The 56,192-nt window shown below is 64.2% G+C and carries 53 protein-coding genes and 1 pseudogene (2 of these 54 cut by a window edge); 29 read left to right on the top strand and 25 right to left on the bottom strand.

Annotated elements, in window-relative coordinates; all coding sequences use genetic code 11:
- Positions 1 to 59 carry the end of an adenylate/guanylate cyclase domain-containing protein gene (locus tag JJE66_RS25645; RefSeq protein WP_200517245.1) on the top strand. It extends 1,192 nt beyond the left edge of the window, so 59 of the gene's 1,251 nt are visible here — the last part of the coding sequence; the start codon falls outside the window, past its left edge; the stop codon is at positions 57 to 59.
- A 9-nt stretch (positions 60 to 68) separates the two neighbouring features.
- Positions 69 to 815 (top strand): hypothetical protein, encoded by a 747-nt coding sequence (locus JJE66_RS25640; protein ID WP_200517244.1) that lies wholly within the window; start codon positions 69 to 71, stop codon positions 813 to 815.
- 37 nt (positions 816 to 852) lie between these two features.
- On the opposite strand, the gene JJE66_RS25635 is transcribed toward JJE66_RS25640, so the two are convergent.
- The 13 genes from JJE66_RS25635 to JJE66_RS25575 all read right to left on the bottom strand — a co-directional run bounded on the left by JJE66_RS25635 (position 853) and on the right by JJE66_RS25575 (position 16,060).
- Positions 853 to 2,073: an IS4 family transposase gene (locus JJE66_RS25635; RefSeq protein WP_200514142.1), complete on the bottom strand. Its 1,221-nt coding sequence runs from the start codon at positions 2,071 to 2,073 to the stop codon at positions 853 to 855.
- Between the two features lie 257 nt (positions 2,074 to 2,330).
- Positions 2,331 to 3,218 carry an ABC transporter permease gene (locus tag JJE66_RS25630; protein WP_200517243.1) on the bottom strand — a complete coding sequence of 296 codons (888 nt, stop codon included), beginning with the start codon at positions 3,216 to 3,218 and terminating at the stop codon, positions 2,331 to 2,333.
- Between the two features lie 4 nt (positions 3,219 to 3,222).
- Positions 3,223 to 4,164: an ABC transporter permease gene (locus JJE66_RS25625; RefSeq protein WP_200517242.1), complete on the bottom strand. Its 942-nt coding sequence runs from the start codon at positions 4,162 to 4,164 to the stop codon at positions 3,223 to 3,225.
- A 4-nt stretch (positions 4,165 to 4,168) separates the two neighbouring features.
- Positions 4,169 to 5,677: an ABC transporter substrate-binding protein gene (locus JJE66_RS25620; protein ID WP_200517241.1), complete on the bottom strand. Its 1,509-nt coding sequence runs from the start codon at positions 5,675 to 5,677 to the stop codon at positions 4,169 to 4,171.
- 22 nt (positions 5,678 to 5,699) lie between these two features.
- Positions 5,700 to 6,806 (bottom strand): ABC transporter ATP-binding protein, encoded by a 1,107-nt coding sequence (locus JJE66_RS25615; RefSeq protein WP_200517240.1) that lies wholly within the window; start codon positions 6,804 to 6,806, stop codon positions 5,700 to 5,702.
- Positions 6,806 to 7,795 (bottom strand): ABC transporter ATP-binding protein, encoded by a 990-nt coding sequence (locus tag JJE66_RS25610; protein WP_200517239.1) that lies wholly within the window; start codon positions 7,793 to 7,795, stop codon positions 6,806 to 6,808. The genes JJE66_RS25615 and JJE66_RS25610 overlap by 1 nt, the downstream gene beginning before the upstream one ends.
- Positions 7,792 to 8,502 (bottom strand): DUF1028 domain-containing protein, encoded by a 711-nt coding sequence (locus tag JJE66_RS25605; RefSeq protein WP_200517238.1) that lies wholly within the window; start codon positions 8,500 to 8,502, stop codon positions 7,792 to 7,794. Before JJE66_RS25605 ends, JJE66_RS25610 begins: the two co-directional genes overlap by 4 nt.
- A 9-nt stretch (positions 8,503 to 8,511) precedes the next feature.
- Positions 8,512 to 10,317 carry a gamma-glutamyltransferase family protein gene (locus tag JJE66_RS25600; protein WP_200517237.1) on the bottom strand — a complete coding sequence of 602 codons (1,806 nt, stop codon included), beginning with the start codon at positions 10,315 to 10,317 and terminating at the stop codon, positions 8,512 to 8,514.
- Between the two features lie 82 nt (positions 10,318 to 10,399).
- Positions 10,400 to 11,389: an ABC transporter ATP-binding protein gene (locus tag JJE66_RS25595; RefSeq protein WP_200517236.1), complete on the bottom strand. Its 990-nt coding sequence runs from the start codon at positions 11,387 to 11,389 to the stop codon at positions 10,400 to 10,402.
- Positions 11,386 to 12,372, bottom strand: a complete 987-nt coding sequence (locus JJE66_RS25590) for an ABC transporter ATP-binding protein (protein ID WP_200517235.1) — start codon at positions 12,370 to 12,372, stop codon at positions 11,386 to 11,388. Before JJE66_RS25590 ends, JJE66_RS25595 begins: the two co-directional genes overlap by 4 nt.
- A 28-nt stretch (positions 12,373 to 12,400) precedes the next feature.
- Positions 12,401 to 13,363, bottom strand: a complete 963-nt coding sequence (locus tag JJE66_RS25585) for an ABC transporter permease (RefSeq protein ID WP_200517234.1) — start codon at positions 13,361 to 13,363, stop codon at positions 12,401 to 12,403.
- Position 13,364: 1 nt separating this feature from the next.
- The gene (locus tag JJE66_RS25580; protein ID WP_200517233.1) at positions 13,365 to 14,345 is read right to left on the bottom strand and encodes an ABC transporter permease; all 981 of its coding nucleotides are present in this window, start codon (positions 14,343 to 14,345) and stop codon (positions 13,365 to 13,367) included.
- 116 nt (positions 14,346 to 14,461) lie between these two features.
- Positions 14,462 to 16,060 carry an ABC transporter substrate-binding protein gene (locus JJE66_RS25575; RefSeq protein ID WP_200517232.1) on the bottom strand — a complete coding sequence of 533 codons (1,599 nt, stop codon included), beginning with the start codon at positions 16,058 to 16,060 and terminating at the stop codon, positions 14,462 to 14,464.
- Positions 16,061 to 16,443: 383 nt separating this feature from the next.
- Between JJE66_RS25575 and JJE66_RS25570 the strand changes: the two genes are divergently transcribed.
- Genes JJE66_RS25570 through JJE66_RS25545 form a run of 6 tightly spaced genes read left to right on the top strand, consistent with a single transcriptional unit; the run spans position 16,444 to position 24,094 of the window.
- Positions 16,444 to 16,701: a DUF6489 family protein gene (locus JJE66_RS25570; protein WP_200517231.1), complete on the top strand. Its 258-nt coding sequence runs from the start codon at positions 16,444 to 16,446 to the stop codon at positions 16,699 to 16,701.
- Between the two features lie 3 nt (positions 16,702 to 16,704).
- Complete coding sequence (locus JJE66_RS25565; protein ID WP_200517230.1) at positions 16,705 to 17,505, top strand: triacylglycerol lipase; 801 nt, start codon at positions 16,705 to 16,707, stop codon at positions 17,503 to 17,505.
- Between the two features lie 47 nt (positions 17,506 to 17,552).
- Positions 17,553 to 19,103 (top strand): wax ester/triacylglycerol synthase family O-acyltransferase, encoded by a 1,551-nt coding sequence (locus tag JJE66_RS25560; RefSeq protein WP_200517229.1) that lies wholly within the window; start codon positions 17,553 to 17,555, stop codon positions 19,101 to 19,103.
- Positions 19,104 to 19,125: 22 nt separating this feature from the next.
- Positions 19,126 to 20,121 carry an alpha/beta fold hydrolase gene (locus tag JJE66_RS25555; protein WP_200517228.1) on the top strand — a complete coding sequence of 332 codons (996 nt, stop codon included), beginning with the start codon at positions 19,126 to 19,128 and terminating at the stop codon, positions 20,119 to 20,121.
- 34 nt (positions 20,122 to 20,155) lie between these two features.
- Positions 20,156 to 23,389: a bifunctional cytochrome P450/NADPH--P450 reductase gene (locus tag JJE66_RS25550; RefSeq protein WP_200517227.1), complete on the top strand. Its 3,234-nt coding sequence runs from the start codon at positions 20,156 to 20,158 to the stop codon at positions 23,387 to 23,389.
- Between the two features lie 30 nt (positions 23,390 to 23,419).
- A complete protein-coding gene (locus JJE66_RS25545; RefSeq protein ID WP_200517226.1) occupies positions 23,420 to 24,094 on the top strand; it encodes a spermidine synthase in 675 nt (224 codons plus the stop codon).
- Here JJE66_RS25545 and JJE66_RS25540 read toward each other — a convergent pair.
- On the bottom strand, positions 24,091 to 25,011 hold the full coding sequence (locus tag JJE66_RS25540) for an alpha/beta fold hydrolase (RefSeq protein ID WP_200517225.1): 921 nt from the start codon (positions 25,009 to 25,011) through the stop codon (positions 24,091 to 24,093). The genes JJE66_RS25545 and JJE66_RS25540 overlap by 4 nt on opposite strands.
- Before the next feature lie 154 nt (positions 25,012 to 25,165).
- On the opposite strand from JJE66_RS25540, the gene JJE66_RS25535 reads away from it, so the two are divergent.
- From JJE66_RS25535 to JJE66_RS25455, 17 genes are all read left to right on the top strand, one after another.
- On the top strand, positions 25,166 to 25,546 hold the full coding sequence (locus tag JJE66_RS25535; RefSeq protein WP_200517224.1) for a hypothetical protein: 381 nt from the start codon (positions 25,166 to 25,168) through the stop codon (positions 25,544 to 25,546).
- On the top strand, positions 25,543 to 26,625 hold the full coding sequence (locus JJE66_RS25530; protein WP_200517223.1) for an alpha/beta hydrolase: 1,083 nt from the start codon (positions 25,543 to 25,545) through the stop codon (positions 26,623 to 26,625). Before JJE66_RS25535 ends, JJE66_RS25530 begins: the two co-directional genes overlap by 4 nt.
- Positions 26,622 to 27,215, top strand: a complete 594-nt coding sequence (locus JJE66_RS25525) for a GNAT family N-acetyltransferase (protein ID WP_200517222.1) — start codon at positions 26,622 to 26,624, stop codon at positions 27,213 to 27,215. Before JJE66_RS25530 ends, JJE66_RS25525 begins: the two co-directional genes overlap by 4 nt.
- A gap of 245 nt (positions 27,216 to 27,460) precedes the next feature.
- Positions 27,461 to 27,916 (top strand): phasin, encoded by a 456-nt coding sequence (locus JJE66_RS25520; protein WP_200517221.1) that lies wholly within the window; start codon positions 27,461 to 27,463, stop codon positions 27,914 to 27,916.
- A gap of 112 nt (positions 27,917 to 28,028) precedes the next feature.
- Positions 28,029 to 29,315, top strand: coding sequence for a DUF445 domain-containing protein (locus JJE66_RS25515; RefSeq protein WP_200518768.1), 1,287 nt, complete (start codon positions 28,029 to 28,031; stop codon positions 29,313 to 29,315).
- Positions 29,316 to 29,517: 202 nt separating this feature from the next.
- Positions 29,518 to 30,288 carry a triacylglycerol lipase gene (locus JJE66_RS25510; protein WP_200517220.1) on the top strand — a complete coding sequence of 257 codons (771 nt, stop codon included), beginning with the start codon at positions 29,518 to 29,520 and terminating at the stop codon, positions 30,286 to 30,288.
- A gap of 367 nt (positions 30,289 to 30,655) precedes the next feature.
- Positions 30,656 to 31,876, top strand: a complete 1,221-nt coding sequence (locus JJE66_RS25505) for an IS4 family transposase (RefSeq protein ID WP_200514142.1) — start codon at positions 30,656 to 30,658, stop codon at positions 31,874 to 31,876.
- 81 nt (positions 31,877 to 31,957) lie between these two features.
- Entirely contained in the window at positions 31,958 to 32,824 is an 867-nt protein-coding gene (gene paaX / locus JJE66_RS25500; RefSeq protein WP_200517219.1) for a phenylacetic acid degradation operon negative regulatory protein PaaX, read from the top strand.
- A 76-nt stretch (positions 32,825 to 32,900) separates the two neighbouring features.
- Complete coding sequence (paaA, locus tag JJE66_RS25495; protein WP_200517218.1) at positions 32,901 to 33,893, top strand: 1,2-phenylacetyl-CoA epoxidase subunit PaaA; 993 nt, start codon at positions 32,901 to 32,903, stop codon at positions 33,891 to 33,893.
- Positions 33,894 to 33,902: 9 nt separating this feature from the next.
- On the top strand, positions 33,903 to 34,190 hold the full coding sequence (gene paaB, locus JJE66_RS25490) for a 1,2-phenylacetyl-CoA epoxidase subunit PaaB (RefSeq protein ID WP_024340040.1): 288 nt from the start codon (positions 33,903 to 33,905) through the stop codon (positions 34,188 to 34,190).
- Positions 34,190 to 34,966 carry a 1,2-phenylacetyl-CoA epoxidase subunit PaaC gene (gene paaC / locus JJE66_RS25485; protein ID WP_200517217.1) on the top strand — a complete coding sequence of 259 codons (777 nt, stop codon included), beginning with the start codon at positions 34,190 to 34,192 and terminating at the stop codon, positions 34,964 to 34,966. The genes paaB and paaC overlap by 1 nt, the downstream gene beginning before the upstream one ends.
- Positions 34,960 to 35,463, top strand: coding sequence for a 1,2-phenylacetyl-CoA epoxidase subunit PaaD (gene paaD / locus JJE66_RS25480; RefSeq protein WP_200517216.1), 504 nt, complete (start codon positions 34,960 to 34,962; stop codon positions 35,461 to 35,463). Before paaC ends, paaD begins: the two co-directional genes overlap by 7 nt.
- A 2-nt stretch (positions 35,464 to 35,465) precedes the next feature.
- On the top strand, positions 35,466 to 36,548 hold the full coding sequence (gene paaE / locus JJE66_RS25475) for a 1,2-phenylacetyl-CoA epoxidase subunit PaaE (protein WP_200517215.1): 1,083 nt from the start codon (positions 35,466 to 35,468) through the stop codon (positions 36,546 to 36,548).
- Positions 36,549 to 36,603: 55 nt separating this feature from the next.
- Positions 36,604 to 37,053, top strand: a complete 450-nt coding sequence (gene paaI, locus JJE66_RS25470) for a hydroxyphenylacetyl-CoA thioesterase PaaI (RefSeq protein WP_200517214.1) — start codon at positions 36,604 to 36,606, stop codon at positions 37,051 to 37,053.
- Positions 37,054 to 37,084: 31 nt separating this feature from the next.
- Positions 37,085 to 38,416 (top strand): phenylacetate--CoA ligase PaaK, encoded by a 1,332-nt coding sequence (gene paaK, locus JJE66_RS25465; RefSeq protein WP_200517213.1) that lies wholly within the window; start codon positions 37,085 to 37,087, stop codon positions 38,414 to 38,416.
- Positions 38,417 to 38,480: 64 nt separating this feature from the next.
- Positions 38,481 to 39,485 carry a zinc-binding alcohol dehydrogenase family protein gene (locus JJE66_RS25460; protein WP_200517212.1) on the top strand — a complete coding sequence of 335 codons (1,005 nt, stop codon included), beginning with the start codon at positions 38,481 to 38,483 and terminating at the stop codon, positions 39,483 to 39,485.
- 2 nt (positions 39,486 to 39,487) lie between these two features.
- The gene (locus JJE66_RS25455) at positions 39,488 to 40,546 is read left to right on the top strand and encodes a YeeE/YedE family protein (RefSeq protein WP_200517211.1); all 1,059 of its coding nucleotides are present in this window, start codon (positions 39,488 to 39,490) and stop codon (positions 40,544 to 40,546) included.
- On the opposite strand, the gene JJE66_RS25450 is transcribed toward JJE66_RS25455, so the two are convergent.
- The gene (locus JJE66_RS25450) at positions 40,525 to 41,481 is read right to left on the bottom strand and encodes a DMT family transporter (RefSeq protein ID WP_246756526.1); all 957 of its coding nucleotides are present in this window, start codon (positions 41,479 to 41,481) and stop codon (positions 40,525 to 40,527) included. The two genes, JJE66_RS25455 and JJE66_RS25450, sit on opposite strands and share 22 nt — an antisense overlap.
- Before the next feature lie 61 nt (positions 41,482 to 41,542).
- On the opposite strand from JJE66_RS25450, the gene JJE66_RS25445 reads away from it, so the two are divergent.
- Positions 41,543 to 42,973, top strand: a complete 1,431-nt coding sequence (locus JJE66_RS25445) for a PLP-dependent aminotransferase family protein (protein WP_200518767.1) — start codon at positions 41,543 to 41,545, stop codon at positions 42,971 to 42,973.
- Here the strand turns inward: JJE66_RS25445 and JJE66_RS25440 are convergent.
- The 5 genes from JJE66_RS25440 to JJE66_RS25420 form a co-directional block, all read right to left on the bottom strand.
- Complete coding sequence (locus tag JJE66_RS25440; RefSeq protein WP_200517210.1) at positions 42,970 to 44,193, bottom strand: bifunctional alpha/beta hydrolase/OsmC family protein; 1,224 nt, start codon at positions 44,191 to 44,193, stop codon at positions 42,970 to 42,972. The two genes, JJE66_RS25445 and JJE66_RS25440, sit on opposite strands and share 4 nt — an antisense overlap.
- A gap of 27 nt (positions 44,194 to 44,220) precedes the next feature.
- Positions 44,221 to 44,883: a sulfite oxidase-like oxidoreductase gene (locus tag JJE66_RS25435; protein WP_200517209.1), complete on the bottom strand. Its 663-nt coding sequence runs from the start codon at positions 44,881 to 44,883 to the stop codon at positions 44,221 to 44,223.
- Positions 44,884 to 44,886: 3 nt separating this feature from the next.
- Positions 44,887 to 46,209: an MFS transporter gene (locus JJE66_RS25430; RefSeq protein ID WP_200517208.1), complete on the bottom strand. Its 1,323-nt coding sequence runs from the start codon at positions 46,207 to 46,209 to the stop codon at positions 44,887 to 44,889.
- Between the two features lie 31 nt (positions 46,210 to 46,240).
- Entirely contained in the window at positions 46,241 to 47,461 is a 1,221-nt protein-coding gene (locus JJE66_RS25425; protein ID WP_200517207.1) for a cytochrome P450, read from the bottom strand.
- Between the two features lie 64 nt (positions 47,462 to 47,525).
- Positions 47,526 to 47,735 carry a ferredoxin gene (locus JJE66_RS25420; RefSeq protein ID WP_200517206.1) on the bottom strand — a complete coding sequence of 70 codons (210 nt, stop codon included), beginning with the start codon at positions 47,733 to 47,735 and terminating at the stop codon, positions 47,526 to 47,528.
- A 156-nt stretch (positions 47,736 to 47,891) separates the two neighbouring features.
- Here JJE66_RS25420 and JJE66_RS25415 point away from each other — a divergent pair, with 156 nt between their 5' ends.
- Positions 47,892 to 48,539: a TetR/AcrR family transcriptional regulator gene (locus JJE66_RS25415; RefSeq protein ID WP_200517205.1), complete on the top strand. Its 648-nt coding sequence runs from the start codon at positions 47,892 to 47,894 to the stop codon at positions 48,537 to 48,539.
- Here the strand turns inward: JJE66_RS25415 and JJE66_RS25410 are convergent.
- The 4 genes from JJE66_RS25410 to JJE66_RS25395 form a co-directional block, all read right to left on the bottom strand.
- Positions 48,536 to 49,180 carry an aspartate/glutamate racemase family protein gene (locus tag JJE66_RS25410; protein ID WP_200517204.1) on the bottom strand — a complete coding sequence of 215 codons (645 nt, stop codon included), beginning with the start codon at positions 49,178 to 49,180 and terminating at the stop codon, positions 48,536 to 48,538. The two genes, JJE66_RS25415 and JJE66_RS25410, sit on opposite strands and share 4 nt — an antisense overlap.
- Before the next feature lie 145 nt (positions 49,181 to 49,325).
- Positions 49,326 to 50,339: an amino acid ABC transporter substrate-binding protein gene (locus JJE66_RS25405; RefSeq protein WP_200517203.1), complete on the bottom strand. Its 1,014-nt coding sequence runs from the start codon at positions 50,337 to 50,339 to the stop codon at positions 49,326 to 49,328.
- A 12-nt stretch (positions 50,340 to 50,351) separates the two neighbouring features.
- Entirely contained in the window at positions 50,352 to 51,701 is a 1,350-nt protein-coding gene (locus JJE66_RS25400) for an aspartate aminotransferase family protein (RefSeq protein WP_200517202.1), read from the bottom strand.
- A 3-nt stretch (positions 51,702 to 51,704) separates the two neighbouring features.
- Positions 51,705 to 52,577: a MurR/RpiR family transcriptional regulator gene (locus JJE66_RS25395; protein WP_200517201.1), complete on the bottom strand. Its 873-nt coding sequence runs from the start codon at positions 52,575 to 52,577 to the stop codon at positions 51,705 to 51,707.
- Positions 52,578 to 52,663: 86 nt separating this feature from the next.
- Between JJE66_RS25395 and JJE66_RS25390 the strand changes: the two are divergent.
- Together JJE66_RS25390 and JJE66_RS25385 are read left to right on the top strand one after the other, a co-directional pair.
- Positions 52,664 to 53,850: pseudogene (locus JJE66_RS25390) on the top strand (amino acid ABC transporter permease).
- Positions 53,851 to 53,852: 2 nt separating this feature from the next.
- On the top strand, positions 53,853 to 54,959 hold the full coding sequence (locus tag JJE66_RS25385; RefSeq protein ID WP_200517200.1) for an amino acid ABC transporter permease: 1,107 nt from the start codon (positions 53,853 to 53,855) through the stop codon (positions 54,957 to 54,959).
- Between the two features lie 14 nt (positions 54,960 to 54,973).
- Here the strand turns inward: JJE66_RS25385 and JJE66_RS25380 are convergent, their stop codons facing one another.
- Positions 54,974 to 56,192: the 3' portion of an amidase gene (locus tag JJE66_RS25380; RefSeq protein ID WP_200517199.1), read on the bottom strand. 197 nt of this gene lie beyond the right edge of the window; the window shows 1,219 of its 1,416 coding nt (coding positions 198–1,416); its start codon lies beyond the right edge, outside the window; the stop codon is at positions 54,974 to 54,976.

Here is a 56,192-nt window from a genome sequence, read left to right as displayed (position 1 = left end):
GCTTTCACCTGAAACGCCTGCTCAACGGCGGCAAGGGCATCCGCATGCAATTGGAATAGGGATTCGTCATGATTCGTGAATTCGCCGCCGGCAACTACCGTTTCATTCCCTCCGTGTTCCAGTATTCGGCCGGTGCCGCTGCCGGTGACGGCTATGAGATCGAGCGCGTCCGGTTCGATCGCCTCGTGCCGCTTGCCGAAGGATTTGCGCTTGCGGCGAAATTCATCCAGGAGGCAGGACGTCCTCTGACGGCGTTCTGCGCCTGCGAGCTGCGTTCGCCGGCGGCCTTCAGCGAAGAGGGCTTTCGCGCATTCAACCTGCATTACGTCAAGACGCTGTCCGAATGGGGCATCTTCGACGGCACCACCAATCCGGTGGCGCGCAGCAATGTCTGTCCTGAGATCGATCCACCGTCCGAGCCGTCGTTCTATGCGTTCTCCTTCACGCGCCCGACGAACTCCAAAGCACCATCGTTCGTGATCGCTGGCGGCGCCGAGGCGCGCGAGGGCAGCGGCACCTATGTCGAGCGCACGGTGCGCTACCGCGACCTCAGTTTGGAGGGGCTCCGGGAGAAGGTGCGCTTCGCGACCACTTCGCAGATGGAGAACCGGATGACCGCCTTCGGTTTCGGCTGGAAGGACACCACGGGCGTGCAGGCCTATTCCGTGCACGACTTCCACCACGCCCTTGTCGACGAGTTGGTTCGGCGCGGCGCGTTGCGCTCCGGCCTGACCTGGCATTTTGCCCGGCCGCCGGTGGTAGATCTCGAATATGAGATGGATTGCCGGCGCGCGATGCGCGAAACCGTGATCTGACGCTGGTCGTCGCCGCTGTGGCACCTCTCCCTATGGGCTAGCTTGGGCACACATTTTTGGCGAGGAAGAAGCCTTGGGCGATGGCTCGGAAGCGTTCGAGCCCGTCGCGCATTGTGATTGGGCCGTTGGATTTGTCGCTCTCGTAACCGGTCCAGCCACCGAGGCGGGCGATGGTCCAGCCGGCCCAAGCAAGGCTGCTTGGTATATGGGGATTTTGCTGTTTGGCGGTGCGGCCCCGCAAACGTTCCTGCAAGGCCGATAGAACCTGCATTTCGCGATCGTCAAAGACGTGCGAGGCAGGTTGGCTATCGTCGAGCGAGGCGCGCGCGAGCACGAGTTGCATGGTTTGGCACGCGGCGATGAGAGCGATAACGGCGAGCTTTTCCAGCGCCGCGCCTTCGGCAAGAACGCTCGCCTCGAGATCAAGGCCTTGGCGCTTCACGGTCCTGAACAATTGTTCGACATGCCAGCGCTGGCGGTACCAGCCGATCACCGTGACAGCCTGTTCGACAGTTTCGACATCATGGGTGGTCAGCAAACGCCACAGGACAGGTTCCTCGCCGCTCGGCGGATCAATCTCGCGGACTTCGACCGCGGAGAGTTCAATTTGGCGCGGCGCGTGGGGATCGGAGCAGGATGCTGGCCGACAGACGACGACCGTTCCGAACCGCACCGCCAACTGCGCTTGACGAGCCTGGCGCTTGCCTGCCCGCGCCGGCAGATCGATCGCCAAGCGATGTTGCTCGGGCAGTGCCGCCATGGTCGCAAACAGAGCGCGGTCGCCTGTTGTTGCACGATCCCGGCACGCGCGGCTCAACAGATGCGTGCGACGATCCGGCAGGCGAGCCCACTTCTCATAAATGTCTCCTTCGCGATCGTCGATCACTGTGATCATGCTCGCCTTGGTCAGGCCCCATTTGGCCCGCCGCGGGCCCTTCACCCATCGATAGGATTCCTTTTCCTCAATCGGCTGCTTGCGATAGTCGGCGGCCTTGGTTTTAAAGCGGCGCCAGACCTGCACGTCGGCCAGGCCCAGACAGTGACCTGTTTCTGCATCAACCGTCAGAACGGGATGCACGAACAGGCCGACGTCACGGCCATTGCCCACCCGGCCGAGATCGCGCTTGCGCCCTCGCTTGGCCTCATAGTTGATCTCGCTGGTATCCTGGATCGCCAGGACGTGCCGGCCGGCCGCAATCTCACGCAGACGCGCTCGCGCGCGGATCACCATCTTGTCGACCGTGACCCGCTCATTCATCAAAAAGCGCCGAAATTTGACCTTCTCGGCGCGATCCTCGCCAAGTTTGCGCAGACAAACCGTCTGTCGCTCGCAGACACGCGCAAGCAACAGAGCGCCATTTTTTTAAGACGCTCGTCGCCGAAATAGCCGATATCCATCTCCGCCATCGCTCCGCTGCCAGAATCACGACGGCCTACACAGAATCACAGGCGATTCATTCTGTGCAAGAGATCTGTGCCCAAGCTCTCCCTATGGGAGAGGTGTGGCAGCGAGCTCTAGCGCTGCCGCGGGTCGAGCGCGTCGCGCAGGCCGTCGCCGAGCAGGTTCAAAGACAGCACCACCAGGAAGATCGCGAGCCCCGGCCAGATCGCCATCCACGGCGCCCGGGTCAGGAAGCGTTGTGCCGCGTTGAGCATGCTGCCCCAGGACGGCGCCGGCGGCTGCTGGCCGAGGCCGAGGAACGACAGCGCCGCTTCGGCGATGATGGCCGCCGCGATCGACAATGTCGCCTGCACCAGCAGCGCGGGCAGGATGTTCGGCAGGATATGCGAGACCGCGATCCGCCAGTCGGGATTGCCGAGCGCGCGCGCGGCCTCGACATAGTCCTCGGCCTTGACGACCAGCACCTGGCCACGGGTGAGGCGAATGAAGATCGGGGTGGCCGAGATGCCGATCGCGATCATGGCATTGCCGAGGCTCGGGCCGAGGAATGCGGCCAGCGCGATCGCCAGGATCAGGAACGGACAGGCCAGCATGGCATCGGTGATCCGGCTGATCAGCGCGTCGACGAACCCGCCGCGATAGCCGGCGAGCAGGCCGAGTGGCACGCCGATACCGAGCGCGATCGTGACCGAGATGAGGCCCGCCAGCAGCGAGGCGCGCGCGCCATAGACGACGCGGCTGAGGATGTCGCGGCCGAGCTCGTCGGTGCCGAACCAGTGCGCGGCGGTGGGCGGCTTGCGCACCAGGCTCCAGCTCGTCGCGATGGGATCATAGGGCACGATGAGCGGAGCGAGCAACGCAAGACCGATGAAGATCGTGATTGCGACAAGGCCGAACACCGCGGCCTTGCGCTTGAACAGGCGCCGCCGCGCGCGGCGTGCCGGGCTGTCCAGTTCATAGGCTTGGGTGGCGGAGGAGGCAGGCAGTGCGGCCTCGGTCATGGCGCTAGCCCCGCAGCCGCGGATTGACAAGGATGTAGGCGACGTCGGCAATCAGGTTCAGCGTGATGTAGATCGTGGCGGTCACCAGCACGACGCCCTGCACGACGGCGTAGTCGCGGTTGAATACCGCGTCCACGATCAGCTTGCCGAAGCCGGGAATGGAGAAAATCTGCTCGGTCAGCACTGCGCCAGACAGCAGCGTGCCGAGCTCAAGCGCGCCGAGCGTGATGATGGGCGTCAGCGCGTTGCGCATGGCATGCTTGAGGATCACCGAGCGCTCGGAGAGCCCCTTGGCGCGTGCGGTGCGGACATAGTCGCTCTCCAGGACCTGCAGCATGGCGCTGCGGGTGTGCCGCATCAGGACCGCGGAAATCGCGTTGCCGAGCACGAAGGCGGGCATGATGGTGGCAGCCAGGCTCGCGCGCCAGTTCTCGGTGAGCGGCACGTAGCCCGAGGCCGGCAGCCAGCCGAGCTCGATCGAGAACAGGAAGATCAGCATGATGCCGAGCCAGAAGTTCGGCGTCGAGATGCCCCACAGCGCGAAGAAATTGGCGCCGTAGTCCCACGCCGTTCCTTTCTTCACGGCCGCGACGATCCCCGCGGGAATGCCGATCAGGAACGCGATGATGATGGCCATCGCGCCGAGTTGCAGCGTCACCGGCAGCTTTTGCGCAATCAGCTCGCGCACCGGCATCTTGTTGCGCAGCGACTCGCCGAAATCGCCGGTCAGAACGCCCTTGATCCAGTAGGCGTATTGCACCGGAACGGGCTGGTCGAGCCGGTACTGGTGCCGGATCTGCTCGATCACGGCCGGATCACGCTCCTCGCCCGCCATCACCAGCGCCGGATCGCCCGGCAGCAATTGCTGGAGCGAGAAGATAAGCACTGAGACGAAGAACAGTGTCGGTACGATCTGCGCAAGCCGGCGGGCGAGGAAGTTCAGCATCCCGTCACTTCAGCTTGAGGCCGACGACGCGCACGAGGCCGTCGGGCATCTGCTTGTAGCCTTCGAGCTTCGTCGTATGCGCGATGATGATGCGGCGGTGATAGAGATACAGAATCGGCTCTTCGTCCTCGACCAGTTTGGCCAGCATCTCGTAGCTCGCCTTGCGCTTGGCGAAGTCGGTGACGAGACGCGCGTCCTCCAGCGCCTTGTCGGCCTGGGGATTGTTCCAGGCGCCGTAGTTCTGAGGAGCGTTGCTATGCAGGAACACGAAGGTATTGCCGTCCGGATCGACGCGTCCGCTCCAGGCGAGCATATAGGCTTGGTAATCGCCAGCCTCGGCCTGCTTGAGCCCCGTCGCGAATTCGGTGAGACGGATCTTCATGTCGAAGCCGGCTTCCGCGGCCATCGACTGGATCACCTGCGCCGGCGTCTCGGTCTCCGCGCCCTTGGGCACTAGAAAATCGACGCTGACCGGCGGCGTCGCGCCGGCCTCCTTCAGCAGGGCCTTAGCCTTCTCGACGTTGCGGGCGCGGACCGGAAGGGATTTCTGGTAGTAGGGATGATCGGGATTGACCCATTGATTGCCGACCTGGAACTCGCCGTTGAAGACGACCTGGTTGATCGCTTCGCGGTCGATCGCAAGGTCGAGCGCCTGCCGCACTTTGGCGGACTGGCTCAGCGGCCCCTTGGCCTTGTCCTTGCCGATGTTGAGCGTGATGCCCTGATAGCCGAGCTCGATGGCTGTCGCGACCTTCAGGCGTGAATCGGCGCGCACGTCCTTGAGGTCGGTGGCGAGCACGCGCTCGATCAGATCGAGGCCGCCGGATTTCAGGTTCGCCAGCCGCACGGTGGCGTCGACGATAGGCTGGAACACGATTCGGTCGATGAAGACGTTGTCCTTGTTCCAGTAGTCGGCGAACTTCTCGAACACGATGCGGTCCTGCTGCACGCGCTCGACGAATTTGTACGGGCCGGCGCAGACCGGGTGCAGGCCGAACTTGTCACCGGCTGCCTTCGCCGCCTTCGGAGACATCATCATGCCGGCGCGGTCCGTGAGCTGGGCCAGCAGCGGCGAAAACGGCGACTTCAACACCAGCTTGATGGTGAGGGGATCGACGATGTCGATGTGGTCGACCGATGCGAGCTCAGGCTTGCGGAACGAGCCGGGGAGCGTCAGGTGGCGCTCCAGCGAGAATTTGGCTGCTTCCGCATCGAACGGCTCGCCATCGTGGAATTTCACGCCGGGCCGGAGCTTGATGACGAGGCCCTTGCCATCGTCGACCGTCTCGCTCGACAGTGCGAGCTGGGGCACGATGTTGAGCTTCTCGTCGATGTCGAACAGCTTGTCGCAGAATGCGGCGAACACGATGCGGCCGACATAGGTGCGCGCCATCGAGGGATCGAGGATATCGGGGTCCTCTGCAAGGCCGATGCGCAGCGTGGTCTGAGCCTGGGCGGCTCCAAGCGACAGCAGGACAACGGCGGCCGTTGCGGCCAGGCGAAACATCTTCATCGGACAGTCCCCATTGCTTCGGCTAATTCGTTGTAGGCCCTGCACTCTGTATACCAACCCCGGGTGGGGGCGCGCCTTCCGTCTTTCGGCTGAAAGCTGCGACCAATTTTCCCAGCACCGGCGAGAACCCGGCGGCGGCCGGCAGGATGGTGTCGGCCGGAGGCAGCTCGCTGACGCGATGACAGGCGGCGGCGTGACCGGTCGCGTCGGCCATCAGCTCCGGCGCCTCAGTGCGGCAGCGATCGATGACGAAGGGGCAGCGGGTATGGAAGCGGCAGCCGGGCGGCGGATTGAGCGCGCTCGGGATCTCGCCCTGTAGCACGACCTTCGCTCGCCTGGCGTGAGGCTGCGGCAGGGGGATCGCGGACAGGAGCGCCCGGCTATAGGGATGGCGCGGCTGGGCGAACAGCGCGTCGGCGTCGGCCTCTTCGACGATACAACCGAGGTTCATCACCGCCACTCGATCGGCGATGTGCTTGACCACGGCGAGGTCATGCGAGACGAAAATGTAGGCAAGGCCGAGCCGGTCCTGCAGCTCGCGCAACAGGTTGAGGATCTGCGAACGAATCGAGACGTCGAGCGCCGAGACCGGCTCGTCGCAGATGATCAGTTTCGGCTCGACCGCGAGCGCGCGGGCAATGGCGATGCGCTGGCGCTGGCCGCCGGAGAATTCGTGCGGATAGCGCCGCGCCAGCCGCGGCTCCAGCCCGACCAGCCGCAAGATCTCCTCGACACGCTCGCGCCGCCGCGCCGGCGGGACGAGGTCGTGCAGCGCCAGCGGCTCGGTCAGGATCTGGCCGACGGTCATGCGTGGATTGAGCGAGGCGTAGGGATCCTGGAAGATGATCTGCGCCTCGCGGCGGAAGGCGCGCAGCGCACCGGCGTCGAGAGAGAGAAGATCGCGGCCGTCGAAGCGCACGCTGCCGGCATCCGGCTCGATCAGACGCAGCACCAGGCGGCTCACGGTGGATTTGCCGCAGCCGGATTCCCCGACCAAAGCGAGTGTCTTGCCGGCGTCGAGCGAGAACGAAACGCCGTCGACTGCTTTGACATGCGCCAGCGCCCGGCCGAACAGCGAGCGGTCGGCGACGAAATGCTTGACCAGGCCTTCGACCTCGAGCAGCGCCATCACGACACCAGGCGTTCGAGCGGGACGCGGATACAGCGCGAGAGGTGGCCGGGAGTGATCTCCACGAGCGGCGGCGGCGCCCTGGTGCAGGCGTCCAGCATGAACGGGCAGCGTGCGGCGAAGCGGCAGCCTGCGGGCGGCTGCGCCATGTTCGGCACCATGCCTTCGATCGTCGCAAGCTGCTCGGCGCGATGGTCGACCCGGGGGATCGAGCCGAGCAGGCCGACCGTGTAGGGATGCTGCGGCGTCGCGAACAGTTCGTCCACCGGGGCACGCTCGACGATCTCGCCCGCATACATCACCGCGACCTCGTCGCAGACTTCGGCGACGACGCCGAGATCGTGGGTGATCAGGATGATGGCGGCGCCGCTCGCGGCTTTCAATTCCCGCATCAGCTCCAGGATCTGCGCCTGCAGGGTGACGTCGAGCGCTGTGGTGGGCTCGTCGGCGATGAGCAGCCGCGGGTCGCAGGCGAGCGCCATCGCGATCATCACGCGCTGGCGCATGCCGCCGGACAGCTTGTGCGGATATTCGTCGATCCGCCGCTCGGGCGAGGGGATGTGGACGCGACGCAGCAGTTCGATCGCGCGGTCGCGTGCGTTCTTCTGCGAGCCGCCGCGATGACGCAGGATGGTCTCGATGATCTGGTCGCCGACGGTGAAGCTCGGGTTGAGCGAGGTCATCGGCTCCTGGAAGATCATGGCCAGCCGGTTGCCGCGAAGATCGCGCAGCGTCTGGTCCGGGGTCTTCAGCAGGTCGAAACCGTCGAAGCGGATTGCGCCCGATATCTCCGTCGTCTGCTTCGGCAGCAGGCCCATGATCGCCAGCGAGGTCACGCTCTTGCCACAGCCGGACTCGCCGACGAGGCCGAGCGTCGCGCCGTTGGCGATGCTGAGATCGACGCTGTCGACCGCATGGGTAATGCGGCCGTCGTCGCCATGGAAACGGATACGAAGGTCCTCGATTTCGATGAGAGGGCTCGCGCTCATGTTTGCCTTGCGCGCGCCGCGGCGACGCTGGCGTCGATGACGCTGCGATCGGTGTTGCCGGACGGGTTCTGCCGCGTCGGCATCGAGCCGCGGAAGTGCACCCAGAGTTCGTGGCTGACCTGCTCGAGCCGCTCGAGCTCGCCGAGGGGATCAGGATGATCATCGGCGCGGATATCCAGCGCCGGCCATTCCTCCTCGCCGTGGATCAGAAGTGCCGCGGACTGCTTGCCACGCTTGTCGCCACCGGCGGCTTCGCCTGCGCGCATCGCCGCGAGCAGGCGGCGCGGGAAGGGTTGGCTGTCGTTTGCGATGTAGGTTTTCGCAGTCTCGCTGAGAACGTCGGCGCCGGCGAGCATGTTGCCGGCAATGGAAAAACCGCTACCGGCGAGGTGGCCGCACCAATCGACGCAATCACGGCCGGTATGTGCGGCGATCGCACCGTTCGCATCCATCATGTGGATCTGCCGGCTTTCGCAGCCGTCATCGGTCGCGATCAGAGTGGCGAGGACATCGTGTGCGTTCAAGCCTTCACGCAACAGCTTGATGCCGTCGATGCCGTAATACGGATTGACGAAAGCCTGTGTCGCGATCGCGCCCAGGCCGGCGGCAATGTAAGGCACGCGCGCGCCGACAGCAAAAAACCGTGTCGCAACCGCGATGCCGAACTGGCCGGTGGCAGGATCTCGCGCGATGATCGACCAGGTCATATGCTGCCTTTAGCGTCCTGCGGCGTAGCCCTGCATGCCGCGCGGATTGGCGGCGGCGCGGCGGCGCACCCCGACGCGCGAGGCGGCGGTGAGGCGGCCTTCGGACCAGTCGGGCCCGACCTCGACGATATGCCCGCGCTCCCGAAGATTCTCTATCGTGGTCTTCGGCACCCGGTTCTCGACCACGAGCACGCCGGGGCGCGCTGTGCGCGGCCAGAACGAGATCGGGAAATGCTCGGAGTGCCAGGCGGGCGCGTCGATCGCCTCCTGGAGGTTGAGGTTGCAATGGACGTGGCGCAGGAAGAACTGCGTGATCCATTGATCCTGCTGGTCGCCGCCGGGCGAACCCCACGCAAGATATGGCTCGCCGTCCCGCAATGCCATGGTTGGCGACAGCGTGGTGCGCGGCCGCTTGCCCGGTGCGAGCGAGCTCGGTTGGTTCTCCTCCAACTCGAACATTTGTGCGCGGCTGCCGAGGCAGAAACCCAGCTCGGGAATGACAGGCGAGGATTGCAGCCAGCCCCCCGACGGCGTCGAGGACACCATGTTGCCGGCTTGGTCGATGATGTCGAAATGCACGGTGTCGCCGCGCACCTCGCCGAAGCGCCCGACCGTCGGCTCGCCGGCGCCAAGCGCGCCAACGGCCTCGCGTTGCCCTTCAGCGCGCCGCACCTTGACCACGCCGCCAAAACCCTCGACCGCGCCGGGCCGAAGGTCGAGCGAAGCCTTCTCGGTAACCAGCTTGCGGCGCTCGTCGTTGTAGGCGTCCGATAGCAGCGTCGTGATCGGGATCTCGCTGAACTTGGGATCGCCGTAGAATTTCTCGCGATCGGCAAAGGCAAGCTTGGCGCATTCGATCTGGAGATGGATGAACTCTGGCCCGGTCGGATCGAGCCCGTCGAGCGCAAAACCCTTCAACAGCGCTAGCTGTTGCAATGTGACCGGGCCCTGGCTCCAGACGCCAGCCTTACACACGGTGTAGCGGCCATAGTCGTAGGTGAGGGGTGCCTCGACCGTCGGCTGCCAGCGCGCCATGTCGTCAGCCGAGAGTACGCCGCGATGCGGCGAGCCGCTGACGTCCATGACTTCCTGGGTACGGCAGAATTTGTCGATGGCTTCCGCGACGAAACCCTGTGACCAGGATTTTCGTGCGCGTTCAATTTCGGCGTCGCGGCCACCACCGCCGCTCTCGGCCTCGCTGAGGATGCGAGCATAGGTCGCAGCCAGCGTCTTGTTGGTGAAGAGCGTGCCGGGCCGTGGCACCTCGCCGTTCGGCAGATAGACCGCTGCCGAGGTCGGCCAGTGCTTGCGGAACAATTGCTCGACGGTCTGGATCGTCGCGCAGGCGCGCTCGACCAGCGGATAGCCGTCGCGGGCGTAGGAAATCGCAGGCTCCAGCACGTCGCGCAGCCGCAGCGTGCCGTAATCGCGCAGCATCATCATCCACGACTCGAACGTGCCGGGGACGCACGCCGCGAGCAGCCCCGTACCAGGCACCATGTCGAGGCCTTCGCTCTTATAATGCGCGATGGTGGCGCGCGCCGGCGCCGGGCCCTGGCCGCAGATTACCTCGATGCGGCCGCGCTTGACGTCGTGCACGATGATCGGCACGTCCCCGCCGGGGCCGTTCAGATGCGGCTCGACCACCTGGAGCGTGAAGGCGGTGGCGACGCCGGCATCGAAGGCATTGCCGCCTTTTTCCAGCGTCGCCATGCCGACGGCGGTCGCGATCCAGTGCGTCGAGGTGACGACCCCGAAGGTGCCCTCGATCTCGGGGCGCGTCGTGAAGGGATCGGGATTGACGATGCTGGCCATGGAGCTACCTTATTTGTCGCGCGCGCAATTGATCACAGGCGATGCTGTGCCGCCAATGCGCAGGCTGCATGGCTCGCGCGCGTCACGCCGGTACCGCCGCGGTGTTCACCGCATGGCAGGCGACGCCGTCGATCAGGCTCGGTGCTTCCTTGCGGCAGAGATCGAACGCCAGCGGACAGCGCGGATTAAAGGCGCAGCCGGGCGGCGGGTTGATCGGGTTCGGGATCTCGCCCTTGACCGGGATGCGTTGGCGGCCGCTCATGGCGAGGTCGGGCACGGCGCCGAGCAGCATCTTGGTGTACGGCATGCGCGGGCGGGTGAACAGTTCACGACCTTCCGCGATCTCGACGATGCGGCCGAGATACATCACGCCGACGCGGCTCGCCATGTGGCGGACGACGGCGAGGTTGTGGCTGATGAACATGTAGGTCAGGCCGAACTTGTCCTGGAGGTCGCGCATCAGGTTCAGGATCTGCGCCTGCACGGAGACGTCGAGCGCCGAGGTCGGTTCGTCGCAGACGATGAACTCGGCGTCGGAGGCAAGTGCCCGGGCGATGGCGATGCGCTGGCGCTGGCCCCCGGAGAATTCATGCGGAAATTTCAGGCGGTCGTCGGGATGCAGGCCGACGAGGCTGAGAAGCTCTCCCACGCGGGCCTGGATGTCGCGCTCGCCCTGGATCAGGTCGAAGGCCCGGATCGGCTCGGCGACGATGGCGTCGACCCGGAAGCGCGGGTTGAGGCTCGCATACGGATCCTGAAAGATCATCTGGATGCGGCGACGCAGCTTTCGGCGCGCTTGGGCCTGCCGCGGATCGGTCATCGAGATTCCGTCGATCAGGACGTTGCCGGAACTTGGTGGCAACAGGCCGACGACCATCCGCGCCACCGTGGTCTTGCCCGAGCCGGACTCGCCGACCAGCGCAAAGGTCTCGCCCTTCCTGATGTCGAAGGTGACGCCGTCGACTGCCCTAAGATATTCGAGGTGCCCGCCCTCGAGCACGCGGTTGAGCCACGGCTTCGAGACGTCGAAGACGCGGCGCAAATCTGTGGCCTGGACGAAGGGCGCGCTCATGCCGCGCTCCCCGCCGGCACGCTGTCATAGAGATGGCAGGCGACGGATTGCGTGCCACGTGGCAGCGGCTCCGGCCGGTCGACCCGGCAGCGATCGAACGCGGACGCGCAGCGCGGATTGAACGAGCAGCCGCGCGGGATCGCCGACAGGCGCGGCATTGAGCCTGGAATTTGCACCAGACGCTTGTCATCGCCGGCAAGCGTCGGAATCGCGCCCATCAGGCCCTTGGCGTAGGGGTGCAGCGGATTTCTCACGACATCCTGCACCGGGCCGATCTCGGCAACGCGTCCGGCATACATCACCGCGACGCGGTCCGAGGTCTCGGCGATCACGCCCATGTCGTGCGTCACCAGCATCACCGCGGTGCCATGGTCGCGGCCGAGCCGCTTGATCAGCGAGATGATTTGCGCCTGCACGGAGACGTCGAGCGCGGTGGTCGGCTCGTCCGCGATGATCAGTTCCGGCTCGGCGCAGATCGCGAGCGCAATCACCACGCGCTGGCGCATGCCGCCGGAGAATTCGTGTGGGTAGCCGTCGATGCGCTTTTCCGGCGCGGGAATGCCGACTTCCGCGAGCAGGTCGATGGCGCGGCGCCGCGCCGCTTGTTCGGACAGATTGAGGTGGGTTCTGATCGTCTCGACGATCTGGTCGCCGATCTTGTACAGCGGGTTGAGCGAGGTGAGGGGATCCTGGAAGATCATGCCGATGCGCTTGCCGCGGACGCGGCGCATCTGATCCGGCGGGAGGTTGTCGATGCGCAGGCCGGACAGGCGGATCTCGCCGCCGGCGATGCGACCGGGCGGATCGATCAGGCCGATCACCGAGAGCCCGGTGACGGACTTGCCGGCGCCGGATTCGCCGACCACGCCGAGCACCTCGCCCTTGGCGATGTCGAAGGAGACGCCGTCGATGGCGCGCAGCACGCCGCGGCGGGAGGCGAACTCGACCTGGAGATTGCGGACGGAAAGGACGGGTTCGGTCATGAGCGGGGCGCTCTCATCGAAGTCTTGCTCATCGGAGTTTCGGGTTGAGCGCGTCGCGCAGCCAATCGCCGAGCAGGTTGATCGACAGGATCAGCGCCGCGAGTGCAATTCCGGGGAAAGCGACGATCCACCACTCACCTGCGAACAGATACCCGTTGCCGATGCGGATCAGCGTGCCGAGCGACGGCATGGTCTCGGGCATGCCCGAGCCGAGGAATGATAGCGTGGCCTCGGTGATGATGGCGAGCGCGAGGTTGATGGTGGCGATCACGAGGATAGGCCCCGTGGTGTTCGGCAGCACGTGGCGCAGCATGATCACCGGGGCGGGCAGGCCAATCAATTGCGCGGCTGCAACATAATCCTTGTTTTTCTCGACGAGGACCGAGCCACGCACCGTGCGCGCATACTGCACCCAAAAACTCAGGCCGATCGCGAAGACCAGGACCGCCAGCATGCTCATCTCGTCGAGCTTGTTGCCAAAGACCGATTTGGCGATACCGTTGATCAGTAGCGCGATCAGGATGGCTGGAAAGGAAAGCTGCACGTCGGCAATGCGCATGATCAGCCCGTCGACGGCGCCGCCGAAATAGCCCGCCGTCAGCCCGAGCAGGATGCCGATCGCGCCCGAGAGGATGACCCCGAGGACGCCGACGAGCAGTGAGATTCGCAGGCCGTAGAGGATCGCGGACAGTACGTCGCGCCCCTGTTCATCGGTGCCGAGCAGGAACGGGCTCTGTCCGTCGGCGGTCCAGAGCGGCGAGATGCGCGAGTTCATCAGCTGGAGCTGCGCCGGGTCGAACGGATTCTGCACCGACAACACGGATGCGAAGATCGCGATCAGGAAGAACAGGAGCGTCACTCCGGCCGCGATCATGGTAACTTTGGAGCGGCGGAACGAATAGAACAGGTCGCTGTCGAACGTGCGCCTGAACCAGCCAGGCGCTGCCGAAGGGCGCTTCTCGGTAGTGTGGGGAACGACGGCTTCGCTCATGTCAGTGTGCCCGGCTGACCGTCGAGCGCAGCCGCGGATCGACGATGGTATAGAGAATATCAACCACGAGATTGATGGTGACGAAGATCAGGGAGACCATCATCAGATACGCCGCCATGATCGGGATATCGACGTTCTGAACGGCCTGCACGAACAGGAGTCCCATGCCGGGCCATTGAAACACGGTCTCGGTGATGATCGCGAAAGCAATGACTGAGCCGAATTGCAGGCCTGCCACGGTGATCACGGGAACCATCGTGTTGCGCAGCGCATGGCCGAAATGGATCGCCCGCGTGGTCAGCCCTCGGGCGCGGGCGAAGCGGATGTAGTCGGTGCGCATGACCTCGAGCATTTCCGCGCGGACGAGCCGCATGATCAGTGTCATCTGAAACAAGCCAAGCGTGATCGAAGGCATGACCAGTGCCTTCAGGCCTGACAGCGTCAGAAGCCCCGTCGTCCACCAGCCGATATGCACGACGTCTCCCCTCCCGAACGAGGGCAACCAGCCGAGAGTGACCGAGAACAAATAGATCATGAGAATGCCGATCAGGAAGGTCGGCAGCGAGATGCCGATCAGCGATACGGCTTGGAAGACATGCGTGAGCCAGCTGTCACGGCGAAGCGCGGAATAGACACCCATCAGGATGCCGCTGACCATGGCGAAAATGGTGGCAACGACGGCCAGCTCCAGCGTGGCCGGCATCCGCTCCATCAGCAGGTTGGTGACGGGCAAGCGGAACTGGTAGGACACGCCGAACTTGAACTGCGCGGCGTTGCCGACATAGCGGCCGAACTGCACGATCACGGGATCGTCGAGGCCGAGCGACTTGCGGATCGCGGCGCGCTCAGTGCCCGACGTATCCATCCCGACCATCTGGTTCACGGGATCGCCGGCGAACCGAAACATCGAGAACGAGATGATCCCGACGGCGATCATGACACCGATGGCCTGGATGGCCCGGCGCAGTGTGAAAGCGAGCATCTGTTCCTTTCACATCTCTTCAGCAGCACGCATCATCGCGTTAGCCCGAAACAGCAAATCTTGAAACGGCAAGTCCCGGAAGCCGAGGCTTCCGGGACTTCACAACTTGTCGACATCTACTCGTCCTGCTTGGTCGCCCAGTAGAGCATGACCATGTTGTCCGCACGCTGTGTCAGCTTCACCTTTTTCGAGACGCCCCAGGCGAGCGCCTGCTGGTGCAGCGGAATATACGCCCAGTCCTTCATCGAGATCTCGAAGGCCTGCTTGATCAGGAGATCGCGCTTGGCCGGGTCGGCTTCCACGAGGACCTTGTCGGCGAGCTCGTCGAACTGCTTGTTGCAATAGCCGGCGAGATTGGCCTCGCCGCGGTTGGGATCCTTCGGATCGTCCCGGCAGCCCATGATGTCGTGCAGCACATTCTGGGAATCGAGCGTATCCGGGGTCCAGCCCAGCAGGAAGAGTGAGGTCTTGTAGCCGCCGGGCTTCAGCACCTTGGCGAAATACAGTGCCTTGGGTTGTGCCAGCAGGTCCACCTTGATGTTGATGCGGGCGAGCATCCCGACGATGGCCTGACAGATCGCGGCGTCATTGACGTAACGATCGTTCGGGCAGTCCATCGTCACTTCGAAACCGTCCGCGTAACCGGCATCTGCCAGAAGCTTCTTGGCGGCGCCGGGATCGAACTTCGGCCGGATGAAATCCTTCGAGGAAAAGATCTCCGGCGCGACCATCAATGCGGACGGCGTGGACAGTCCGCGCATGACGCGGTTCTTGATCAGGTCGACGTCGATCGCCCGGTAGACGGCTTCACGGACGCGAACGTCCTTGAACGGGTTCTTACCCTTGATATTGGAATACAGGAGCTCGTCGCGCGACTGATCCATGCCGACGAAGATGGTGCGAAGTTCAGGTCCCGTCAGCACCGTGGCGTTCGGGCTCGCTTTAACGCGCTCGATGTCCTGGACCGGAACCGGCTCGATCACGTCGACTTCGCCCGATAACAGCGCCGCGACACGCGTGGCCGGGTTTGCGATCGGCGTGAAGACGATCTCCTTCAGATTATGCTCCGGCTTGCGCCACCAGCCCGGGTAGGCCTTGAAGACGGTCTTCACGCCCGGCTGATGGCTCTCGATCGTGAAGGGGCCGGTGCCGTTTTCATGGAGCGAGGCGTAGCTCGGGGTCGTGGCGGCTGCCGGCGTCGGTGCCACCGCATCGTTCGCCTCTGCCCATTTCTTGTCCATGATGTACCAGGTCGCCCACAGCGCCGTCAGGATCGGATTGGGCGAGCTCAGGATGAAATCGACGGTGTAATCGTCGATCTTGACGGCCTTGGCGTCGGCGGGAACGCGGCTCTGGAAATTCGAGCCTTTCGCCCGCACACGTTCGGCCGAGAACACCACATCGTCTGCGGTGAAGGGATCGCCATTGTGGAATTTGACGCCTTTGCGCAGGTGAAAGCGCCAGCGTGTCGGCTCCGGCGTCTCCCAGCTTTCGGCGAGCGCCGGGATGATCTTCAGGTCTTTGCCGCGGGCGACCAAGCCCTCATAGACATGGCCGAGATGCGCGCTCGTGGTCGACTCGTTCAGCGTGTAGGGGTCGAGCGACTTCAGCTCACCCTGGTTGGCGTAGCGCAGCGTCTGGCTCGACGCCGGCGCGACCGCCAACGCAAGCGCACCGGCGAGCGTCGCCGCATACAGACTTCGTCCGACTGACATTCTTGACCCTCTCCACTCGCCCGCACCGTGATTTTTGATTGTTCGGTGGGCTGATCGATCCATGTTGCCCAGAGTTCTCGACCCGTGCAAGCGCCTTTCCAGCAAGGAACGCGCCAAGTTGCACCGCTGTGCAGCAATGCCGACCAACAATTTGGGGGCGAGAGGCGTGCGGGCGACATTCGACTTTCGGCCCGCGCGGTCGGGGACAGGAGCGGAACGGCCCCGCCGGACGCCCGGCCGGCGCATTCGCGGCAAAGCAATTTGATTGACCATATCCGCCAATTGCGGGAGCGGGTGTCCGCCCCCCGTCTCAGGTCGCTTGCGTCGCACACCATGTCGCGGCGATACTGTGCCCGGCCGCTCGAATCTCATCTGGAGGGGATATGAAAGTTAACATCGAAATCGACTGCACCCCCTTGGAGGCCCGCCAGTTCTTCGGATTGCCGGACGTCTCGCCGATGCAGGTTGCCGTCATGGACAAGCTGCAGCAGCAGGTCTTGAGCAATATCGACAAGGTCTCGCCGGAAGCGATCATCCAGAGCTGGTTCACGTTCGATCCGAAGCTCGCCGAGCGGTTTCAGGACATGTTTGTCACCATGGCCGGTCTTGGTGGGACACGCAGTACCGACAAGAAGAAATGAATAATGTCGCCCGGGCGAGACCGAGCACGGGCATCAGGCCAGCTTCGTCCGCCGAGCCTCGGCCTGCTTCTCGCCGAAGCCCGTAGCCTTTTCGAGTTCAACGCCAGCCTGCTGCTGTCGCCGGTCCTGATGCGCGCGCCCAGAGGCGATGGCCATCCGGTGCTGACGCTGCCGGGCTTTCTCGCCAGCGATCTGTCGATGGCGCCGATGCGGCGCTATCTCGGCGAGCTCGGCTATGATGCGCATGCCTGGCGGATGGGCCGCAATCTCGGTGGCCTCACGCGAATGCGGGAAGCCCTGCACACGCGCCTTGCCGAAATTCATGCCGCAAGCGGACGCAAGGTCAGCCTGGTCGGATGGAGCCTCGGCGGCGTCTATGCCCGCGATCTCGCGCTCCAGGCGCCCGACATGGTCCGCAATGTCATCACGCTCGGCAGTCCCTTTGCCAATGACGTGCGGGCGACCAATGCGACGGCGCTCTATGAGAGGATGTCGGGCGACCGCGCCGAGGATTTTGCGGAAGCGCGCGCGGCGATCGCCGGCGATCTCCCGGTGCCCGCGACCTCGATCTTTTCGCGCGCCGACGGTGTCGTGAACTGGCGGACCTGCCAGTTGCGCCCCTCCGACCGCGCCGAGAACATCGAAGTGTACCTGGCAAGCCATATCGGGCTCGGGGTGAACCCGGCTGCGTTGTGGGCCGTGGCGGATCGCCTGGCGCAACCGGAGGGGGAGTTCTGGCCATTTGGCCGGGCAGGGCCGTTTGCCATTGCATATGCCCCGCCGGAGCGGGCAGTATTGGCCTGACGAGAAGCGCCACTCAAGGCGCCCGTCAAATTCTTCGGGAGGGAACTATGGCTGACGGTAAGAAGCTGTCGTCGCTGGACGCGTCGTTTCTCTATCTGGAAACGCCGGAAATGCCGATGCATGTCGGCAGCATGGCGATCTTTCGCCTGCCCGACGATTACAAGGGCGACTTCTTCGAAGAGTTCAAGGCGATGATCGTCTCGCGGCTGCATATCGCGCCGATCCTGAAAGCGCGGTTGGAGAAGGCGCCGCTCGATATCGACCATCCCTCCTGGGTCGAGGACGATCAGTTCGACATCGACCGTCACATCTTTCGCGGTAGCCTGCCCGCGCCGCACGACCGCGCCACGCTCGAGCGCATCGTCGGCTGGATGCATGCGAAGCTCCTGAACCGCGCCCGCCCGCTCTGGGAGTTCTACGTGTTCGAGGGCATGAAGGACAACGAGGTCGGACTTTATTCCAAGATGCACCATGCCGCCATCGACGGCGGCGCCGGTGCGGCTCTGACCAACATGATCTACGATATCTCGCCGATCCCGCGGAAGGTCGATCCGCCGGCGGGCGGGTCGAAGCCCGGACAGCAGCCGCGCGATATTGCGGCCAATCTGCTGGATTCCTATCAGCAGCTCTTCACCCAGCCGCTCGATGCCTCGGCGGCGGCGAAGAACCTGCAATTGCCGCGGACGGGCAAGAGCGACATCGGCTCGATCCTGTTCGACAACGCGATGTACCAGATCGAGAGTGCGGTACGCTTTGCCGGCAATATTCCGACCATGGTCAAGAGTGTCTCCGACGTGCTCGGCAAGATATCAGATCCGAAGTCGCGCGAGAGCCTCGCCAGCATGGTGTCACCGCCAACCATGCTCAACAAGTCGATTTCGTCGGAGCGCAGTTTTGCCGGCGTGTCGATTTCATTGTCGCGATCCAAGGCGCTGGCCAAACAGGCCGGCGGCAAGCTCAACGATGTGGTGCTGGCGCTCGCCTCCGGCGTGGTTCGGCGCTATCTCCTGCAATACGCCACACTGCCGGCGAAATCCTTGACCGCTGCCGTGCCGATCTCGCTGCGCGAGGAGGGCAACACCGAGGCCAACAACCAGGTGTTCGGCATGATCTGCTCGATCGCGACCAATATCGAGGACCCCAAGGCGCGGCTGGAAGCCATCATCGCGCAATCGACCAAGTCCAAGGAGATGTCGCATCCGTTGCGCGCCCTGATGCCGCAGGTCTCCAACATCTCGATGCTGGGGGCGCCGATCATCGTCCAGATCATGGCGCTGCTCTACAGCCGCTCCGACCTGTCGGACGTGCTGCCGCCGGTGGCCAACATCACGGTGTCCAACGTGCCGGGGCCACGGCAGACGCTCTATGCCGCGGGTGCCGAGCTGCTGCACATCTTCCCGGTATCGATCTCGACGCATGGGCAGGCGCTCAACATCACCGTGCAGAGCTACCGTGATCAGCTCGATTTCGGCTTCATCGTCGGGGCGAATATCATTCCGCATGTGCAGGTGATGTGCGATATGCTGCCGGAGGAGTTTGCCGCGCTCGAAGCGGCGTATATGCCGCCCGCGGCCGACATCAAGGGCGCGGCCGAATAGAAGATTTGCCAGGACGTTTGCAATGATCGAAATGCCGCCGCTCAAGTTCGCGCAGACGAACGGAATTCGCATGGGCTATTACGAGGCGGGCCCCGTGACCGACAAACCGCCGGTGGTGCTGTGCCACGGCTGGCCCGAAATCGCCTTCTCCTGGCGTCACCAGATCAAGGGGCTGAGCGAGGCCGGCATCCGGGTGATCGCGCCGGACCAGCGTGGCTATGGCGCGACCGACCGGCCCGAGCCGGTCGAAGCCTATGACATGGAGCATCTGACCGGCGATCTCGTCGGGCTGCTCGACCATCTCAACATCGACAAGGCGATCTTCGTCGGCCACGACTGGGGCGGCTTCGTCGTCTGGCAAATGCCGTTGCGGCATCCCACGCGCGTCGCTGGCGTGGTCGGCGTCAACACGCCGCATTGGGACCGCGCACCGATGGATCCAATCGTGCTGTTTCGCCAGCGCTTCGGCGACCAGATGTACATCGTCCAGTTCCAGGACCCCGCGCGCGAACCCGACAGGATTTTTGGCGGCCGCGTCGAGCAGACCTTTGACGCCTTCATGCGCAAGCCGTTGCCACGGCCGGCGGAGAAACCAGGCGAGCAGCCGATCGCGGGCGTCGGTGCCTCCTCGAAGACGAACCTCGCGTTCCCGCAGATGATCGCGGCCTATGATGCCAATGTCGATCCGCGCACGCCGATTCTTTCGGCCGACGAGAAGAAGGTGTTCGTCGAGACCTTCACGAAGACCGGCTTCACCGGTGGCATCAACTGGTACCGCAATTTCACCCGCAATTGGGAGCGTTCGAAGGGGCTGGATCACCACATCAGTGTGCCGTCGCTGATGATCATGGCCGAGAACGACGCCGTGCTGCCGCCGTCGGCGGCCGACGGCATGGAGAAGCTGGTGTCCGACCTCGAGAAGTATCTGGTGAAGGACAGCGGCCATTGGACGCAGCAGGAGAAGCCGGAAGAGGTCAGCGCCAAGTTGATCGAATGGCGTAGAAGACGGTTTGGCTAGCCTTGACGACCAGGGCAGGGGGGAAGCGCAGTTAATGTCATCGAAGAACCGTCTGGACCCGATCCCGCAGCCGCCGACCAAACCGGTCGTCGGCAACATGCTGTCGCTGGATTCGGCTGCGCCCGTGCAGCACCTGACGCGGCTGGCGAAGGAGCTCGGGCCGATCTTCTGGCTCGACATGATGGGTTCGCCGATCGTCGTCGTCTCCGGCCACGATCTCGTCGACGAGATCTCGGATGAAAAGCGGTTCGACAAGACGGTGCGCGGTGCGCTGCGGCGCGTGCGCGCGGTCGGCGGCGACGGGCTGTTCACGGCCGACACCAGGGAGCCGAACTGGAGCAAGGCGCACAACATCCTGCTGCAGCCGTTCGGCAACCGCGCCATGCAGTCCTACCATCCGAGCATGGTCGACATCGCCGAGCAGCTCGTCCAAAAATGGGAGCGCCTGAACGCCGACGAGGAGATCGACGTCGTCCACGACATGACCGCGCTGACGCTGGATACAATCGGTCTGTGCGGTTTCGACTACCGCTTCAACTCGTTCTACCGGCGCGACTACCATCCTTTCGTCGAGTCGCTGGTGCGCTCGCTCGAAACCATCATGATGACGCGCGGCCTGCCGTTCGAGCAGGTATGGATGCAGAAGCGACGCAAGACCATGGGCGAAGACGTCGCCTTCATGAACAAGATGGTTGACGAGATCATCGCCGAGCGCCGCAAGAGCGCCGACGCGGTTGACGGCAAGAAGGACATGCTGGCCGCAATGATGACCGGCGTCGACCGCTCGACCGGCGAGCAGCTCGACGACGTCAACATTCGTTACCAGATCAACACGTTCCTGATTGCGGGCCACGAGACCACCAGCGGCCTTTTGTCGACCACGCTCTATGCACTGTTGAAGCATCCGGACATTCTCAAGAAAGCCTATGACGAGGTCGATCGCGTCTTCGCCCCCGACGCCAACGCGAAGCCGACCTATCAGCAGGTGACGCAGCTCACCTACATCACGCAGATCCTGAAAGAGGCGCTGCGGCTGTGGCCGCCGGCGCCGGCCTACGGCATCTCGCCGCTACAGGACCAGACCATCGGTGGCGGCAAGTACAAGCTTCGGAAGGGCACCTTCACCACGGTCCTGGTGACGGCGCTGCACCGCGATCCCAGCGTCTGGGGACCCAATCCTGACGCCTTCGATCCCGAGAATTTCAGCCGCGAATCCGAGGCCAAGCGGCCGGTCAATGCCTGGAAGCCGTTCGGCAACGGCCAGCGTGCCTGCATCGGCCGCGGCTTTGCCATGCACGAGGCCGCACTCGCGCTCGGCATGATCCTCCAGCGCTTCAAGCTGATCGACCACCAGCGCTACCAGATGCATCTGAAGGAAACGCTGACGATGAAGCCGGAAGGCTTCAAGATCAAGGTACGTCCGCGCGCCGATCGCGAGCGCGGCGCCTATGGCGGGGCTGCGGCCGCGATTTCCGCGCCGAAGGCACCGCGTCAGCCCACAGCGCGGCCCGGCCACAACACGCCGATGCTGGTGCTCTACGGCTCCAATCTCGGCACGGCCGAGGAACTCGCGACGCGCATGGCCGACCTTGCCGAGATCAACGGCTTTGCCGTGCATCTCGGGCCACTCGACGATTACGTCGACAAGCTGCCACGGGAGGGCGGCGTGCTGATCATCTGCGCCTCCTATAACGGCGCGCCGCCGGACAATGCGTCGCAATTCGTCAAATGGCTTGGCGACGATCTGCCGAAGGACGCCTTCGCCAACGTCCGCTACGCCGTGTTCGGCTGCGGCAACAGCGACTGGGCCGCAACCTATCAATCGGTGCCGCGTTTCATCGACGAGCAATTGTCGAAGCATGGCGCACGCGCCGTTTATCCGCGCGGCGAGGGTGACGCGCGTAGCGATCTCGACGGCCAGTTCCAGAAATGGTTCCCGGCAGCGGCCCAGGTTGCGACCAAGGAATTCGGCATCGACTGGAATTTCACCCGCACCGCCGAGGACGATCCGCTCTATGCGATCGAGCCGGTGGCGGTGACCGCGGTCAACACCATCGTCGCCCAGGGCGGCGCGGTCGCGATGAAAGTGCTGGTCAATGATGAGCTCCAGAACAAGGGCGGGTCCAATCCTTCGGAACGTTCGACGCGTCATATCGAAGTCCAACTGCCGTCCAATATCACCTACCGCGTCGGCGATCATCTGAGCGTCGTCCCACGCAACGACCCGACGCTGGTGGATTCGGTTGCACGTCGCTTCGGCTTCCTGCCGGCCGACCAGATCAGGCTCCAGGTCGCGGAGGGCCGCCGCGCGCAATTGCCGGTCGGCGATGCCGTGTCGGTCGGCCGCCTACTCAGCGAGTTCGTCGAGCTGCAGCAGGTGGCGACGCGGAAACAGATCCAGATCATGGCGGAGCACACCCGCTGCCCTGTCACCAAACCGAAGCTGCTGGCCTTTGTCGGCGAGGGGGCCGCGCCGCTCGCGCTTTACCAGGCCGAGATTCTGGCGCGGCGCAAATCGGTATTCGACATGTTGCTAGAATATCCGGCCTGCGAATTGCCGTTCCACGTCTATCTGGAAATGCTCTCGCTGCTGGCGCCGCGGTATTACTCGATCTCGTCCTCGCCGTCGGTCGATCCAACGCGTTGTAGCGTCACGGTCGGTGTGGTCGAAGGGCCGGCCGCTTCGGGGCGCGGCACCTACAAGGGCATCTGCTCGAACTATCTCGCCAATCGGCGCGCGGGCGATGCGATCTACGCGACCGTGCGCGAGACCAAGGCCGGCTTCCGGCTGCCGGATGATTCGTCGGTGCCGATCATCATGATTGGTCCCGGCACGGGGCTCGCGCCGTTCCGCGGCTTCCTTCAGGAGCGCGCCGCACGCAAGGCGAAGGGCGCCAGCCTTGGACCGTCCATGTTGTTTTTCGGTTGCCGCCATCCGGACCAGGATTTTCTCTACGCGGACGAGCTGAAGGCGCTTGCCGCCAGCGGCATCACCGAGTTCTTCACCGCGTTCTCGCGCACGGATGGCCCCAAGACCTATGTCCAGCACGTCCTCGCCGAGCAGAAGGACAAGGTCTGGCCGCTGATCGAGCAGGGCGCGATCGTCTATGTCTGCGGCGACGGCAGCAAGATGGAGCCCGATGTGAAGGCCGCGCTGGTCGCGATCCATCGCGAGAAGAGCGGCAGCGATGCGGCTGCCAGCGCACGCTGGATCGAGGACATGGGCGCGAAGAGCCGCTATGTACTGGACGTCTGGGCGGGCGGGTGATTACTCGTCCGATCGTGCTAAACCTAGCGCATGATTCCCTGGGAAAAACTCGATACCGCCAAAATCCCCGGCTCCGGCGAGGAGCTCCGCCTGATGCGGCGGGGCAAAGAGTTCTCCATCAAGCTCGGCACCAACGAGCTGATGAACAATCGCCTGTCAGGCTCCGAAGCCGCGCTCGCAACGCTTGCAGCGAAGCAGATCGAGACGGTCGCAAAACCCGTCGTCCTGATCGGTGGCCTCGGCATGGGTTTTACCTTGCGCGCGGCTCTGGCCGTGCTTGGATCTAAGGCGAAGATCGTGGTCTCCGAGCTCGTGCCGGCGGTCGTCGCCTGGGCGCGAGGTCCGATGGCGCAGGTCTTCGGCGACAGCCTCGATGATGTCAGGGTGAGCATCCGGGAAACCGATGTCGGCGAAATCATTCGGGCGAAGAGCTCGGCCTTCGACGCCATTCTCCTCGACGTCGACAACGGGCCCGAAGGGCTGACCCGGAAGGGCAATGACGCGCTCTACAGTGCGACCGGATTGAAGGCAGCGAAGACGGCGCTGCGACCAGGCGGCGTGCTTGCCGTCTGGTCGTCGGGACCGAACCCCGCATTCACCAAGCGGCTTACGAGCGCCGGTTTCGACGTCAACGAGGTCAACGTCCGCGCCACCGGCAGGGGCGGCGGTGCGCGCCATGTGATCTGGATCGCGAGGAAGAGTTAGGCAGCCTTCGCCGCTGCGCCATGCGCGTGCTTGTCGATGGCGCCGATGATCTCCGGCCAGAACCGCGCTGGCAGCGCGTGGCCCATGCCGTCGATCATCAACAGTTTTGCGCCGGGAATTGATGCGGCCGTGTCCTTGCCGCCTTCGGGCCGCACCAGCGGATCGACGGTGCCATGGATCACCAGTGTCGGCGTCCTCACGCCATACAGCCGTTCCTTGCGGCTGCCGGAGGCGAGCACGGCGCGGAGCTGCCGGCCGACACCAGCCGGATTGAGGCCGCGCGCGAAGACACGTTCGGCACGGCCGGGATCGAGCGCCTCTTCCTCCGGGAAGGACCCTGCGCGCAGCACCTTCCAGGTCTGGCCGTAGCGGACGATGAACTCCTCCTTGCTGCGCGGCGGCGGCGCCATCAGCATGGCGGCGGCCTCCCGCGTCGGTGGCGGCACGCGCGGATTGCCTGTCGTCGACATGATCGAGGTCAGCGAGCGCACGCGCTCGGGAAACGACAGCGTCACTTCTTGCGCGATCATGCCGCCCATGGAGGCGCCGACCAGATGCGCCGACTTGATGCCGAGCGCATCCATCAGGCCGACGGTGTCCTTGGCCATGTCGATCAGCTGGTAGGTCGCGGCCACGGGGATCCTGAGGAAGCGCAGCTTCAGCAGTTCGAGCGGCGTCAGCCGCTTGCCGCCTGTGAGATGGCTGGATTTGCCGATGTCGCGATTGTCGAAGCGGATCACGCGAAAACCGCGTGCGGCGAGCTGCTCGCAGAACCCATCGTCCCAATGGATCATCTGCGCCCCGAGCCCCATGATCAGCAGCAGCGGCTCGGCATTGTCGTTGCCGAAGATCTCGTAGCAGATGTCGATGCCGTTGGCGCGGACGGTCTGGGGAGGCTGATGGGCGGAGGCGTTCACGGGCGCATTCCCTCGAATTCTTTGATCTTCGCTGTATCGCACGGTTTTGTTCCGCGAAGAAGCCGCGTGCACGACACTGGTTGACCGGCCCCTCGCAACGGTGTGGTATGGCGGGAAACGAAGGGCACAAGCTCTCCACATTGGGAGGACGCTGATGACCGACAAGATCAACGATCCGGTCGCCTTGTGGCAGAAGATGGTTGGCGAGATGGAGAAGGGGTTCAACTCCTTCGCCACCAAGGCGATGGAGACACCCGAGTTCTCGCAAGCCGTGAACCGCGCCGGCGGTGTTGCTGCAGGTGCTCAGAAGCAATTCGGCGATCTCATGGAGAAGTACCTGCTCTCGATGAATCTGCCGAGCCGCGAGCAGATGACCGGCATCGCCGAACGGTTGCAAGCCATTGAAGGCCAGATTGGCGAGATCAGGTCGATGCTGAGCCAGATGTCGGCCAACTCGGGCGACGCGCCGATCGGCGCTGCGCCGCGGCCGCCGCGCACAAAACGTCCGCCCTCCGAAGGCGGAGAGCAGAAATGAACGCGCCGACTGGGCTTGATTTTGCAGCGATCCCCGAGCGCATTCAGTCCGAGGTGCAGCGTGCCATCCAGCGCAGCATCAAGGGCGTCGAATATTTCTCGACCTCCGGTCCCACACTGGGATCGACGCCGAAGGACGTGCTGCATTCGCGCGGCACGATGAGCCTCTATCACTATCGGCCGATGTCGGACGAGATTTATCGCGTGCCGGTCCTGGTCGTGATGGCGACCACCAATCGCGGCTACATTCTCGATCTCGTGCCCGGCCAGAGTTTCATCGAGTTCCTGCTGAAGCGCGGCTACGACGTCTACATGCTCGACTGGAGCGCGCCGCGGCCGGAGGAGAAGAGCCTGCGCATGGAGGACTATGTTCTGGACTTCGTCCCGGATTGTGTCCGCCGCGTGCAGGCCGATTCCGGCGAGCAGGACGTCTCCGTGATCGGCTATTGCTTCGGCGGCGTGCTGTCGCTGCTCTACGGCTCGATCTTCCCGGACGGGCCGATGAAGAACTTGATCTGCTTCACTACGCCGATCGATTTCCGCGAGATGAAGCTGTTTTCGAATTTCTCCGACCGCCGCTATTTCGATGTCGACCGTCTCGTCGACAGCGTCGGCAACGTCCCGCCGGAGATGATCTTGTCCTCGTTCGAGATGTTGCGCCCGGCCTCGCGGACCGTGAGCCAGATCCAGCTATGGGAGAACATCTGGAACGACGAGTTCGTAAAGTCCTACCGGATGTTCGACCGCTGGGCGACCGATACGCTGCCGCTGGCGGGCGAATATTTCCGTACCATCACCAAAGACCTGATGTGGGACAACAAGCTCTACAACGACACCATGTCGGTCGGGGGGCGGCCAGCGAAGCTCGAGAACATCAAGGTGCCGATGCTGCACGCGGTCGCCGAGCACGATCACATCGTGCCCTATGACGCGGCCAAGCATCTGATCACGAAGATCGGCTCCGAAGACAAGGAAGAGGTGATGCTGAAAGGCGGTCACGTCTCGCTGGTCGCCGGCGCCAACGCGGTAAAGCGGCTGTGGCCGAAACTGGATTCCTGGTTGGGGACGAGATCGACATGAGTGAGCAGCGTTCCTATCCGCGTCACGTCAAGACCGACGCGGGCGACATCGAGATCCGCCTGATGTCACCTGCGGACGAAGCCGCGGTGCTCGCCTTCGGCAAGGGCCTGCCGCCCCATGACCTGCTGTTCTTGCCGCGCAACATCAGCGAGCCGAAGGTGCTGTCCGCCTGGGTCAAGGAGATCGACCGCGGCGCGATCACGAGCCTGCTCGCGGTGAGGAACGGCAACGTCGTCGGTTGCGGCACGCTGGTGCGTGACCCGCATTCCTGGTCGCCTCATGTCGGCGAGATCCGGATGGTGGTCTCCCCCGAGGTCCGCGGCAAGGGGGTGGGCAAGGCGCTGTCGCAGGAGACTTTTGCGCTCGCGCTCGGGGCGGGGCTGGAAAAGCTCTCGGTCCAGATGACGGTGGACCAGCAGGCGGCGATCGCGCTGTTCGAGAGCCTCGGCTTCAAGGCCGAGGCGCTGCTGCGGGACCATGTCCGGGACGTCGGAGGCAAAACCCACGACATTGTGGTGCTCGGCCATAACATTGCGCAGGTCCAGGCTCAGATGGAGGCCTACGGGCTGCCAGGCGCCGTCCAGCACTAAAAAGCGCCGTCCAGCACTGGAGCGCCGTCCAGCAACCAAAAAGTGGAATTCAACCCCATGCACAGTAGAGCGGCGGCCAGCAAGGCAGCAGATTGCCTCCCGTTAAGGCTGTTCACGAAATTGTGATATCGCAGTGCAGCATTAATATTGCATCGCACAATTAACTATGCCATATAAGCCGTGCCCCGGGCCATCGAGGACGGGGTGAGCCCATAGCTCAACGCAATGAGGATGGAGAGAACCCCATGACCACTGAAACCAACACCGCTTTCGAAGGCTTCAAGGACGCTTTCAAGAACATCCAGAACCTGGAAGTTCCCGAGGCCGCCCGCGAATTCGTCAAGAAGACCGCCAACACCGCCAAGGACCGTGCTGCCGAAGTGTTCGCTGGCTCCGAGCGCGTGACCGCCGCCGTCGAGAACGCGGTGACCGAGTCCGTCACGGAAGCCGGCAAGATCAGCCGCAACATCCAGCAGGCGATCTACGACGACGCCCAGGCGTTCTTTGCCGGCATCGACAAGCTCGCGTCCGCCAAGTCGTTCAGCGAAGCCGTCGAGATCCAGTCGAGCCTGCTCCGCGCCAGCGGCGAAACCTTCGTCTCGCGTACCAAGGCGACCACCGATTATCTCGGCAAGCTCGCCGCCAACGGTGCGAAGTCCGCTCAGGACAACTTTGCCAAGGTCTACAGCAAGACCGCCTGATCTGGCGCCCTGAGACCAAACTGAATTTGAGGCCCGCTTCGGCGGGCCTTTTGTTTTTGCGCTGTCGTCATTGCTTCGCTTCGCTCACAATGACGAGTACTGTGATGCAGTGATAACTCCACCCGCCACCTTCTCCTTCGACACTCCCGGCGACGCCGAGCGCGCGGCCGAGTTGCGGCGCGTGAAAGCGCTGGCGACGCTGGTGCTGGCGTCGACGCTGGCGCTCTTTGTCGTCACGAAATGGCTTCTGCCTGTGCATCCCGTGTTCGGCTTCATCGCCGCCTTCGCGGAAGCCGCGACCATTGGCGGGCTTGCCGACTGGTATGCCGTGGTCGCCCTGTTCAAGCGACCGCTCGGCCTGCCGATCCCGCACACGGCAATCATCCAGAGCAATCAGGCCCGCATCGCCGACAAGCTCGGCGAGTTCATTCAAGTGCATTTCCTTGAAGCCGCCCCGGTCGAGGCCAAGTTGAACGAAATCGACTTCGGCTCCTTCGTCGCGGACTGGCTGCGCGACCGCAAGCGCAGCGATGATCTGGCGCGCTTTGCACTGCGTCTGCTGCCGGAAGCCGTCTCCGCGACCGAAAGCTCCGGCCTGATGACCTTCATCATCCGCCGGATGTCCTCGCAGCTTCAGGCGATCGATCTCGCGCCGCTTGCGGCCGGCACGTTGCGTGGCTTCGTTGCGGAGGGGCGGCACCAGATCTTGTTCGATGACCTCCTGCGCGTGATGCACGAGACGCTGAACCAGCCAGAGACGATGGCGATGATCCGCGAGAAGGTGCGCGCGGAATTGCCGACCCTGCTGAGGCTCTATCGCGCCGACAAGTTTCTGGTCAACAAGATCGTGTCGTCCGCCACCGCCTTCTTCAATGAGGTGCGTAGCGATCCCAAACATCCGTTCCGCGGTGAGTTCGACCGGATGGTGCTGAGCTTCGTCGACCGGCTCGGCACCGACCAAGCCTATATCGACCGCATCGATGGATTGAAGCGCGATCTGCTCGCGCGGCCCGAGCTTGCCGATCTCGCCCGCACGGTCTGGGCCAATACGCGCTCCTTCATCGAGCGCAGCGCGAGCGGCGAAACGCAGGTGCTGCAGCATCATCTCGCCGGCATGTTCGTTTCGGCGGGCGAGGCGCTCGCCGGCGATGCCGAGCTGCGTGGCGAGATCAACAAGGGCCTGGTGACGGTGCTGCGCAGCTTCGTCGCCGACCAGAAGAGCGGCGTCTCCACTTTCATCTCCGATCAGGTCAAGGCGTGGGATATGGCGCAGTTGATTTCGCTGATCGAAATCAACATCGGACGCGACCTGCAATACATCCGCTTCAACGGCTCGCTGATCGGCGGGCTCGCCGGTCTCGCGCTTTACTCCGTAGAATTCCTGCTCCGATTGTTGTGACTTTTGCGTCACGCCCGTTAGCATTAACGCACGCGCCTATTGTCGCCTTGCGTCTCACCCGCTTGAATGTGCGGAACCGGCCGCCTAGCTGATTCATGTTGCGCTGCGGAACGATCGAGAAGCCGGCGTATTGGAATTCATGCCTATTTGCCGGCATCACGCCCGGCGCCTTTCCAGGAATTCTTGCCCAGGGGATCCATTGATGACCGCTACCGCCCAGACGCTGCGTCCGCCGTCCCGTACCCTGATGTTTCTGGAGGGGCGCGCGATCCATGAGTTTGGCGCATTCCTCGGCGCGTTGCCGCTGCTGAGCCTCGCGCCGCGCGGCGACGGGCATCCTGTGCTGGTGCTGCCGGGCCTTGTGGCCTCCGACGCGTCAACGCGCGCGCTGCGCACATTTCTGACCAGCAAGGGCTATGCGGTGAGCGGCTGGCGCCAGGGCCGCAATTACGGCCTGCGCGAGGGCGTGCAGCACGCCATGGTCGATCTGGTCGAGGAGCTCAGCGACAAGCATGGCCGCAAGATCAGCCTGGTCGGCTGGAGCCTCGGCGGCCTCTACGCCCGCCAGCTCGCCAAGATGATGCCCGATCGCGTGCGCCAGGTGATCACGCTCGGCAGCCCCTTTGCCGGCGATCCTCATTCGACCAATGCCTGGCGCGTCTATGAATGGGCCAGCGGGCGGAAGTCCGACGAGGTCGATCCGCAGTTCGGCGGGGAACTCGCCGTTCCGCCGCCGGTGCCGACCACCGCCATCTTCAGCCGCACCGATGGCGTCTGCGCCTGGCAGGGCTGCATGGAAAAGGCCGGCGCGCAGACCGAAAGCATTGAGGTCGACAGCAGCCATTGCGGCATGGGCCATCACCCCGCCGTCGTCTATGCCGTCGCCGACCGCCTCGCGCAGAAGGAAGGTCAGTGGCAGCCCTTCGATCGCAGCGGCTGGCGCAGCCTGGCCTATCCCGATCCGCACCGGTGATTGCTTCGCCTCTCCCCGCTTGCGGAGAGAGGCCGGAATTTGCGATGAGCAAATTCCGGGTGAGAGGGACTCTCCGCGAGTCCGTCTACCACTGAGTTTGCTGATGCAGCCCCTCACCCCAACCCTCTCCCCGTAAGACTAGCTTGGGCACAGATCTCTTGCACAGAATGAATCGCCTGTGATTCTGTGTAGGCCGTCGTGATTCTGGCAGCGGAGCGATGGCGGAGATGGATATCGGCTATTTCGGCGACGAGCGTCTTAAAAAAATGGCGCTCTGTTGCTTGCGCGTGTCTGCGAGCGACAGACGGTTTGTCTGCGCAAACTTGGCGAGGATCGCGCCGAGAAGGTCAAATTTCGGCGCTTTTTGATGAATGAGCGGGTCACGGTCGACAAGATGGTGATCCGCGCGCGAGCGCGTCTGCGTGAGATTGCGGCCGGCCGGCACGTCCTGGCGATCCAGGATACCAGCGAGATCAACTATGAGGCCAAGCGAGGGCGCAAGCGCGATCTCGGCCGGGTGGGCAATGGCCGTGACGTCGGCCTGTTCGTGCATCCCGTTCTGACGGTTGATGCAGAAACAGGTCACTGTCTGGGCCTGGCCGACGTGCAGGTCTGGCGCCGCTTTAAAACCAAGGCCGCCGACTATCGCAAGCAGCCGATTGAGGAAAAGGAATCCTATCGATGGGTGAAGGGCCCGCGGCGGGCCAAATGGGGCCTGACCAAGGCGAGCATGATCACAGTGATCGACGATCGCGAAGGAGACATTTATGAGAAGTGGGCTCGCCTGCCGGATCGTCGCACGCATCTGTTGAGCCGCGCGTGCCGGGATCGTGCAACAACAGGCGACCGCGCTCTGTTTGCGACCATGGCGGCACTGCCCGAGCAACATCGCTTGGCGATCGATCTGCCGGCGCGGGCAGGCAAGCGCCAGGCTCGTCAAGCGCAGTTGGCGGTGCGGTTCGGAACGGTCGTCGTCTGTCGGCCAGCATCCTGCTCCGATCCCCACGCGCCGCGCCAAATTGAACTCTCCGCGGTCGAAGTCCGCGAGATTGATCCGCCGAGCGGCGAGGAACCTGTCCTGTGGCGTTTGCTGACCACCCATGATGTCGAAACTGTCGAACAGGCTGTCACGGTGATCGGCTGGTACCGCCAGCGCTGGCATGTCGAACAATTGTTCAGGACCGTGAAGCGCCAAGGCCTTGATCTCGAGGCGAGCGTTCTTGCCGAAGGCGCGGCGCTGGAAAAGCTCGCCGTTATCGCTCTCATCGCCGCGTGCCAAACCATGCAACTCGTGCTCGCGCGCGCCTCGCTCGACGATAGCCAACCTGCCTCGCACGTCTTTGACGATCGCGAAATGCAGGTTCTATCGGCCTTGCAGGAACGTTTGCGGGGCCGCACCGCCAAACAGCAAAATCCCCATATACCAAGCAGCCTTGCTTGGGCCGGCTGGACCATCGCCCGCCTCGGTGGCTGGACCGGTTACGAGAGCGACAAATCCAACGGCCCAATCACAATGCGCGACGGGCTCGAACGCTTCCGAGCCATCGCCCAAGGCTTCTTCCTCGCCAAAAATGTGTGCCCAAGCTAGCCCCGTAAGAACGGGGAGAGGGAGTAAGACCGTCGTTTCCGTCCATTGTCCCATCCGCACCAAACGCGCTATGCCTCGCGCATGGCGCATCCGTTGTCCCGCATCATCGATCAGCTCAAGCGCGAGCCGTCGCGCACCGGCTCGATCATTGTCACCATGTTCGGCGATGCCATTGTGCCGCGCGGCGGTTCGGTGTGGCTCGGCACGCTGCTGGCGTTCTTCGAGAGCCTCGACATCGATGCGGGTGTGGTGCGCACGGCGATGTCGCGCCTCGCTGCCGATGGCTGGTTGACGCGCGAAAAGGTCGGCCGCAACAGCTTCTATTGTCTTGCAGAGAAGGGCCGCGAGACGTTCCAGGCCGCGACGCGCCACATCTACGATCCGCCGCCGTCGGACTGGACCGGCCGCTTCGAGCTGCTGCTGATCGGCAATGGGGAGGACCGCGACGCCTCGCGCGAAGCCTTGCGCAATGCCGGCTTCGGCAGCCCGCTGCCGGGCGTCTGGCTCGCTCCGTCAGGCGTGCCGGTGCCGGTGGAAGCTGCGGGTGCCATCCGACTTGAAGTCTCGGCTGAGGATGACAGCGGCCGACGCCTGCTCAGCGCAAGCTGGCCGCTGGAGCGGACCGCCGACGCCTATCTGAAATTCATGAAGACGTTCGAGCCGCTTCGCGCTGCGCTCGCGCGCGGCACGAATTTGTCCGAGGCGGATGCCTTCACCGCGCGCATCCTGCTGATCCACTATTACCGCCGCGTGGTGCTGCGCGATCCCCTGTTGCCTGAAAGCCTGCTGCCGGCGGATTGGCCGCGCAGGGCCGCGCGAGAGCTCTGTGGCGAGATCTACCGCGCGCTGCTTGCTCCGTCCGAACAATGGCTTGATAGCCATGGAACGAATGAAAAGGGGGCGCTCCCGCCGGCCCGAAAACTCCTGGAAAAGAGATTTGGGGGCTGATTTATATGTTACAGAAATATCTTGCATAAAGTAATTTTTGTTATATATTGCCTCCCAATCAAACGGGAGGATGCGCATGTATACCCAGGCGCTGAACACGGCCGAGACCGACGATCGCGGTCTGGAGGACGCGGCCAGGGCCGCGCAGTTTCAGGCGCGCATCGACGCCGAAGAGCGCATCGAGCCGAACGACTGGATGCCGGCGGCCTATCGCAAGACGCTCACCCGCCAGATTTCCCAGCACGCGCATTCCGAAATCGTCGGCATGCTGCCCGAAGGCAACTGGATCACACGCGCGCCGTCCCTGCGCCGCAAGGCCGCGCTGCTCGCCAAGGTTCAGGACGAATGCGGCCACGGGCTCTATCTCTACGCCGCCGCCGAGACGCTTGGCACTTCGCGCGAAGAGCTGGTCGACGCCATGCTCGCCGGCAAGGCCAAATATTCCTCCATCTTCAACTATCCGACGCTGACCTGGGCAGACATCGGCACCATCGGCTGGCTGGTCGACGGCGCCGCGATCATGAACCAGATCCCGTTGTGTCGCTGCTCCTACGGCCCCTATGCGCGCGCGATGATCCGCGTCTGCAAGGAGGAGTCGTTTCACCAGCGCCAGGGCTACGAGATCATGATGACGCTGTGCCGCGGCTCCGACGAGCAGAAGGCGATGGCGCAGGACGCGCTGGACAGGTGGTGGTGGCCGGTGCTGGTGATGTTCGGCCCGCCGGATGCGACGAGCCAGCACAGCGACACCTCGACGAAGTGGAAGATCAAGCGCTTCTCCAATGACGAGCTGCGCCAGAAGTTCGTCGATGCCACCGTGCCGCAGGCGCAATATCTCGGCCTCACCATTCCCGATCCCGGCATGACGCAGGATTCGGACGGACACTGGCGCTACAGCGAGATCGACTGGACCGAATTCAAGCAGGTGCTCGCCGGCAACGGCCCGTGCAACCGTGATCGCATGAACGCGCGCCGCAAGGCCCATGATGAGGGCGCCTGGGTGCGCGAAGCGGCCGCCGCCTATGCAGCGAAGCGCGCGCAGCGTCAGACCGCGCAGGCCGCGGAATAGGAGATCAAAATGGCCACGCCGAATACACCGTTGTGGGAAGTCTTCATTCGCAGCCGCAATGGGCTCGCGCACAAGCATGTCGGATCGCTGCATGCCAGCGACACCACCATGGCCCTGCAGGCCGCCCGCGACATCTACACCCGCCGCGGCGAGGGCCTCTCGATCTGGGTGGTGCCATCGAGCGCGATCACCGCGAGCGATCCCGCCGAGAAGGGCATGATGTTCGAGCCGGCGGAGTCCAAGATCTACCGTCATCCGACGTTCTATGAGGTGCCCGAAGAAGTGGGGCACATGTGATGGCCGCCGCCAACGTCCAGGTCTCGGAAACGCCGCTGGTGCTTTATGCCCTGCGCCGCGCCGATGATGCGCTGATCCTCGGTCACCGGCTGTCGGAATGGTGTGGCCATGCGCCGATGATGGAAGAGGACATGGCGCTCTCCAACATTGCGCTCGATCTCATCGGCCAGGCCCGCGAACTCTATACCTACGCCGCCAAGGTCGAGGGCAAGGACAACGACGAGGACAAGCTCGCTTACCTGCGCGACGTCAGGCAGTACCGCAATCTGCTGCTGGTCGAGCAGCCGAATGGCGACTTCGCCCAGACCCTGGTGCGCCAGTTCTTCTATTCCGCCTTCGCCGATCTCTACTGGCGCGCCATGATGACCTCGCGCGACGCGACGCTGGCAGCGATCGCCGCGAAGTCGGAGAAGGAAAGCGCCTATCATCTGCGCCACGCCTCGGAATGGATCATCCGGCTCGGCGACGGCACGGACGAGAGCCATCAACGGGCGCAGGCCGCGATTGATCACCTTTGGGCCTTTACGGGCGAGATGTTTGCCATCGATGACGGCGAGCGCGCCCTGATCCATGCCGGTATCGCTATCGATCCCGGGACTTTGCGCGGTCGCTGGCTGACAACGCTCTCCGACGTCACCAGTGAGGCCACGCTGGCGCTGCCGCAAAACGACTGGATGCAGCAGGGCGGCCGTTCCGGCCGGCACAGCGAGCATCTCGGCCATCTCCTGTCCGAGCTGCAATCGATGCAGCGCACTTTTCCGGGGCAGACATGGTGATGGAGCTGGAGCACGACAGCGAACTGCGCCGCCGCGCCTGGGAGGCCGCGGCGAGCGTGGTCGATCCCGAAATTCCGGTCTTGACCATCGCCGATCTCGGCGTGCTCCGCGATGTCGCCCTGGATGGCGAACACGTCGAGGTCGCGATCACGCCGACCTATTCGGGCTGTCCCGCCATGAACATGATCGCGCTCGAAATCGAGCTGGCGCTGGAGCGCGCGGGCTTTCACCGGCCGAAAGTCCGCACCGTGCTGTCGCCGGCCTGGACCACCGACTGGATGAGCGAGGAGGGCCGGCGCAAGCTGCGTGCCTACGGCATCGCGCCGCCGCAAGCCTCAAGCTCGCGCCGCACGCTGTTCGGCGAGCAGGCCGTCGCGTGCCCGCAATGCGGCTCGGAAAATACCGAGCTCCTGTCTGAATTCGGCTCGACCTCCTGCAAGGCGCTCTGGCGCTGCAAATCCTGCCGCGAACCCTTCGATTATTTCAAGTGTCATTGATCATGTCAGTAGCCGCACCGCGCTTCCATCGCCTGGCCGTAAAGGATCTCCGCCGTGAGGCCTCGGACGCGGTCTCGATGACCTTCACGATCCCCGGCGAGCTCGCCGGCGATTACGCTTTCAGCCCCGGTCAGTATCTCACGCTCCGCATCACACTCGATGGAGAGGAGGTGCGCCGTTCCTATTCCATCTGCTCCGGCCCCGACGACGGCGAGATCCGCATTGCGGTGAAGAAGGTCGACGGCGGCGCGTTTTCGAGCTGGGCGGCCGACGAGTTGAAACGCGGCGACGAGCTCGAGGTGATGACACCGACGGGACGTTTCGGTGTGGTCCCGCCGGCCGAGACGGGGCGCATCCATGTCGGCTTTGCCGCGGGATCCGGCATCACGCCGATCCTGTCGATCGTCAAGGGCGTGCTGGCGCGCGAGCCACAAAGCCGCTTTTTCCTGTTCTACGGCAACCGCGCGACCGATAACATCATGTTCCTCGAAGCGCTGGAGGAGCTGAAGGACCGCTTCATCGACCGTCTCTCGATCTTCCACGTCATCTCCGGCGAGGAGCAGGATATCCCGATCCTGCATGGCCGGCTCGACGGCGACAAGGTGAGGGTGCTGCTGCGCTCGGTGGTTCCGGCGGCTAGCATCGATCATGTCTTCATCTGTGGTCCTCTCGGCATGAGCGAGGAGATCGAGACGACCTGTCGCGACCTCGGCATCGCCGAAGATCGCATTCACGTTGAACGCTTCGTCTCGGAATTCGGCGGCAAGCCGCGCCCGAAGAAAGCCGTTGCTCCCGATGCGCAGCCGAAGGCGATTGCCTCCCTGATCATCGACGGTAAGCGTCGCGACGTGCCGGTCGCCGAGGACGAGGCCATCCTCGATGCCGCGTTGCGTGCAGGCGTCGATCTGCCTTTCGCCTGCAAAGGTGGCATGTGCTCGACCTGCCGGGCAAAGCTGGTCGAAGGCGAGGCACCGATGGACCTCAACTATTCGCTGGAGCCTTGGGAGTTGAAAGCCGGCTTTGTTCTCACCTGCCAGGCCAAGCCATCTTCGGAGCGGATCGTGGTCGATTACGACCACGTTTGACAGTGCAATCCAACCGGCAGAACATCATGAGCAAACAATTGGTCGGGAGAAGCGCGTGAACGTCAAAGCCGCCCTGTCGCCTGAGGATGTTGCCCGCGCCTGCGCCGATGCGATGTGGGCTGAAGACGATGCCTCCAAGGGGCTCGGCATGGAGATCGTCGAGATCGGTCCCGGCTTTGCTACGCTCGCCATGATTGTGCGACCGGACATGGTCAACGGCCAGCGCATCGCTCATGGCGGCTTCATCTTTACGCTCGCCGATTCTGCCTTCGCCTTTGCCTGCAATTCACGCAATGATCGTGTGGTCGCTGCACAAGGGCAGATCACCTTCATCAAGCCGGGCAAGCTCGGCGACCGCCTCGTTGCGCAAGCGCGCGAGGTGATCCGCGGCGGCCGCTCCGGCATCTATGACGTGCGCGTCACCGCAGGCGATACTGTCGTCGCCGAATTTCGTGGGCATTCGCGTGTCATTCCCGGCACGTGGCTGCCGGCGCAGGACCAATGAAAAAAGAACGAACCAATGAGGGGATACGAGAATGGCTTCGACGAAGCCCAGGGAAGGCGGCAACGTCTATAGGGCCGAGATGGACGCGCAGGAGCGCGTCTCACGTGACGAGATCATGGCGCTGCAGACGCAGCGGCTGGCCTGGTCGCTGAAGCATGCCTACGACAACGTCGCGCATTATCGCAAGGCCTTCGACAAGGCCGGCGTGCATCCGTCCGACTTTCGCGAGCTGTCCGATCTCGCGAAATTTCCCTTCACGGTGAAGACGGATTTGCGCGACAATTATCCCTTCAACATGTTTGCAGTGCCGCGCGAAAGACTGGTGCGCGTGCATGCCTCCTCAGGAACGACCGGCAAGCCGATCGTGGTTGGCTACACCCAGCGTGACATCGACACCTGGTCGGAGGTGATGGCGCGCTCGATCCGCGCCGCCGGCGGCCGCACCGGCATGATCATCCACAATGCCTATGGCTATGGCCTCTTCACCGGCGGGCTCGGTGTTCACTACGGCGCCGAAAAGCTCGGCTGCACGGTGGTGCCGATCTCGGGCGGCATGACCGAGCGGCAGGTGCAGCTCATCAACGATTTCCGCCCTGATATCATCACGGTGACGCCGAGCTACATGCTGGCGATCCTGGACGAATTCAAGCGCCAGAAGCTCGATCCGCGCCAATGCTCGCTCAAGGTCGGCATTTTCGGTGCCGAGCCCTGGACCAATGCCATGCGCGGTGAGATCGAGGACGCCTTCGATATGGATGCGACCGACATCTATGGCCTCTCCGAGGTGATCGGCCCCGGCGTCGCGCAGGAATGCATCGAGAGCAAGGACGGCCTGCATATCTGGGAGGACCATTTCTATCCCGAGGTGATCGATCCCGTGACCGGTGCGGTGCTGCCCGACGGCGACAAGGGCGAGCTCGTGTTCACCTCGCTGACTAAGGAAGCGTTTCCGGTGATCCGCTATCGCACGCGCGACCTGACCCGGCTGCTGCCGGGTACGGCGCGGCCGGGCATGCGGCGGATGGAGAAGGTGACGGGCCGCTCGGACGACATGATCATCCTGCGCGGCGTCAATTTGTTCCCGACCCAGATCGAGGAGGTGCTGCTCGCGACCGACTGGTGCGGCGGGCACTTCATCCTCGAATTGACTCGGGAAGGCCGCATGGACGAGCTGACCATCATTGCCGAGGCGCGGCCCGAAAGCTGGGACGGCCGAGGTCTCGTCGACCATGCCGACCGGATCTCGACGCACATCAAGAACACGATCGGGATCAGCTCGAGGGTTCAGGTGGTCGCGCCGGCCACGCTGGAGCGCTCGCTCGGCAAGGCCAGGCGGCTCTACGACAAGCGGCCCAAGGACTGACTTGACGGATTGACTTGACCGCCCCCAAGGGCGACAAGGCCCGCGAGAAATCGCGGGTCTTTCCATGTCGCCAGCCGAACCCAAAACCGTCGAGGCGCGTTGCGTTCGCCTCAATGCCAAGGCCGAAAACGCCGCTGCGATTGTGCCTAGCGTCGAGCGTCAGACGCTGATGCGCAGTTCGAGCGATCTCCTGATCGAGGTGAAGGCCGCCGCCGTCAACCCGTCCGACGTCAAGGCTGCGACCGGGCTGATGCCCTACGCCGTGTTCCCGCGCACGCCCGGCCGTGACTACGCCGGCGTGGTGATCGATGGTCCGGCCGGCACGATCGGCCGCGAGGTGTTCGGCTCTTCCGGTGATCTCGGCGTCCGCCGCGACGGCACGCACGCAAGCCATCTGGTGGTCGAGGCTGACGCAGTGGTGGAGAAGCCCAAGACGGCGTCGTGGGAAGAGGCCGCCGGCATCGGCGTGCCCTTCGTCACGGCCATGGAAGGCTTTCGCCGCGCCGGGATTCCGAAGAGCGGTGAGACTGTTTTGGTGTTTGGCGTCAACGGCAAGGTCGGCCAAGCCGCGGTGCAGATCGCGACCTGGCAGGGCGCGCGCGTCATTGGCGTGGTGCGCAAGGCGGAAGCCTATGAAGGCCACAGCAACGCGCCGATCGAGGTGATTGACGCTTCCGCCGTCGATGTCGCCACGCGCGTCCGCGAATTGACCGGTGGCAAGGGCGCCGACATTGTCTTCAACACGGTCGGCGATCCCTATTTTCAGGCCGCGCACAAATCGCTCGCGTTGCGTGGCCGCCAGATCCTGATCGCCGCGATCGACCGGATCGTGCAGTTCAACATCCTCGAATTCTACCGGGGGCAGCACACCTATGTCGGCATCGACACGCTCGGCCTGTCCTCTGCGGCAACCGGTGCCGTGCTGCACGAACTCGGTCCAGGCTTTGCAGGCGGCCAGCTGAAGCCGTTCCCGATCAAGGCGAACGCGATCTATCCGCTCGAGCGCGCGAAGGAAGCCTACGTTGCGGTCGCCGGCTCGTCCCGCGATCGGGTGATCCTGAAGCCGTAATCATGGAGCAGCCCACCCAACTCGTCATCCTCGCCGGCCTTGTCATCGGGCTCATCTACGGCTCCGTCGGCCTGCTCAGCGGCTTCTGCCTGATGAGCAGCATGCGCGGCTTTCTGGCGGAGGGGGACGGGCGGCTGGTGCGGAGTTACGCGCTGGCGATTGCTGTCGCGATCGCCGCCAGCCAGTTCCTCGCCGGCAGGGGCATGGTCGATCTCGGCAGGTCGATCTACCTGCAACAGACCTTCTCGGCGCCGGTGCTGTTTTTCGGCGGCCTGCTGTTTGGCTACGGCATGGTGCTGTCGAACGGCTGCGGCTCGCGCGCGCTGGTGCTGCTCGGCCGCGGCAATCTCCGCTCCTTTGTCGTCGTGATCGTGCTCGCCATTGCCGCGCAGATGACGCTGAAGGGCCTGATCGCACCGGCCCGTATCGCGCTGGTCCAGGCCTCGCAGACCACCGTCATCACCAATTCGCTGCCGTCGCTATTCGCGACGCTCGGTCCCACGGAAGCCGTCTCGCGCGCGCTGGCTGCTGCGGTGATGGTCGTTGTGTTGATCCTGTTTGCTTTCGCCCATCCGGAGTTTCGCCGCTCGCCGGGCCAGATCGCGACGGGCGTCATCGTCGGTTTGCTCGTCGCCTGTGGCTGGTACGTCACCGGCTATCTCGGTGCCGATGACTTCAATCCCGTCCCGGTGACCTCGCTCACCTTCATCGCGCCAATCGCCGACGCCTTGCAATACGCCATGCTCTCGACCGGCCTGACGCTCAACTTCGGCATCGCGACCGTTGGCGGGGTCTTTGCGGGCAGTCTGGTGACGGCGCTCATCACGGGCCGTTTCTATCTCGAAGGCTATTCGTCGCCGCTCCACATGCTGCGCTCGGCTGGTGGCGCGGCGCTGATGGGGATTGGCGGCGTGATGGCGTTCGGCTGCTCGATCGGCCAGGGGCTCACCGGCATGTCGACCCTCGCGGTAGGCTCGTTCATAGCGATCGCCGGCATCCTACTCGGCACAACGGCAGGTTTGCGCGGTGCGCTCCGTGTTCAGCCGCTCGCCGCGGCCTGACGGCGCAGCAACCGGTCGCCCAGCGTCGCAAGGCCAATGCCGGCGACGATCAGTCCGGCCGCGACGGCCAGGCTGATGTCGATAGGCTCACCCAGCAGGACCGCGGCACTGGCGATGCCGACGAGCGGCGTCGCGGTGGTACCGAGCGCCGTCGTCAGGGCCGAGATGCTCTTGTTGACCATCGACATTGCCCAATAAGCCAAAGCCGTTCCGATCAGGCCGGAATACAGGAACAGCAACACCAGCCTCCACGACCATTCCGCGTGCGGAAGGCCATCCACGATCACCGCCGACGCTGTGAGCACGATCGTTGCCACAAGCACTTGCCAGATCAGCAGCTGGAGCGGGGAGGCGATCCAGCGATGCGCGCGGATGTAGATGATGTTGGCCGCCCAGGAGATCGCGGCCAGGATCACCATGCCGGCGCCAAGCAGGACGTTCGCGTTGGTCCAGTCGATCGACGCCGGGTTCAGGATCACGGCAAGGCCAATCAGCCCAAGTAACGCACCTGCGAGCTTTGGCGCCGTGAGCGTATCCTTTCCGAGCAAGGGTGCTGCGATCGCGACCCAGAGCGGCGTGGTGTAGCCGAGCACGATGGCCTTGCTCGCAGGCAGAAAGCGTACACCGGCTGCAACCAGGACAGAGAATATCGTCATGTGCAGCACCGCGACGCTCAGGATCACCGGAATGTCGCGCCGATCCGGGATCACCAGATTATTGCTCAGTCCGAGGATCACGAACAGTCCAGCCAGCGCGATCCAGCTCCGGATCGCCGACGTCCACAGCGGCGGAAGGAATTGCACGATCTGCTTCGTCATCGACCAGTTCACGCCCCAGGCCAGCACGACGATGAGAAACAGGCCGATAGCCGTGCGCGGAGACAGGGAGGAGTTCATCGCAAGGTCCTTGAAGTAGTCCGATCTGGTGGATAGCATCCGTATTGGCACCAGAAAAAGTGCCAGATGGGAGAAGCTAAAGGTGCCAGTTTCCGAGGCGATGATTGCTGCCCTGATCGACTTGAAGCGGGCGGATGATGAGGGACTGGTGGCTCAACTGACCAGCCAGCTTCGGCGCCTGATTGCGACCGGTCGTATCGGCAAAGGCCGTGCGTTGCCATCGAGCCGCCGGCTCGCCAACGATCTCGGTGTTTCCCGCAACACCGTGACTTACGCGTTCGAGCAACTCGCCGCCGAAGGATATCTCGAGGCGTCGCACGGCCGCCGTCCTGTGGCCACGGTCGACAGTGGTGAGCGTATCGAAGGAGCGGGCGCGGTCGCATCCGGCGTCCGTTTCGTCAAGCCGCAGCTCTCGCCCTGGGCTTCAAAGCTCAAGCAGACCGACTGGCCGATGTCCTATCAGGCGCCGCTCAAGCCGTTGCGTCCGGGGCATGGGGATGCGCGGGAGTTTCCGAACGAGGTCTGGGCGCGCTGCCTGCGGCGGAGCGCCCTGCGCGCGGCCAAGCGCGAACTTGGTCCTGTCAACCGAACGCGCCTGCGCCAGGCGCTGGCGCATTATCTGGCGAGCAGCAGAGGCGTTCGTGCCACCGCCGACCAGATCATAATCCTGCCGAGTGCGCAGGCCGCGCTCAGTCTGATCGCGGCTGTTCTCATCACGCCGGCCGATGAGGTCTGGGTCGAGGACCCCGGCTATCCGGGCGCCGCGGCTGCCTTCCGCGCATCCGGTGCGCGCGTGACAGGCATGGCGCTGGACGAACAGGGCATGCAGCGCATGCCGAGACTGGCCGCGCCAAGGCTCATCTTCATGACGCCGTCGCATCAGCATCCGACCGGACGGCTGATGTCGCTCGCGCGCCGCACGGAATTTCTCGGGCTGAGCAGGCCCGGCAAGACCTGGATCGTCGAGGACGATTACGACGGCGAATTCCACTATGACAGTCGCCCGGTGCCGGCCCTGCAGGGGATCGATGCCCATGGTCGCGTGTTCTATGTCGGCACGTTCTCGAAGGCGATGACGTCGGATATCCGGCTTGGCTATCTCGTCGTGCCGCCGGCGCTGGTCAGCACCCTGGAAATCGCGCAGCGGCACATCGGGCTGATCGCTTCCAGCCACATCCAGGAGGCGCTCGCCGAGTTCATCGCGGATGGACATTTTCTCGCGCATCAACGCCGGATGCGCCGGCTCTATCACGCCCGCCGCGATCACCTCGTCGAGGGGTTGCAACGTCATCTCGGCGAGGTGCTCTCGGTCGAAGTGCCCGCGGGAGGCATCCAGCTCGTCGCCCGCCTCAAGCGCGGCCGCGCCGATCAGGCGGCGGTCAAGCGGCTCATCGAAGCGGGCGTTGAAACGCGAGCCCTGTCCAGCCTGGCGCTCGGCCGGCCGCGCGATCATGGCCTGCTGCTCGGCTTCGCAGCCTGGCGCGAGAGCGAGATCAGCGCGGCGGTGCGAACGATGGCGTCGTGCTTCTAGCCCACCGCCTTCGTCACGATGCGGATCTCGGAGGTCAGCGTCCGGTGCACCGGACATTTGTCGGCGATCTCCATCAGCTTCTTGCGCTGCTCGGCGTCGAGCGCGCCGTCCATTGCGATGTCGCGCTCGATCTGGTCGAGCATGCCGTCGCGCGTCTCGCACTCGGCGCAGTCCTTGGCGTAAATTTTTGAATGCTTCAGCGTGACGGTGACGCGGTCGAGCGGCAACGACTTGCGGTCGGCATAGAGCCGCATGGTCATGGAGGTGCAGGCGCCGAGACCGGCGAGCAGGAAGTCATAAGGGCCAGGGCCGGCATCTTCGCCTCCGGCTGCCGCTGGTTCGTCGGCAACGAGGTGATGCGGTCCGACCGTGACGATCTGGTTGAACTTGCTCTTGCGGGTCTCCTGCACCACCACCTTGCGCGGCACCTCGGCGAGATCCATCACTTTCGCGGGCTTTGCCGTTTCGATGTAGCGGCTGGCCCAGGCCGCGATGACGTCGGCGGCGTAGAGCGCGTCGGCCGGCTTCGTCAGCAGATGATCGGCGTGGTCGAGCGAGACGAAGCTCTTGGGATGCTTGGCCGCAACGAAGATCTTGGTTGCATTGTCGATGCCGACGGTGTCGTCGACAGGTGACTGCATCACCAGCAGGGCCTTGTGCAGGCCGGTGACGTCCTTCATCAACTCGTGCTCGGCGATGTCGTCGAGGAATTCGCGCTTGATCCGGAACGATCGCCCGGCGAGCGAAACCTCGACCTCGCCTTGCGCGCGGATCGCATCGACATGCTCCCCAAACAGGCCGGTGACGTGAGCGGGATCGGACGGCGCTGCGATGGTCACGACGGCCTTCGCCTCCGGGATCTTTCCGGCCGCGGCCAGGATCGCGGCGCCACCGAGGCTGTGACCGATCAGGATCGAAGGCGCCTTGCGCGTCGCGCGCAGATGATCGGCGGCACGGACGAGATCGGCGACGTTGGAGGAAAACGTCGAGTTGGCAAATTCGCCCTCGCTGGAGCCGAGCCCGGTGAAATCGAAGCGCAGCACCGCGATGCCTCTGGCCGCGAGCGCGACCGAGATGCGTTTGGCGGCCAGCGTATCCTTGCCGCAGGTGAAGCAGTGCGCAAACAGCGCGTAGGCGGCCGGTTCGCCATCCGGCAGCTCCAGCGCGGCCGCGAGCTGATGACCGCCTTCGCCCGTGAATTGAAAGCGTTCCGTCGGCATGGGCTTCCCCCTTGTCCTTGCTTGACCCTAATCGCCTGAGTAGCGCTGCTCGGCCCAGGGATCGCCGCGGTTATGATAGCCGCGGACCTCCCAGAAGCCAGGCGCGTCGTTGGTCACGAATTCGATGGCCTGGAGCCATTTGGCGCTCTTCCAGAAATAAAGATGCGGCACGATAAGCCGGACCGGGCCACCGTGCTCCTCCGTCAGCGGTTGCCCCGACCAGCTATGGGCAAGCAACGCGTCCTCGGCGGCAAAGTCTTCCAGCGCGAGGTTGGTGGTGTAGCCGTCATAGGAATGCAGCACGACGAAGCGTGCATCGTCGCGCGGCTGGCAGGCGGCGAGCAGCTCGCGCGTCGCGAGCCCTTGCCATTCATTGTCGTAGCGCGACCAGGTCGTCACGCAATGGATGTCGGAGGTGAACCGGTCCTGCCTCTGCGCAGTGAATTCGGCGAAGGTCCAGAATACGGGATTGTCGATCGCGCCGTAGACGTCGAGCCGCCAGCGTTCGCGCGACACCGGCGGCATGACTCCGAGATCGAGCACCGGCCAGTCCTTAGTCAGATGCTGGCCGGGTGGCAGGCGCTGATCCTGAGGACGCGTGATCTTGCCGGTGAGGAAGCGACCCTCTCGCGCCCATTTCTCCTTGGTGCGCGTCAGCTTGCTGTCGGGCGGCTCGTTGGCGTCGACCATGAGCTACTCGTGACGGTGCATCGCGGAGGCATGCTTGGTATCGCGCATGGTGGAATAGATGATCAGCGACAGGCAGATGATGCCGGCGAGATAATAGTAGAACCACTGCTCACGCCCAATGGACTTGAAGTAGAGCGCGATCGCCGGCGCCGTGCCGCCGAAGACGGAGACCGTGATCGCATAGGGCAGGCCGACGCCGAGCGCACGGACATTGGTCGGGAACAGCTCGGCCTTCACCACCGCGTTGATCGAGGTGTAGCCGGCGACGAACAGCCAGGCGCAACAGATCAGGATGAACGCCATGAACGGCGATTTTGTCTCTTTCAGCGTCATCAGCAGCGGGACGGTCGCGAGCGTGCCGGCGACACCGAAGAAGATCAGTAGGGGCTTGCGGCCGATCTTGTCGGAGATCGCGCCATAGATCGGCTGAAGGACAGTCGCGAAGATCAGCGTGCCGAAAATCACGAAGGTGGTCTGGTCCTCGGTCAAACCGACCGAGAGCTTGACGAAGGTCTGCATGTAGGTGGTGAAGGTGTAGAACGCAGCGGTGCCGCCCGCGGTCAGGCCGACCACCAGCAACAGCTCCTTCGGATATTTCAGGAGGTTTGCGATCGAGCCGGTCGGCTTCCCGGCCTTCTTGGCGTCCTCGAACGCCTCGGTCTCGTGCAGCCCGCGGCGCATCACGGCGGCGAAGATCGCGAGCATCGCGCCGATCACGAAGGGGATGCGCCAGCCCCAGGCTTTCAGCTCCTCGGGCGTCAAGAAGACTTTTTGCAACAGCAGGAGCACAATGATCGCGGTGAGCTGGCCGCCGATCAGCGTGACGTACTGGAAGCTCGAATAGAAGCCGCGATGCTTGGGGTCGGCCACCTCGCTGAGATACGTCGCGCTGGCGCCGTACTCACCGCCGAGGCTCAGGCCCTCGATAACGCGGGCGAGCGCCAGGATCACCGGCGCAGCGAGGCCAATCGTGGCATAGGTCGGCGTCAGCGCGATGATCAGCGAGCCGAAGCACATGAAGACGACCGAGAGCGTCAGCGAGATTCGCCGGCCGAAATTGTCGGCAATGTAGCCGAACAGCCAACCGCCCAGCGGGCGCATCAGGAACGTTGCCGCGAATACCACGGCGACGTTCAATTGTTGAACGACCGGATCGCTGCCCGGGAAGAAGGCCGGTGCGAAATAGAGAGCGAACGCCGTATAGGCGTAGAAATCGTACCATTCGACGAGATTGCCGATCGAGCCGATGAAGATCGCCTTGATCCGCCGCTCGGCGTCGGCGATGTCGAAATGGTCGGAGGCCGGTTGGGTTGCTTGCTCCGTCACGTCCGGCCTCCCAGAAACGATATCTGGAAGCCTACATCGCCTTTCCGAGCAAAAATGGCAACTGGCGGGGGCCTCTCACCGTGCCCTGCGACCAGGTCACGGTGCCTGCCGGATCGAGCCGGAAGTCCGGAATCCGCTTCAGCCATTCTTCCAGCGCCACCTGCATCTCCATCCGCGCCAAATTGGAACCAACGCAGCGGTGGATACCGAGGCCGAACGCAGCGTGGCGGTTCTCCTGGCGGTCGATCACGACTTTGTCAGCGTCCGGAAACATCTTGGGATCGCGGTTGGCGGCCGGGAAGGACAGCAGCACCATGTTGCCCGCCTTGACCGGGCAGCCCGAGATCGTCGTTTCCTTCACGACCTCGCGGGCCATCGTCACGGGGGAATAGGCGCGCAAGAGTTCCTCCACTGCGGTCGGGATCAACTCGGGCTCGGAGATCAGGCGTTCGCGGTCGGCCGGCGTCCGGGCGAGATGCCAGAGTGAGGAGCCAATCGCGCTCCAAGTGGTGTCGATGCCGGCAATCAGAAGCAGGCGTAGCGAGCCCAGCACATGGGACTCCTCCAGCGGCTGGCCTTCCTTGTCCTTGGCGTTCATCAAATAGGAGATGAGATCCTCAGTCGGCCTCGATCGACGCTCCTCGATATGTGTCCTGAAATAGTCGCTCATCTCGTGGACGGCCTCGAGCAGCTTGGTCTCGTCCTTGATGCCGAGTTCGAGGATCATGTGGATCCAGTTGATGAAGAGATCGCTGTCCCTCTCAGGAATGCCGAGCATGTGGGCGATGGCTCGAACCGGGATGTATTTGCTGTAGCGGGCTGCGGCGTCGACCTTGCCATCGGCGATGAACCCGTCGATCAGCTCGTTGCAGATCGCACGCATCCGCGGCTCGAGCTTTTTCATCGCATCTGGGGTGAACGGAGGCAGCAGCAATTGCTTGGCCGGCTTGTGCACGGGCGGATCGGAAGTGATCGGCGGCGCCGCGTTCCTGGCGACCTCGGATCGAACGTCGCGGACAATGATCCGGCGGGACGAGAAATGCTCGGTGTTGTTGGCGATCTCGCGCACGGCTTGATAGGTCGTCGGCATGTAGCAGCCAAGAAAGCGCTCGGTGTGCACGACGGGGCTCGCGGCGCGCAGCTCCTCCCAGATCGGGAAGGGATCGTCCGTCCATTGCGGATCGGTGTGGTCGAAATCATTCACCCAATCGGTCACGGGCGGATGGGCGGCGGGCTGGCTGACGTCGGACATGGCAGAAAAATCCCTTGGGGCTCGTGTTCGCTGCAGGCACGCGAAGGCGGCGGGCAGGGCCGCGCTACTCCTCGATCACATCGATCGCGATTTCCGGGCAATTGGATTTGGCAAGCCACGCCTTGTCCTCGAGACCCGGAGGAACGAGGCCGTCTCCGGCTTCACGGGCGTTGCCGTATTCGTCGAGCTCGAACAGCTCCGGCGCCAGCGCCTTGCAGCGCGCGTGGCCCTGGCATTTGTCGGGGTCGATGTGAACCCTCGGTCGCTCAGTCATGGCGGCTTCCTCGGTCGTGTGCGCGTGGCCCGAAGGGCGGCGCGGTTCCTCTTGTCACTGTTGTCCGCAGCGTTCGCCGCTCATTCCAAGTTATATGCTATTACATTCGCGACAGGCTTCCCCTGTCAAGCGCAAACTTATAGGCTTCGCCGTAACATGCGTTCACAACTCGCTCGCAAGCCCGAGAACACTTACCACCATGGCGATCTCCGCGACGCCCTGATCAAGGCCGCGTTGCGCGAGGCGGAGCAGGGCGGTGTGGAAGCGATCAGCATCAAGGCGCTGGCAAAACAGCTTGGCGTTTCCCAGCCGGCGCCGTATCGGCATTTCGCCGATCGCGAGGCGCTGCTTGCGGCCGTAACAGCGGAGGCGTTCCGGCAGCTGAGCGCAATTTTGCGCGAGGCCATGGCGAGGCGATCGAAGCAGTCAAAACTGTCGCGGCTGGCGCAGGCGACGCTCGATTTCGGCCTGCGCCGCAATGGCATCTATCGGCTGATGTTTGCCTCGCGCACGGTGTCCTGCGCCGCCAAGGACAGCGAGCTACACGAGGCGACCCGCGAGACCTTTGCACTCGTGATCGAGGCGCTGGAAGCACCTGCGGTCGGCTATTTGCGCGAGCGGCAGGCGCTCAAGATCTGGGCCGCATTGCATGGTGTCGTGATGCTGGCCGAGCAGGGCCTGTTTACCGGCGAGGCGGCGCATGCCACGCGCGAGGAGCTGGTCGAGGATTTCGTCAACGAGACAAAGGCGGCGCTCGCGGTCGCGATCAAGGACGCGCGGCGTCAGAAAAAGGCCGGCGCCTAGGCCTTCAGTCGCCTCATCAGCTCATCAACTGCGCTGTCCGGCGTGGTGACGACGGGTCGGCCGGTGGCCTTCGCGACCAGCGGCGCGGTTGCCGCGATGCTGAACTGCGCCAGTGCAATGACATCGCAATCGCTCAGCTCCCTTGACGCTTCGACAATCAGCCGGTCATGCGTAGCGCGCTCGCCGCGGTCGAGTGCTGCCAGCGCACCCTCGGCCAGTTTCGGCACGATCTGGACGGAGGCCGGAAACTCCGGCGGCATCGAGACCAGCGTCGGCGGGAAGGTCGAAAGCAGGCCGATCTTTTTACCCATTGTTACGGCCCGTTCGATCATGGCCTGGTTCGGCTTCAGCACCGGCATCGGCGCGTGCGCGCGCGCCACGGCCTCGATGCAGGGGCCGAAGGCCGAGCAAGTGAACAGGATCGCGTTCGCCCCGGTCGCCGTCGCATAATCGCCGAGCGCAAGAAAGCGCTCGGTCATGGCGCCATTGAGCGCGCCATTGCGTGCCAGGTCTGCCGACAGGCTGTCGTCGAGCAGGTTCATCAGCCGCACCTCCGGCCACGCCTTCGCGAACGCAGCCTCGATTGGAGCGATGGAATGCTTGAGAGCGTGGATCAGGGCGATGCGCGGGGGCGTCGTCATTGAACGTGAGTACCTCAGTCTCGTGCCCCGGACGCAGCGCAATGCGTCATTGCGCTGCAGAGCCGGGGCCCATTGTGGCCGCTGCATCCCGGCTCAGCGCAGCAGCGTTGCACGCTGCAGCGCGTCCGGGACACGAGAGACGTGTTCACTTGAATGGCACCGCGTACATCAAGCCACCCTTGCTCCAGAGGCCATTGAGGCCGCGCTCGAGCTTGAGCGGGCTCGCCTTGCCGACATTGCGCTCGTAGATCTCGCCGTAATTGCCGGTGGCCTTGATAGCCGTGACCAGCCATTTGTTGTCGAGACCGAGCCGCGAGCCGAGATCGCTGGAGGTGCCCAGCAGGCGCTGGATGGCTGGCGTCTGCGACTTCGCCATCTCGTCGACATTGGCTTGCGTCACGCCGAGCTCTTCGGCCTCGATCAGGCCGTAATGCAGCCAGGTGATGATGTCGCTCCAGACTTCATCGCCGTTGCGGGTGAAGGGGCCAAGCGGCTCCTTGCTGATGGTCTGCGGCAGCACGACATAGTCGGCCGGGTTCGGCGCGGCGGTCGTGACGGCGCCGGCGAGCGCGGAGGCATCCTGGGTCATGGCATCGCAGCGGCCGCCGAAGAAGGTCTGGTACATGGTGTCGACGCGGTCGAACACCAGCGGTTTCCAGTCGATGCCGTTGGCGCGGCCGTAATCGCCGAGGGTGACCTCATGCGTGGTGCCCTGTGCGACGCAGACGGTGGCGCCCTTGAGGTCCTTGATCTCCTTCACGCCGAGATCCTTCTTCACGACAAAGCCCTGGCCGTCGTAGAAGTTGATCGGGCCCTGCCGCAGGCCCAGCGTGACGCCGCGCAGATATGTCTGCGTCGAGTTGCGGTAGAGCACATCGATCTCGCCCGATTGCAGCGCAGTGAAGCGGTTCTGTGCGGTCAGCGAGACGTAGCGCACCTTGTTGGGATCGCCGAGCACGCCGGCCGCGAGCGCGCGGCAATAGTCGACGTCGAGGCCTTTGTAATTGCCTTGCGAGTCCGGTGCGGAGAAACCGGCGAAGCCGGCGCTGACGCCGCACACCAGCGTGCCGCGGCTTTTCACCGTATCGAGCGTCGCCGCCGACGCTGCGACCGTTGATGCAGCGAGCACGCCCGCCGCGATAACCATTGTCCTCATCATGCTACTCTCCCCTCAGTGATTGACATTACGCAACACGTTGTCGACGGCTGTGCCGAGCTTGTCGACGATCTGATCGATTTCGTCAGCCGACGCGATATAGGGCGGCGCCAGCAACACATGGTCGCCGCGGACGCCATCGACGGTGCCGCCGCCGGGATAGCAGCCGAGCCCGTTGGCAAAGGCCTCCGCCTTGATCTTCTGGTGCAGCTTGAGCGCCGGATCGAACGCGATGCGGCTGGCGCGATCGGCGACGAGCTCGATCGCCCAGAACAGGCCGCGGCCCCGGATATCCCCGATATGGCGGTGATTGCCGAAGCTCTCCGTCAGGCGCTGCTCAAGTTGCTTGCCGCGTTCCTTGACGCGGTCGAGCAGGCGATCCTCGCGGATCACATCCTGCACCGCGAGCGCCGCCGCGCAGGCGAGGGGGTGGGCCAGATACGTATGGCCGTGCTGAAACGCGCCCGAGCCCGTGCGGATGGTGTCGATGATCTTGCCGCTCGCGAGCATCGCGCCGATCGGCTGGTAGCCGCCGCCGAGCCCTTTCGCGATGGCTTGGATGTCCGGCGCGACGCCTTCTTGCTGCCAGGCGTGCGTCGTGCCGGTGCGGCCCATGCCGCACATGACCTCGTCGAGGATCAAGAGCGCGCCGTGCCGGTCGCAGATCTCGCGCACCGCCTTGAAGTAGCCGTCAGGCGCGGTCACCGCGCCTGCAGTGGCGCCGACGACGGGCTCGGCGAGGAACGCGGCAACAGTGTCGGGGCCGAGCCGTTGAAACTCGGCCTCGAGTTCGGCCGCGAGTCGCGCCACGAACTGCGCATCTGATTCGACGTCATGCTTCTCGTGATAGGCAAAGGCCGGCGTCACATGGCTGAATGCCGCGGAGAGCAGCGGCGCATAGGGCGCGCGACGCCAGGCATTGCCGCCGGCGGCCAGCGCACCGAGCGTATTGCCGTGATAACTCTGCCGCCGCGCAATGAAATGCTGCCGCTGCGGCTCGCCACGCTCGATGAAATATTGCCGCGCGAGCTTGATGCTGGCCTCGATCGCCTCCGATCCGCCGCTGACGAAATAGGCGTAGGCGAGACCGCCGGGCTCGTGGCCGACCAGCGTTTCGGCAAGCCGCTCCGCCGGCTCGGAGGAGAAGAAGGCGGTGTGGGCATAGGCGAGCGTCGAGGCCTGCTTCGCCATCGCCGCGATCACGCTCGGATGCTGATGGCCGAGGCAGGAGACCGCAGCCCCGCCGGAGGCGTCGATTACGCGCCGGCCGTCCTCGGCAAAGAGATAGACGCCCTCGCCGCCGATCGCCTTGGGCGGCGTCTCACGCAGCGAACGATGCAGCACACGGCTGGCGCGGGTGCTCATGGGTCAACCTTTCTCCGAGACGTAGGTGGAGGCTGCGGCGAGCCGCGCCTCGGTATCCTGAAGGCGCTTCTTTGCAGCCGTGCCGCCGAGTGAGAACGTCACCGCGGCCAGAGATTGTGCGATTGCGAGTGCGCCAGTCAGGCTTGGGAAGAAGCCGGGCGAAGAGGCCGCTTCGAACAGCAGTACGTGATCGGCGCCCTCGGCCATCGGCGCTGCGACACTGTCCGCGATCGCGATCAGGGTCGCGCCTGCTCGATAGGCGGCCTGTGCGACACGGACGCTGGCGCGGGTATAAGGCATGAAGCCGATGACGATCACGGCCTCGCCAGGGCGGAACGCGCCGAGATCGAGATCGTCAGGACCGGACGCACCGACGATCTGCACTTGCTCCGGGCGAAACAGCCGAAGCTCGTAGTTGAGCAATTCCGCGACGCTACGGCAGCTGCGATAGCCGGTGATCCAGATCCGCTTGGCGTCATGCAGCGCGCGGGCCGCGTCCGCGATCGCATGCGCGGAGATGCGCGGCAGGCCTGCGGCCTCGGCTTCGAGCTTGTCGGCGACGAGTGCGATATCGGCATTCGGACCGTGGCGGCGGCCCTTGGCACGGCCGGAGAAGGGCGAGGTCGGCGAGGGCCGCCGCGCCTCGGTCAGCGCGGCGCGTAATTCGTCCCAGCCGGAATAGCCGATCGCTTTCGCAAGCCGCGTGAACGCGGCGGGATCAGCGCCGGCCTCCGCTGCGAGATCGCGCATCGAGCGGGTGGTGGCATCGTAATCGTTGGCCGCGACGAAACGCCCGACCTCCTGCAACCGCATCGGAAGCGATGGCAACGCAATGCGCAGTTCGCTCAGCGGCGAGGATTTCGCGGGCTCGGCCATGAAACATTTGTTGCACGAATTGCCGATTGGTGCAACAGTTGACGTGCGCCGCCGGAAATCACTGCTTTTGAGAAGGTTTTTGTGCCGTGACATCAAATGGTCCCAGGCCGCCGCCGCGCCGTCGCTTCTTCGCCGCGCTCGGGCCAAGCGAATTGAAGGGCCTGTTCTGGCAAGTGCTGGTGGTCGGGCTTGCGGTGGCGCTCCTCGCCTTCCTCTGGTCCAACACCGTCACCAACCTGTCGGCCCGCCGCATCACCACCGGCTTTGCTTTTCTCGGCCGCGAAGCCGGGATGCCGATCTCCGACAGCCTGCTTTCCTACAATCCGAGGGACAGTTACCTCTGGGCTTTCGTCGTCGGCGTCGCCAACACGTTGCGTGTCGCGGTGATCGGCATCGTGCTCGCGACCATCCTGGGGACGCTGATCGGAATCTCGCGGCTTTCGGCGAACTGGCTGCTGTCGCGGTTCGCTGCGGCCTATGTTGAAGTCCTGCGCGACATTCCGCTGCTGCTTCAACTGCTGTTCTGGTACGTGCTGATGCAGGCGTTGCCGGCCGCGCGCGCGGCGTGGCGGCCGATGAGGGCGTGTTCCTCTCCAATCGCGGCTTGATCCTGCCGGCGATCCCGCTCGGGCCGCCGCAGCTTTGGGTGCTCGGCGCGGCCGCGCTTGGCTGTGCCGCGTTCTATGTCATTCAGCAATGGCTGGTCGCGCAGCAGATGCGCGATGGCAAGCCGCGCGCCCCGTGGCCCTTTGCGCTTGGTCTCATTGTCGTGCTGCCGGCGGCGGTGTCGCTGCTGCTCGGGGTATCCTGGACCATCGAGTGGCCGCAGCTGCGCGGCTTCAACTTCGTCGGCGGGCTGACGCTTGCGCCGGAATATTTCGCGCTATTGATCGCGCTCGTCACCTATACCTCGGCCTTCATCGCCGAGATCGTGCGCAGCGGCATCCAGTCGGTGCCGCGAGGTCAGTGGGATGCCGCCAGCGCGCTCGGCCTGCGCCGCAGCTTCATGCTGCGGCAGATCATCCTGCCGCAGGCGCTGCGCGTCATCGTGCCGCCGATGACGAGCCAGTATCTCAATTTGACCAAGAACTCCTCGCTCGCGGTGGCCATCGGCTATCAGGACGTGGTCTCGATCGCCAACACCACGCTGAACCAGACCGGGCAGGCGATCGAGGCGATCGCGCTGATCATGGCCGTCTTCCTCACCATCAGTCTTGGCATCAGCTTCTTCATGAACTGGTACAATGCGCGCATCGCGCTGGCGGAGCGTTGAGCATGACGGCGATCACCGACATGCCGGACTTGCCCCGTGCCGCCCGCCCTCCGCAAATCGGCAACCCGGTGCTCCGCTGGCTGCGCACCAATCTGTTCTCGTCGATCTCCAACGGCATTCTTACGGTCGTCTTGCTGGCGGTGCTGGGGAAGGGCGCGGTCGGTTTCGCGCAGTGGGGCATCGCCAATGCGGTCTGGCTTACGCCGGCCAATGATTCCACCGCCTGCAAGGCGGTGCGCGGCCTTGGCGCCTGCTGGGCGGTCATCCCCGAGAAATACCGTTTCATTCTGTTCGGTACCTATCCGTTCGACGAGCAGTGGCGGCCGGCGCTGTCCGTGTTGCTGTTCATCGCGTTGTTCTATCTCTCCACGCGCCGCGCCTTCTGGAGGCGCGAACTCGCTTTGCTCTGGATCGGCGCGCTGGCGATGATCAGCGTGCTGATGTGGGGCGGCGTGTTCGGGCTCGCCTTCGTCTCGCAGGACCGCTGGGGTGGATTGCCGGTGACGCTGATCCTGGCGACGTTCGGATTGGCGTTTGGTTTCCCGCTCGGCATCCTCGTTGCGCTCGGCCGACGCTCGAAGCTGCCGGCGATCCGTTCGCTCTCAGTGCTCTATGTCGAGCTGATCCGCGGCGTGCCGCTGGTCAGCCTGCTGTTCATGGCAAGCGTGATGTTTCCACTGTTCATGCCTGCGGGATTTAACATCGACAAGCTGCTGCGGGCGCAGATCGCGATCATTCTGTTCGCGGGCGCTTATCTTGCCGAGGTGATCCGCGGCGGCCTCCAGGCCGTGCCGCGCGGGCAATATGAAGCGGCCGATGCGTTGGGGCTGTCTTATTGGCGCAAGCACCGGCTGATCGTGCTGCCGCAGGCGATCCGCCACGTCATCCCGCCGCTGGTCAACACCTTCATCGCGTTCTTCAAGGACACCAGCCTGGTGCTGATCATCGGCATCTTCGATCTGCTGACGACGGCGAAGACCGCGATCATCGATCCCGCCTGGCAACAGTTTTCGGTCGAGGTCTACCTCTTCGTCGCCGCGATCTACTTTGTCTTCTGCTTTGCGATGTCGCGTTATAGCCGGAGCTTGGAGGCGATGAGGGAACGGTGATCCCCTCAGTTGTGCTACTTCACCCGCGGATCGATCGGCGTCTGCCCGCGTAGACCCAAAATGTCCTCCAGCACCTTTGCGCCCGCGATCACCTCCGCATCGGCGCGCGGCGCGCCGACGACCTGCAGGCCGACCGGCAGGCCGGAAGCGGTGAATCCACAGGGCAGCGACAGCGACGGGCAGCAGGCGAGCGTGATGGCGTAGACGATCCCGAGCCATTCGACGTAATTCTCGAAGGTCTTGCCGGCGCATGCGGCGACATAGCGGTTCTCGATCGGGAAGGGCGGCACGATCGTAGTCGGCGTCAGCAGGAGATCGTAGGTCTTGAAGAACTCGATCGCGCGCGCGGTCATGCCGACGCGCTGGGCTTCCGCGCGTGCGAGCTGCTCGACAGTGAGCTTGAGGCCCTCTTCTATGTTCCAGATCACCTCGGGCTTGAGCAGGTCGCGCTTGGTGCGCAGCAGATTGGCCTTGGTGATCGCAAAATCGAAGGCACGCAGCACATGGAAGCACTCATGCGCCTCGCGCCAGTCCGGATGCGCCTCCTCGACGATCGCTCCGGCTTCGGCAAAACGTTCGGCCGCCTTGCGCGTGATCGCCTTGACCTCGGGATCAACAGGCGTGATGCCGAGATCGGGCGAATAGGCGATGCGCTTCGGCCTCTTGCCCGATTGCGCGGCCGACAGGAACGAGATCGCAGGCGCCGGCAGCGAGAGCGGATCGTCCGGGTAGTCACCACTCATGGCATCTAACAGCAATGCGAGATCTTCGACATTGCGCGCCATCGGGCCCACGACGCCGAGATTGCGATCGATGCCCGATTTCGGGGTGTGCGCGACGCGGCCGATGCTCGGGCGCATGCCGACGACGCCGCAGAAGGCGGCGGGGCTGCGCAGGGAGCCGCCCATGTCGGATCCTTGCGCGAGCCAGGCCATGCCGGTGGCGAGCGCTACCGCGGCGCCGCCGGAGGAGCCGGCTGCCGATTTCGTCGTGTCCCAGGGATTGAGCGTTGCGCCGAACACCTCGTTGAAGGTGTTGGCGCCGGCACCGAATTCCGGTGTGTTCGACTTGGCGTAAACGACCGCGCCATTGGCCTCGAGATTCTCGACCATGAGGTCGGACGTCTTGGGGATGTTATCCCGGTAGATCGGTGAGCCTTGGGTGTTCAGCACGCCTGCGACATCGGTCAGGTCCTTGATCGGCACCGGCAGACCCGCGAGTAGCCCGCGCGCG

Origin of the sequence: Bradyrhizobium diazoefficiens (assembly GCF_016612535.1) — a bacterium.
In the GTDB taxonomy this organism is placed as follows: Bacteria; Pseudomonadota; Alphaproteobacteria; order Rhizobiales; family Xanthobacteraceae; genus Bradyrhizobium; species Bradyrhizobium diazoefficiens_C.
This window is presented reverse-complemented; position numbering and strand designations above follow the sequence as displayed.

Excerpts from the sequence above, each read along its gene's own strand:
- JJE66_RS25600 (WP_200517237.1), bottom strand. The coding sequence starts at position 10,317 with ATGGCCAGCATCGTCAATCCCGATCCCTTCACGACGCGCCCCGAGATC.
- JJE66_RS25400 (WP_200517202.1), bottom strand. The coding sequence starts at position 51,701 with ATGAGCACCCGCGCCAGCCGTGTGCTGCATCGTTCGCTGCGTGAGACG.
- JJE66_RS25555 (WP_200517228.1), top strand. The coding sequence starts at position 19,126 with ATGATCGAAATGCCGCCGCTCAAGTTCGCGCAGACGAACGGAATTCGC.
- paaE (WP_200517215.1), top strand. The coding sequence starts at position 35,466 with ATGTCAGTAGCCGCACCGCGCTTCCATCGCCTGGCCGTAAAGGATCTC.
- JJE66_RS25580 (WP_200517233.1), bottom strand. The coding sequence starts at position 14,345 with ATGCTCGCTTTCACACTGCGCCGGGCCATCCAGGCCATCGGTGTCATG.
- JJE66_RS25560 (WP_200517229.1), top strand. The coding sequence starts at position 17,553 with ATGGCTGACGGTAAGAAGCTGTCGTCGCTGGACGCGTCGTTTCTCTAT.
- JJE66_RS25605 (WP_200517238.1), bottom strand. The coding sequence starts at position 8,502 with ATGACCTGGTCGATCATCGCGCGAGATCCTGCCACCGGCCAGTTCGGC.
- JJE66_RS25570 (WP_200517231.1), top strand. The coding sequence starts at position 16,444 with ATGAAAGTTAACATCGAAATCGACTGCACCCCCTTGGAGGCCCGCCAG.
- JJE66_RS25385 (WP_200517200.1), top strand. The coding sequence starts at position 53,853 with ATGACGGCGATCACCGACATGCCGGACTTGCCCCGTGCCGCCCGCCCT.
- JJE66_RS25545 (WP_200517226.1), top strand. The coding sequence starts at position 23,420 with ATGATTCCCTGGGAAAAACTCGATACCGCCAAAATCCCCGGCTCCGGC.
- JJE66_RS25630 (WP_200517243.1), bottom strand. The coding sequence starts at position 3,218 with ATGACCGAGGCCGCACTGCCTGCCTCCTCCGCCACCCAAGCCTATGAA.
- JJE66_RS25530 (WP_200517223.1), top strand. The coding sequence starts at position 25,543 with ATGAACGCGCCGACTGGGCTTGATTTTGCAGCGATCCCCGAGCGCATT.
- JJE66_RS25520 (WP_200517221.1), top strand. The coding sequence starts at position 27,461 with ATGACCACTGAAACCAACACCGCTTTCGAAGGCTTCAAGGACGCTTTC.
- JJE66_RS25395 (WP_200517201.1), bottom strand. The coding sequence starts at position 52,577 with ATGGCCGAGCCCGCGAAATCCTCGCCGCTGAGCGAACTGCGCATTGCG.
- JJE66_RS25415 (WP_200517205.1), top strand. The coding sequence starts at position 47,892 with ATGCGTTCACAACTCGCTCGCAAGCCCGAGAACACTTACCACCATGGC.
- JJE66_RS25615 (WP_200517240.1), bottom strand. The coding sequence starts at position 6,806 with ATGGCGCTGCTCGAGGTCGAAGGCCTGGTCAAGCATTTCGTCGCCGAC.
- paaC (WP_200517217.1), top strand. The coding sequence starts at position 34,190 with ATGGCCGCCGCCAACGTCCAGGTCTCGGAAACGCCGCTGGTGCTTTAT.
- JJE66_RS25510 (WP_200517220.1), top strand. The coding sequence starts at position 29,518 with ATGACCGCTACCGCCCAGACGCTGCGTCCGCCGTCCCGTACCCTGATG.
- JJE66_RS25625 (WP_200517242.1), bottom strand. The coding sequence starts at position 4,164 with ATGCTGAACTTCCTCGCCCGCCGGCTTGCGCAGATCGTACCGACACTG.
- paaA (WP_200517218.1), top strand. The coding sequence starts at position 32,901 with ATGTATACCCAGGCGCTGAACACGGCCGAGACCGACGATCGCGGTCTG.
- paaX (WP_200517219.1), top strand. The coding sequence starts at position 31,958 with ATGGCGCATCCGTTGTCCCGCATCATCGATCAGCTCAAGCGCGAGCCG.
- JJE66_RS25640 (WP_200517244.1), top strand. The coding sequence starts at position 69 with ATGATTCGTGAATTCGCCGCCGGCAACTACCGTTTCATTCCCTCCGTG.
- JJE66_RS25425 (WP_200517207.1), bottom strand. The coding sequence starts at position 47,461 with ATGTCCGACGTCAGCCAGCCCGCCGCCCATCCGCCCGTGACCGATTGG.
- JJE66_RS25405 (WP_200517203.1), bottom strand. The coding sequence starts at position 50,339 with ATGATGAGGACAATGGTTATCGCGGCGGGCGTGCTCGCTGCATCAACG.
- paaD (WP_200517216.1), top strand. The coding sequence starts at position 34,960 with ATGGTGATGGAGCTGGAGCACGACAGCGAACTGCGCCGCCGCGCCTGG.
- JJE66_RS25535 (WP_200517224.1), top strand. The coding sequence starts at position 25,166 with ATGACCGACAAGATCAACGATCCGGTCGCCTTGTGGCAGAAGATGGTT.
- JJE66_RS25585 (WP_200517234.1), bottom strand. The coding sequence starts at position 13,363 with ATGAGCGAAGCCGTCGTTCCCCACACTACCGAGAAGCGCCCTTCGGCA.
- JJE66_RS25450 (WP_246756526.1), bottom strand. The coding sequence starts at position 41,481 with ATGCTATCCACCAGATCGGACTACTTCAAGGACCTTGCGATGAACTCC.
- JJE66_RS25565 (WP_200517230.1), top strand. The coding sequence starts at position 16,705 with ATGTCGCCCGGGCGAGACCGAGCACGGGCATCAGGCCAGCTTCGTCCG.
- JJE66_RS25410 (WP_200517204.1), bottom strand. The coding sequence starts at position 49,180 with ATGACGACGCCCCCGCGCATCGCCCTGATCCACGCTCTCAAGCATTCC.
- JJE66_RS25455 (WP_200517211.1), top strand. The coding sequence starts at position 39,488 with ATGGAGCAGCCCACCCAACTCGTCATCCTCGCCGGCCTTGTCATCGGG.
- JJE66_RS25445 (WP_200518767.1), top strand. The coding sequence starts at position 41,543 with ATGATTGCTGCCCTGATCGACTTGAAGCGGGCGGATGATGAGGGACTG.
- JJE66_RS25525 (WP_200517222.1), top strand. The coding sequence starts at position 26,622 with ATGAGTGAGCAGCGTTCCTATCCGCGTCACGTCAAGACCGACGCGGGC.
- JJE66_RS25610 (WP_200517239.1), bottom strand. The coding sequence starts at position 7,795 with ATGAGCGCGAGCCCTCTCATCGAAATCGAGGACCTTCGTATCCGTTTC.
- JJE66_RS25635 (WP_200514142.1), bottom strand. The coding sequence starts at position 2,073 with ATGAATGAGCGGGTCACGGTCGACAAGATGGTGATCCGCGCGCGAGCG.
- JJE66_RS25550 (WP_200517227.1), top strand. The coding sequence starts at position 20,156 with ATGTCATCGAAGAACCGTCTGGACCCGATCCCGCAGCCGCCGACCAAA.
- JJE66_RS25595 (WP_200517236.1), bottom strand. The coding sequence starts at position 11,389 with ATGAGCGCGCCCTTCGTCCAGGCCACAGATTTGCGCCGCGTCTTCGAC.
- JJE66_RS25590 (WP_200517235.1), bottom strand. The coding sequence starts at position 12,372 with ATGACCGAACCCGTCCTTTCCGTCCGCAATCTCCAGGTCGAGTTCGCC.
- JJE66_RS25505 (WP_200514142.1), top strand. The coding sequence starts at position 30,656 with ATGAATGAGCGGGTCACGGTCGACAAGATGGTGATCCGCGCGCGAGCG.
- paaK (WP_200517213.1), top strand. The coding sequence starts at position 37,085 with ATGGCTTCGACGAAGCCCAGGGAAGGCGGCAACGTCTATAGGGCCGAG.
- JJE66_RS25435 (WP_200517209.1), bottom strand. The coding sequence starts at position 44,883 with ATGGTCGACGCCAACGAGCCGCCCGACAGCAAGCTGACGCGCACCAAG.
- JJE66_RS25620 (WP_200517241.1), bottom strand. The coding sequence starts at position 5,677 with ATGAAGATGTTTCGCCTGGCCGCAACGGCCGCCGTTGTCCTGCTGTCG.
- JJE66_RS25460 (WP_200517212.1), top strand. The coding sequence starts at position 38,481 with ATGTCGCCAGCCGAACCCAAAACCGTCGAGGCGCGTTGCGTTCGCCTC.
- paaB (WP_024340040.1), top strand. The coding sequence starts at position 33,903 with ATGGCCACGCCGAATACACCGTTGTGGGAAGTCTTCATTCGCAGCCGC.
- JJE66_RS25420 (WP_200517206.1), bottom strand. The coding sequence starts at position 47,735 with ATGACTGAGCGACCGAGGGTTCACATCGACCCCGACAAATGCCAGGGC.
- JJE66_RS25440 (WP_200517210.1), bottom strand. The coding sequence starts at position 44,193 with ATGCCGACGGAACGCTTTCAATTCACGGGCGAAGGCGGTCATCAGCTC.
- JJE66_RS25575 (WP_200517232.1), bottom strand. The coding sequence starts at position 16,060 with ATGTCAGTCGGACGAAGTCTGTATGCGGCGACGCTCGCCGGTGCGCTT.